58 protein-coding genes are annotated in these 55,096 nt (G+C 67.8%); 12 read left to right on the forward strand and 46 right to left on the reverse strand.

The annotated features are described in order from the left end of the window. Positions 1 to 204: 204 nt before the first annotated feature. The 8 genes from ABIB26_RS14735 to ABIB26_RS14770 form a co-directional block, all read right to left on the reverse strand. Positions 205 to 1,554, reverse strand: coding sequence for an MFS transporter (locus tag ABIB26_RS14735; protein WP_354244499.1), 1,350 nt, complete (start codon positions 1,552 to 1,554; stop codon positions 205 to 207). A 72-nt stretch (positions 1,555 to 1,626) separates the two neighbouring features. Then, complete coding sequence (locus tag ABIB26_RS14740; protein WP_354244502.1) at positions 1,627 to 2,568, reverse strand: SseB family protein; 942 nt, start codon at positions 2,566 to 2,568, stop codon at positions 1,627 to 1,629. A 13-nt stretch (positions 2,569 to 2,581) separates the two neighbouring features. Then, complete coding sequence (gene priA, locus ABIB26_RS14745; RefSeq protein ID WP_354244504.1) at positions 2,582 to 3,328, reverse strand: bifunctional 1-(5-phosphoribosyl)-5-((5-phosphoribosylamino)methylideneamino)imidazole-4-carboxamide isomerase/phosphoribosylanthranilate isomerase PriA; 747 nt, start codon at positions 3,326 to 3,328, stop codon at positions 2,582 to 2,584. 56 nt (positions 3,329 to 3,384) lie between these two features. Then, positions 3,385 to 3,543: a CG2302 family histidine operon protein gene (locus ABIB26_RS14750; protein ID WP_354244507.1), complete on the reverse strand. Its 159-nt coding sequence runs from the start codon at positions 3,541 to 3,543 to the stop codon at positions 3,385 to 3,387. Then, complete coding sequence (gene hisH, locus ABIB26_RS14755) at positions 3,544 to 4,314, reverse strand: imidazole glycerol phosphate synthase subunit HisH (RefSeq protein ID WP_354244510.1); 771 nt, start codon at positions 4,312 to 4,314, stop codon at positions 3,544 to 3,546. It abuts the gene before it with no gap. Further along, a complete protein-coding gene (gene hisB, locus ABIB26_RS14760; protein ID WP_354244512.1) occupies positions 4,311 to 4,931 on the reverse strand; it encodes an imidazoleglycerol-phosphate dehydratase HisB in 621 nt (206 codons plus the stop codon). Before hisB ends, hisH begins: the two co-directional genes overlap by 4 nt. A gap of 66 nt (positions 4,932 to 4,997) precedes the next feature. Continuing rightward, a complete protein-coding gene (locus ABIB26_RS14765; RefSeq protein WP_354244515.1) occupies positions 4,998 to 6,116 on the reverse strand; it encodes a histidinol-phosphate transaminase in 1,119 nt (372 codons plus the stop codon). A 125-nt stretch (positions 6,117 to 6,241) separates the two neighbouring features. Next, entirely contained in the window at positions 6,242 to 6,679 is a 438-nt protein-coding gene (locus ABIB26_RS14770; RefSeq protein WP_354244517.1) for a LysM peptidoglycan-binding domain-containing protein, read from the reverse strand. Positions 6,680 to 7,050: 371 nt separating this feature from the next. Between ABIB26_RS14770 and lexA the strand changes: the two genes are divergently transcribed. Continuing rightward, the gene (gene lexA / locus ABIB26_RS14775; protein ID WP_354244520.1) at positions 7,051 to 7,800 is read left to right on the forward strand and encodes a transcriptional repressor LexA; all 750 of its coding nucleotides are present in this window, start codon (positions 7,051 to 7,053) and stop codon (positions 7,798 to 7,800) included. A 220-nt stretch (positions 7,801 to 8,020) separates the two neighbouring features. On the opposite strand, the gene ABIB26_RS14780 is transcribed toward lexA, so the two are convergent. Both ABIB26_RS14780 and hflX read right to left on the reverse strand, forming a co-directional pair. Next, positions 8,021 to 10,240 carry an ATP-dependent DNA helicase gene (locus ABIB26_RS14780; protein ID WP_354244523.1) on the reverse strand — a complete coding sequence of 740 codons (2,220 nt, stop codon included), beginning with the start codon at positions 10,238 to 10,240 and terminating at the stop codon, positions 8,021 to 8,023. After that, the gene (hflX, locus tag ABIB26_RS14785) at positions 10,233 to 11,801 is read right to left on the reverse strand and encodes a GTPase HflX (protein WP_354244525.1); all 1,569 of its coding nucleotides are present in this window, start codon (positions 11,799 to 11,801) and stop codon (positions 10,233 to 10,235) included. The genes ABIB26_RS14780 and hflX overlap by 8 nt, the downstream gene beginning before the upstream one ends. A 450-nt stretch (positions 11,802 to 12,251) precedes the next feature. Between hflX and ABIB26_RS14790 the strand changes: the two genes are divergently transcribed. Continuing rightward, the gene (locus ABIB26_RS14790) at positions 12,252 to 12,866 is read left to right on the forward strand and encodes a class I SAM-dependent methyltransferase (RefSeq protein ID WP_354244528.1); all 615 of its coding nucleotides are present in this window, start codon (positions 12,252 to 12,254) and stop codon (positions 12,864 to 12,866) included. Here the strand turns inward: ABIB26_RS14790 and dapF are convergent. The 6 genes from dapF to ABIB26_RS14820 form a co-directional block, all read right to left on the reverse strand. After that, positions 12,847 to 13,803: a diaminopimelate epimerase gene (gene dapF, locus ABIB26_RS14795; protein ID WP_354244531.1), complete on the reverse strand. Its 957-nt coding sequence runs from the start codon at positions 13,801 to 13,803 to the stop codon at positions 12,847 to 12,849. The two genes, ABIB26_RS14790 and dapF, sit on opposite strands and share 20 nt — an antisense overlap. Continuing rightward, a complete protein-coding gene (miaA, locus tag ABIB26_RS14800; RefSeq protein ID WP_354244534.1) occupies positions 13,775 to 14,755 on the reverse strand; it encodes a tRNA (adenosine(37)-N6)-dimethylallyltransferase MiaA in 981 nt (326 codons plus the stop codon). The genes dapF and miaA overlap by 29 nt, the downstream gene beginning before the upstream one ends. Before the next feature lie 60 nt (positions 14,756 to 14,815). Next, complete coding sequence (gene miaB / locus ABIB26_RS14805) at positions 14,816 to 16,390, reverse strand: tRNA (N6-isopentenyl adenosine(37)-C2)-methylthiotransferase MiaB (RefSeq protein ID WP_354244537.1); 1,575 nt, start codon at positions 16,388 to 16,390, stop codon at positions 14,816 to 14,818. A 75-nt stretch (positions 16,391 to 16,465) separates the two neighbouring features. Further along, the gene (locus ABIB26_RS14810; RefSeq protein WP_354244540.1) at positions 16,466 to 16,942 is read right to left on the reverse strand and encodes a regulatory protein RecX; all 477 of its coding nucleotides are present in this window, start codon (positions 16,940 to 16,942) and stop codon (positions 16,466 to 16,468) included. Between the two features lie 193 nt (positions 16,943 to 17,135). Continuing rightward, positions 17,136 to 18,188 (reverse strand): recombinase RecA, encoded by a 1,053-nt coding sequence (gene recA, locus ABIB26_RS14815; RefSeq protein WP_354244543.1) that lies wholly within the window; start codon positions 18,186 to 18,188, stop codon positions 17,136 to 17,138. A gap of 252 nt (positions 18,189 to 18,440) precedes the next feature. Beyond that, a complete protein-coding gene (locus ABIB26_RS14820) occupies positions 18,441 to 18,659 on the reverse strand; it encodes a DUF3046 domain-containing protein (RefSeq protein WP_354244546.1) in 219 nt (72 codons plus the stop codon). 41 nt (positions 18,660 to 18,700) lie between these two features. On the opposite strand from ABIB26_RS14820, the gene ABIB26_RS14825 reads away from it, so the two are divergent. Next, positions 18,701 to 19,210 (forward strand): MarR family winged helix-turn-helix transcriptional regulator, encoded by a 510-nt coding sequence (locus ABIB26_RS14825; protein ID WP_354244549.1) that lies wholly within the window; start codon positions 18,701 to 18,703, stop codon positions 19,208 to 19,210. Between the two features lie 97 nt (positions 19,211 to 19,307). Here ABIB26_RS14825 and ABIB26_RS14830 read toward each other — a convergent pair whose 3' ends face one another. The 8 genes from ABIB26_RS14830 to ABIB26_RS14865 form a co-directional block, all read right to left on the reverse strand. Then, on the reverse strand, positions 19,308 to 19,760 hold the full coding sequence (locus ABIB26_RS14830) for a helix-turn-helix domain-containing protein (RefSeq protein ID WP_354244552.1): 453 nt from the start codon (positions 19,758 to 19,760) through the stop codon (positions 19,308 to 19,310). 137 nt (positions 19,761 to 19,897) lie between these two features. Further along, on the reverse strand, positions 19,898 to 20,404 hold the full coding sequence (locus ABIB26_RS14835; RefSeq protein WP_354244555.1) for a CinA family protein: 507 nt from the start codon (positions 20,402 to 20,404) through the stop codon (positions 19,898 to 19,900). Then, positions 20,401 to 21,042: a CDP-diacylglycerol--glycerol-3-phosphate 3-phosphatidyltransferase gene (pgsA, locus tag ABIB26_RS14840; RefSeq protein WP_354244558.1), complete on the reverse strand. Its 642-nt coding sequence runs from the start codon at positions 21,040 to 21,042 to the stop codon at positions 20,401 to 20,403. Before pgsA ends, ABIB26_RS14835 begins: the two co-directional genes overlap by 4 nt. 25 nt (positions 21,043 to 21,067) lie before the next feature. Then, positions 21,068 to 24,037 (reverse strand): FtsK/SpoIIIE family DNA translocase, encoded by a 2,970-nt coding sequence (locus ABIB26_RS14845; RefSeq protein WP_354244563.1) that lies wholly within the window; start codon positions 24,035 to 24,037, stop codon positions 21,068 to 21,070. Positions 24,038 to 24,246: 209 nt separating this feature from the next. Continuing rightward, positions 24,247 to 25,938: a ribonuclease J gene (locus tag ABIB26_RS14850; protein WP_354244566.1), complete on the reverse strand. Its 1,692-nt coding sequence runs from the start codon at positions 25,936 to 25,938 to the stop codon at positions 24,247 to 24,249. A 59-nt stretch (positions 25,939 to 25,997) separates the two neighbouring features. Then, positions 25,998 to 26,906, reverse strand: a complete 909-nt coding sequence (dapA, locus tag ABIB26_RS14855; RefSeq protein ID WP_354244569.1) for a 4-hydroxy-tetrahydrodipicolinate synthase — start codon at positions 26,904 to 26,906, stop codon at positions 25,998 to 26,000. A gap of 58 nt (positions 26,907 to 26,964) precedes the next feature. Beyond that, a complete protein-coding gene (locus tag ABIB26_RS14860; RefSeq protein WP_354244573.1) occupies positions 26,965 to 27,705 on the reverse strand; it encodes a carbon-nitrogen hydrolase family protein in 741 nt (246 codons plus the stop codon). A 58-nt stretch (positions 27,706 to 27,763) separates the two neighbouring features. After that, positions 27,764 to 28,180: a hypothetical protein gene (locus ABIB26_RS14865; RefSeq protein WP_354244576.1), complete on the reverse strand. Its 417-nt coding sequence runs from the start codon at positions 28,178 to 28,180 to the stop codon at positions 27,764 to 27,766. 115 nt (positions 28,181 to 28,295) lie between these two features. Here ABIB26_RS14865 and ABIB26_RS14870 point away from each other — a divergent pair, with 115 nt between their 5' ends. Next, complete coding sequence (locus tag ABIB26_RS14870; protein ID WP_354244578.1) at positions 28,296 to 29,531, forward strand: heparan-alpha-glucosaminide N-acetyltransferase domain-containing protein; 1,236 nt, start codon at positions 28,296 to 28,298, stop codon at positions 29,529 to 29,531. Between the two features lie 25 nt (positions 29,532 to 29,556). Here the strand turns inward: ABIB26_RS14870 and ABIB26_RS14875 are convergent, their stop codons facing one another. Beyond that, positions 29,557 to 30,024, reverse strand: coding sequence for a hypothetical protein (locus ABIB26_RS14875; RefSeq protein WP_354244580.1), 468 nt, complete (start codon positions 30,022 to 30,024; stop codon positions 29,557 to 29,559). 5 nt (positions 30,025 to 30,029) lie between these two features. Then, positions 30,030 to 30,785 carry a 4-hydroxy-tetrahydrodipicolinate reductase gene (gene dapB / locus ABIB26_RS14880; RefSeq protein WP_354244582.1) on the reverse strand — a complete coding sequence of 252 codons (756 nt, stop codon included), beginning with the start codon at positions 30,783 to 30,785 and terminating at the stop codon, positions 30,030 to 30,032. A 163-nt stretch (positions 30,786 to 30,948) separates the two neighbouring features. Between dapB and ABIB26_RS14885 the strand changes: the two genes are divergently transcribed. Both ABIB26_RS14885 and ABIB26_RS14890 read left to right on the forward strand, forming a co-directional pair. Beyond that, entirely contained in the window at positions 30,949 to 31,152 is a 204-nt protein-coding gene (locus ABIB26_RS14885; RefSeq protein WP_354244584.1) for a helix-turn-helix domain-containing protein, read from the forward strand. Then, positions 31,100 to 31,618 carry a Clp protease N-terminal domain-containing protein gene (locus ABIB26_RS14890; RefSeq protein ID WP_354244587.1) on the forward strand — a complete coding sequence of 173 codons (519 nt, stop codon included), beginning with the start codon at positions 31,100 to 31,102 and terminating at the stop codon, positions 31,616 to 31,618. The genes ABIB26_RS14885 and ABIB26_RS14890 overlap by 53 nt, the downstream gene beginning before the upstream one ends. Before the next feature lie 28 nt (positions 31,619 to 31,646). Here the strand turns inward: ABIB26_RS14890 and ABIB26_RS14895 are convergent, their stop codons facing one another. From ABIB26_RS14895 to ABIB26_RS14915, 5 genes are all read right to left on the reverse strand, one after another. After that, positions 31,647 to 32,162, reverse strand: coding sequence for a molybdenum cofactor biosynthesis protein MoaE (locus tag ABIB26_RS14895; RefSeq protein WP_354244590.1), 516 nt, complete (start codon positions 32,160 to 32,162; stop codon positions 31,647 to 31,649). Next, entirely contained in the window at positions 32,152 to 32,664 is a 513-nt protein-coding gene (locus tag ABIB26_RS14900; RefSeq protein WP_354244593.1) for a MogA/MoaB family molybdenum cofactor biosynthesis protein, read from the reverse strand. Before ABIB26_RS14900 ends, ABIB26_RS14895 begins: the two co-directional genes overlap by 11 nt. Next, positions 32,661 to 33,086 carry a cyclic pyranopterin monophosphate synthase MoaC gene (moaC, locus tag ABIB26_RS14905; RefSeq protein ID WP_354244849.1) on the reverse strand — a complete coding sequence of 142 codons (426 nt, stop codon included), beginning with the start codon at positions 33,084 to 33,086 and terminating at the stop codon, positions 32,661 to 32,663. Before moaC ends, ABIB26_RS14900 begins: the two co-directional genes overlap by 4 nt. Positions 33,087 to 33,214: 128 nt before the next feature. Continuing rightward, positions 33,215 to 34,438, reverse strand: a complete 1,224-nt coding sequence (locus ABIB26_RS14910) for a molybdopterin molybdotransferase MoeA (protein WP_354244596.1) — start codon at positions 34,436 to 34,438, stop codon at positions 33,215 to 33,217. Positions 34,439 to 34,530: 92 nt separating this feature from the next. Continuing rightward, entirely contained in the window at positions 34,531 to 36,078 is a 1,548-nt protein-coding gene (locus ABIB26_RS14915; protein WP_354244598.1) for a molybdopterin-dependent oxidoreductase, read from the reverse strand. Between the two features lie 447 nt (positions 36,079 to 36,525). Here ABIB26_RS14915 and moaA point away from each other — a divergent pair, with 447 nt between their 5' ends. Then, positions 36,526 to 37,662, forward strand: a complete 1,137-nt coding sequence (moaA, locus tag ABIB26_RS14920) for a GTP 3',8-cyclase MoaA (RefSeq protein WP_354244601.1) — start codon at positions 36,526 to 36,528, stop codon at positions 37,660 to 37,662. Between the two features lie 7 nt (positions 37,663 to 37,669). Beyond that, entirely contained in the window at positions 37,670 to 37,936 is a 267-nt protein-coding gene (locus ABIB26_RS14925; protein ID WP_354244604.1) for a MoaD/ThiS family protein, read from the forward strand. Between the two features lie 122 nt (positions 37,937 to 38,058). On the opposite strand, the gene ABIB26_RS14930 is transcribed toward ABIB26_RS14925, so the two are convergent. The 10 genes from ABIB26_RS14930 to ABIB26_RS14975 all read right to left on the reverse strand — a co-directional run bounded on the left by ABIB26_RS14930 (position 38,059) and on the right by ABIB26_RS14975 (position 47,858). After that, a complete protein-coding gene (locus ABIB26_RS14930) occupies positions 38,059 to 38,556 on the reverse strand; it encodes a DUF1579 domain-containing protein (protein ID WP_354244607.1) in 498 nt (165 codons plus the stop codon). A 128-nt stretch (positions 38,557 to 38,684) separates the two neighbouring features. Continuing rightward, positions 38,685 to 40,028 (reverse strand): M16 family metallopeptidase, encoded by a 1,344-nt coding sequence (locus ABIB26_RS14935; protein ID WP_354244608.1) that lies wholly within the window; start codon positions 40,026 to 40,028, stop codon positions 38,685 to 38,687. A 153-nt stretch (positions 40,029 to 40,181) separates the two neighbouring features. Continuing rightward, positions 40,182 to 42,440, reverse strand: a complete 2,259-nt coding sequence (locus ABIB26_RS14940) for a polyribonucleotide nucleotidyltransferase (RefSeq protein WP_354244610.1) — start codon at positions 42,438 to 42,440, stop codon at positions 40,182 to 40,184. 247 nt (positions 42,441 to 42,687) lie between these two features. Next, positions 42,688 to 42,957, reverse strand: coding sequence for a 30S ribosomal protein S15 (gene rpsO, locus ABIB26_RS14945; RefSeq protein WP_354244612.1), 270 nt, complete (start codon positions 42,955 to 42,957; stop codon positions 42,688 to 42,690). Between the two features lie 140 nt (positions 42,958 to 43,097). Next, positions 43,098 to 44,381 carry a kynureninase gene (locus ABIB26_RS14950; RefSeq protein ID WP_354244615.1) on the reverse strand — a complete coding sequence of 428 codons (1,284 nt, stop codon included), beginning with the start codon at positions 44,379 to 44,381 and terminating at the stop codon, positions 43,098 to 43,100. Further along, positions 44,378 to 45,232 (reverse strand): tryptophan 2,3-dioxygenase, encoded by an 855-nt coding sequence (gene kynA, locus ABIB26_RS14955; protein WP_354244618.1) that lies wholly within the window; start codon positions 45,230 to 45,232, stop codon positions 44,378 to 44,380. Before kynA ends, ABIB26_RS14950 begins: the two co-directional genes overlap by 4 nt. A 107-nt stretch (positions 45,233 to 45,339) precedes the next feature. Then, complete coding sequence (locus ABIB26_RS14960; RefSeq protein ID WP_354244620.1) at positions 45,340 to 46,359, reverse strand: bifunctional riboflavin kinase/FAD synthetase; 1,020 nt, start codon at positions 46,357 to 46,359, stop codon at positions 45,340 to 45,342. Positions 46,360 to 46,514: 155 nt separating this feature from the next. Continuing rightward, positions 46,515 to 46,997: a MarR family winged helix-turn-helix transcriptional regulator gene (locus ABIB26_RS14965; protein ID WP_354244622.1), complete on the reverse strand. Its 483-nt coding sequence runs from the start codon at positions 46,995 to 46,997 to the stop codon at positions 46,515 to 46,517. Between the two features lie 28 nt (positions 46,998 to 47,025). Further along, entirely contained in the window at positions 47,026 to 47,439 is a 414-nt protein-coding gene (locus ABIB26_RS14970; protein WP_354244625.1) for an EVE domain-containing protein, read from the reverse strand. Then, positions 47,436 to 47,858 (reverse strand): SRPBCC family protein, encoded by a 423-nt coding sequence (locus ABIB26_RS14975; protein ID WP_354244628.1) that lies wholly within the window; start codon positions 47,856 to 47,858, stop codon positions 47,436 to 47,438. Before ABIB26_RS14975 ends, ABIB26_RS14970 begins: the two co-directional genes overlap by 4 nt. Positions 47,859 to 48,046: 188 nt before the next feature. Between ABIB26_RS14975 and ABIB26_RS14980 the strand changes: the two genes are divergently transcribed. Then, positions 48,047 to 48,493 (forward strand): hypothetical protein, encoded by a 447-nt coding sequence (locus tag ABIB26_RS14980; RefSeq protein WP_354244631.1) that lies wholly within the window; start codon positions 48,047 to 48,049, stop codon positions 48,491 to 48,493. A 47-nt stretch (positions 48,494 to 48,540) separates the two neighbouring features. Here the strand turns inward: ABIB26_RS14980 and ABIB26_RS14985 are convergent, their stop codons facing one another. Next, positions 48,541 to 50,259 carry an HNH endonuclease signature motif containing protein gene (locus ABIB26_RS14985; protein WP_354244633.1) on the reverse strand — a complete coding sequence of 573 codons (1,719 nt, stop codon included), beginning with the start codon at positions 50,257 to 50,259 and terminating at the stop codon, positions 48,541 to 48,543. 130 nt (positions 50,260 to 50,389) lie between these two features. On the opposite strand from ABIB26_RS14985, the gene ABIB26_RS14990 reads away from it, so the two are divergent. Beyond that, on the forward strand, positions 50,390 to 50,977 hold the full coding sequence (locus ABIB26_RS14990) for an NUDIX domain-containing protein (protein ID WP_354244636.1): 588 nt from the start codon (positions 50,390 to 50,392) through the stop codon (positions 50,975 to 50,977). Between the two features lie 92 nt (positions 50,978 to 51,069). Here ABIB26_RS14990 and ABIB26_RS14995 read toward each other — a convergent pair whose 3' ends face one another. The 3 genes from ABIB26_RS14995 to truB are packed head-to-tail and all read right to left on the reverse strand — an operon-like array spanning position 51,070 to position 52,911. Continuing rightward, positions 51,070 to 51,558, reverse strand: coding sequence for a hypothetical protein (locus tag ABIB26_RS14995; protein ID WP_502913682.1), 489 nt, complete (start codon positions 51,556 to 51,558; stop codon positions 51,070 to 51,072). A gap of 1 nt (position 51,559) precedes the next feature. Beyond that, entirely contained in the window at positions 51,560 to 51,913 is a 354-nt protein-coding gene (locus ABIB26_RS15000) for a hypothetical protein (RefSeq protein WP_354244639.1), read from the reverse strand. After that, on the reverse strand, positions 51,913 to 52,911 hold the full coding sequence (gene truB / locus ABIB26_RS15005) for a tRNA pseudouridine(55) synthase TruB (protein WP_354244641.1): 999 nt from the start codon (positions 52,909 to 52,911) through the stop codon (positions 51,913 to 51,915). The genes ABIB26_RS15000 and truB overlap by 1 nt, the downstream gene beginning before the upstream one ends. A gap of 118 nt (positions 52,912 to 53,029) precedes the next feature. Here truB and ABIB26_RS15010 point away from each other — a divergent pair, with 118 nt between their 5' ends. Further along, complete coding sequence (locus tag ABIB26_RS15010) at positions 53,030 to 54,187, forward strand: pyridoxal phosphate-dependent aminotransferase (protein WP_354244643.1); 1,158 nt, start codon at positions 53,030 to 53,032, stop codon at positions 54,185 to 54,187. Positions 54,188 to 54,299: 112 nt separating this feature from the next. Then, the gene (locus tag ABIB26_RS15015) at positions 54,300 to 54,509 is read left to right on the forward strand and encodes a hypothetical protein (protein ID WP_354244645.1); all 210 of its coding nucleotides are present in this window, start codon (positions 54,300 to 54,302) and stop codon (positions 54,507 to 54,509) included. 99 nt (positions 54,510 to 54,608) lie between these two features. Here the strand turns inward: ABIB26_RS15015 and trxA are convergent, their stop codons facing one another. After that, complete coding sequence (gene trxA, locus ABIB26_RS15020; protein ID WP_354244647.1) at positions 54,609 to 55,031, reverse strand: thioredoxin; 423 nt, start codon at positions 55,029 to 55,031, stop codon at positions 54,609 to 54,611. Positions 55,032 to 55,096: the final 65 nt, after the last annotated feature.

Below are 55,096 nucleotides of genomic sequence, written 5' to 3' on the forward strand. Positions count from 1 at the left end.
CCGGGAGCCGCCGCCCCCGCGCCCCCCCGGCCCCCCCCCCCGGGGAAAAACCCCCCCCCCCCCCCCCCCCCCCCCCCGCCCCCCCCCCCCCCCCCGGGGGGGGGGGGCCCCCCCCCCCCCCCCCCCCCGCCGCCGTCGTCGTTAACGCGGTGCGTCCTGTTCCGTGCACGGCGTTCCGAGGCGTTGCCCAGCCCCGCGCCTGGGCTAGGCCGCCGAGGCCAGCCGTCGACGGCGGCGGCGCTGCAGCACGAGCCCCACGAGGCACAGCACAACGCCTGCGGACCCCACGGAGACGAACCCGGCCCCCGGGCCGACGCCGTCGATGAAGAGGCCGGCAAGCGGTGCCCCGAGGGCGACGCCGCCGGTCAAGGCCGATCCGTACCAGCCCATCGCCTCTCCGCGGCGGCTCTCGTCGACGAGCTCGGCGACCTTCTCCGAAGCCGCCGAGAGCACCGGGGCGCACAGCAGTCCCGGCAGCAGCGCGAGCAGGCTCAGGGTCCAGGTGTCTGTCCCGAACGCCATCGGGATGGTCAGGGCGGACATGCCGAGCAGCAGCAGGATCGGCGAGATCGGCCGGTGCATGGCGCCGTAGATCAGCCCGCCGACCACCGACGCCGCGCACCAGAAGAGGAAGACGAGCCCGATCTCGGCCTGGTGGCCGCCGGTCTCGAGGGCGGCCACAAAGCCGACGTCGGTGCCGCTGAGCACCATGCCCGCCCCGGCCGCGACGGCGAAGACGGCAGCCACGGCTGCCGTGAACCAGGTGAAATTATGGATGACCTTGTGGCGTAGCCCGGCGCCGCGCCGCCGCCTTTGCACCGCGGCGGCTGCCAGCGGGGCCAGTTCTGCGGCGGCTTCCTGCAGGTGTGCCGGGGCGGCAGCCACGACGGCGGCTTCCGCGCCATTCTGTTCATCCGCATCGAGTCCCGCCTCGAGCCCGGCGTCAAAACGGGACTCGATGTGGATGAACACGGCGCTGCGGGTCGGCGGGTTGAACCACATCAGGAACAGCCCGGACACCGAGGTGGCAATGCCGACGATGGTCAGGCCTACAACCGAGTAGCCGGCGGTGGCGACGAGGGCGCCGGCGGCGGGGCCAATCATGAAGACCAGCTCGGTGGAGATCGCATCGAGGGCGAACGCGGTGCGCCGCTGCTCCCCCGTGGCCAGGACGCCGAGGGACTGGCGCACGACGCTGAAGATCGGCAGCGTCAGCAGGCCGCCGACAAACACCAGCGGCAGCAGCAGCTCGTAGGAAACGTGCGGCACGATCGACCAGATGACGGTCTCGGAAATGACGGAGGGGATCAGTGCCTTGCGGAGGCCCACGGTGTCGACTCGCCGTCCGCGCCAGGGCGCCCCGACGGCGATGCCGATCGTCATGACTGCTGCCGCGGCACCGGCGGCCGCATAGCCCTGGCCCAGGCTCAGGACGATGTGCAGGGTCAGCAGCACGCCCGCGGCGGCGTGCGGTATGCGGGCAATCATCCCGACCAGCAGGAGCCGCCTGATCGGCCGGACGGCCAGCAGCTCCCGGTACAGCGTGAAGTTCACGGACTACATCCTTTTCATACTGCCCAGGCAGCCTGGTGCTGCTTCCGGCAGGAGTCCCCCGCTGGCCGTCAGCTACGGTGCTGCGCGCTGCAACTTGACTTCGATCGAGTCAACCCGTTCGGCAAACAATTCATTCCGGGCCCAGGCCGTGTTGAGGCCGGCCACGATGGACCGCACCTCCGCGGCGTCGAGCCCGTCCTCGAGGTAGAGGACCACCCGGAGTTCCGGGCCCGCACCTCCGCCGGGAAGCTGCCGTCCATCAGCCGCAGCCGAGGCAACTCCACCGCCTGGATGAATTTCAACACGCCGGACCTCCGGAAAGCCAGCCGCGGCCGCGCCGATGGACCGCGCCAGCTCAGGATCAGCGTACGACGGGGTCCACGGCTGCTGCTGCGCGAGGGCCCAGACGGCGGGCCGGCGCACCACATACGTCAGGTCCGAGCCGGGGTCCAGAACCAGCAGCTCGGCGCCCTCGGCGACGGCGGACAGTGCTGCCCGGGCCGCGTACACGGCCACCGGGCGGGCCTCGGGATGCCAGGTCCGAAGCGCCGCGGCCGAGGTGAACACGGGCATGGCCGTCCGGCCGTCGGGCGCTTTGAGGGTGACGAGGGCCATGTCGGACTGCTTGTCCCCATGCAGCCGGTCACCGTGCAATTTGTCCTCTGCCGGGCGCGTCGAGCCTTCGTCTTCTTCGGCGAGCCGGGCAAGGATCGGAACGAAGACACGCGCGGTGGCGAGTGAGGCGATGACTGCGGCTTCGTCGCCGTCGCCGGTGGCGAGGCGCGCGAGGGCCGCCAGGTAGCCGGCGTCCGCCGCGCCGTCGTCGTTGTCGAAATTGTGGATCCTGGCGTCGTCACCGGCGAGGCTCCGCCCGGCCCACGGCTGGCCGGCCGAGTCAGCCGCCCCGCCGGCGCCGGCCAATGCTGCCGCGATGTGCCCGGGAAGATGCCTTTGCGGGGCGGTGTTCCCGCCTGCGTCCGGCGTCGGGTTGGTGCCTGCCGGCTGGTGTTCCATCGCTGATGACCGGCTAGCGGCGGCCGGCGGCGTCGAGCGCCTCGGGCAGCGTGAAGTTGCCGTTGTAGAGGGCCTTGCCGACGATGGCGCCCTCGACGCCGAGCGGGACGAGGGAGCGCAGCACCTTGAGGTCCTCGAGGCTGGAGATGCCGCCGGACGCGACGACGGGCTTGCCCGTCTTCTCCACCATCTGGCGCAGCAGTTCGACGTTGGGACCCTGCAGGGTACCGTCCTTGGTCACGTCGGTGACGACGTAACGGGCGCAGCCAGCCTCTTCCAGCCTGGCCAGGACCTCCCAGAGGTCGCCCCCTTCCTTGGTCCAGCCGCGGCCGGCGAGGGTGGTGCCGCGGACGTCCAGTCCGACGGCGATTTTGTCGCCAAAGCGCTCGATCACGCGGGACGTCCACTCGGGGTTCTCCAGCGCCGCGGTGCCGAGATTGACCCGGGCGACGCCGAGGTCCAGGGCCTTCTCCAGCGATTCGTCGTCGCGCAGGCCGCCGGAGAGTTCCACCTTGATGTCCAGGCGACCCACCACCTCGCGCAGCAGTTCGGCGTTGGATCCCCGGCCGAACGCGGCGTCGAGGTCCACCAGGTGGACCCACTCGGCCCCCTGCTGCTGCCAGTTGAGTGCGGCCTCCAGCGGGGTGCCGTAGCTCGTTTCGCTGCCGGCTTCGCCCTGGACAAGGCGGACTGCCTGGCCGTTGACGACGTCGACGGCGGGCAGCAGCTGGAGCACGGGCAGCGGGGTTTCGGTGGTCATCGGGGGATCCTCAGCTTCTCAGGTGGCGGCGGATGGTCGGGAATGCTGCGGGACCGCTAGGCGGCGGGCAGCGTCAGGAAATAGGCGGCCAGAAGCGACATCCCGGCCAGCACGTAGAACACGATCTGGACCCAGCGCGGACTCTTCTGCTGCCGGAAGGACAGCGCCCCGCCAACTAGCAGGCCGGCAAGCCCCATCAGGACGATGGACCACATCTAGGCGGTCTGTTCCGGGCCGGCGCCGGTTGCGCTGCCCGGGGCGGCCGCGTCCGGGGATACCTTGCGCAGGCCCTCGACCCAGTTGCGCAGCAGGCGTGCGCCGGCGTCGCCGGACTTCTCCGGGTGGAACTGGGTGGCGCACAACGGGCCATTTTCAACCGCCGCGATGAACGGGGCGCCGTGATCGGACCAGGTGACCAGCGGCGCCGTCATCCGGGGCTGGATAACGTCGAAGTCCCAGTGCTGCACGCCGTAGGAGTGCACAAAGTAGAAGCGCTCGTCCTCGACACCGGCGAACAGCTTCGAACCTTCCGGCACCGAAACTGTGTTCCAGCCCATGTGCGGCACCACCTCGGCAGGCAGCAGTTCCACCTTGCCGGGCCACTCCCCCATGCCCGATGCCTCGGTGCCGTGTTCCACACCGGCCTCGAACAGGACCTGCAGGCCCACGCAGATAGCCAGCACGGGACGGCCGCCGGCCACGCGGCGTCCGATCATACGGATCCCGTCGACGGCCTTGAGCTCGCGCATGACTGTTTCAAAGGCTCCGACGCCCGGGACGACGAGGCCGTCGGCGTTCAGGACCTCCTCCGGCTTGGCGCTGAGGATGACCTCGGCGCCGGCCCGTTCCAGGGCACGGACTGCCGAGCGGACGTTGCCGGATCCGTAATCCAGCACCGTGACGGTGGGTTTGCCCTCGGGCGAGACGGGCTTCCGGCCGGCGTCGGGGTTGAGGATGGCGCCGTCCTGCAGCACCTTGCCGGTCACAGTGCGCCCTTGGTGGACGGGATGCCTTCGACGCGGGGATCCGGCTCCACGGCGGCGCGCAGGGCGCGGGCGAAAGCCTTGAATTGGGCCTCGACGATGTGGTGCGGGTCCCGGCCGGCGGTGACATTCATGTGCAGGCAGATGCCCGCGTGCAAGGTGATCGCCTCGAAGACGTGCCGGGTCAGGGAGCCCGTGAAGTGTCCGCCGATCAGGTGGTATTCCTGGCCGGCCGGCTCGCCGCCGTGGACCAGGTACGGCCGCCCGGAAACATCGACGACGGCCTGCGCAAGGGCTTCGTCCAGCGGCACCGTCGCCTCGCCGAAGCGGCGGATGCCGGCCTTGTTCCCCAGCGCGGTGCGCAGGACCTCGCCAAAGGTGATGGCGACATCTTCCACCGTGTGGTGGACGTCGATGTGCGTGTCGCCAGTGGCCTTGACCGTCATGTCGATCAGGGAGTGCTTGCTCAGCGCCGTCAGCATGTGGTCGTAGAACGGGACCGAGGTGCTGATGTCCGAGACGCCGGTGCCGTCCAGGTTGATCTCGACCAGCACGGATGACTCGCTGGTGGTCCGTTCCATGCGTGCGGTCCGGGCAGCGGTTGATCCGGTGTTGCTCATGTGGGTGTCCTTTGGATGACGACGGTGCCCGGCGTTCAGGCGGTGTGGATGTCCTGTGTGTTAAGTCTAGGCGGGCTGCACTGCGCGGCCGGCCAGGATCCGTTCGAGGGCTTCGAGGAAGGCTGTGGTTTCCGTCTCAGTCCCCGCGGTGACGCGAAGGTGCCCGGGAATGCCGACGTCCCGGACCAGCACCCCGGCATCGAGCAGCTGCTGCCACACCTCGTGCGGGTTGTCGAGACCGCCGAAGAAGACATAGTTCGAATCCGAGGCGGCTGGCTTGAGGCCCATCCGCTGCAGTTCGGACACGATCCTGTCCCGCTGCCGCTTGATGTCCTCGACGTCGGCCATGAGCGCCACGCGGTGGTGCAGGGCGGCTAGGGCGGTTGCCTGGGTGATGGCGGAGAGGTGGTACGGAAGCCGGACGAGGCGAAGGGCGTCGGCCACCTCGGGCGCTGCCGCCATGTAGCCCACACGCGCGCCGGCGAGGGCGAAGGCCTTGCTCATGGTGCGCGAGATGATCAGCCGTTCCCGGCCCGGCAGCAGCTCGAGCGCACTCGGCGTACCGTCGTGGGCGAACTCGTGGTAGGCCTCATCGACGATCACGATCGTCTGGCTGGCTTGACCGGCTTCGTACACAGCCTGCACGACATCGAGGCCCAGGCCCGTGCCGGTGGGGTTGTTCGGGGAGCACAGGAACACGATGTTGGGCTCAAGTTCGCGGACCTGGCGCGCCGCCGACTCCGCACTCAGCCCGTAGTCCTCGGCCCGGTCCCCCACGATGTATTCCGTGTCCGTCCCGGCGGCGAGCAGGGGGTACATGGAGTACGTGGGAGGGAAGCCCAGTGCCGTGCGTCCGGGTCCGCCGAAGGCCTGCAGGATCTGCTGGAGCACCTCGTTGGAGCCGTTCGCTGCCCAGATGTGCTCCGCGCCCAGCCCGTGCCCGAGGTATTCCGCCAGGGCTTCGCGCAGTTCCGTGAACTCGCGGTCCGGATACCGGTTCAGGCCGGCCGCTGCCTCTGTTACCGCCGCGGCGATGGCCGCTCGGACGTCCGCCGGCACACCGTGGGTGTTCTCGTTGACGTTGAGCAGGATGGGGACGTCCAGCTGGGGTGCCCCGTAGGGGCTCATTCCCCGCAGATTGGTCCGGAGGGGAAGTCGGTTCAGGCGCTCTAACTGGTCAGTCACTTCACTAGTTTAAGTGAGACGGCGGCGGGCCCTGAAACTGTGACGCCTGAGGCCAGCCCGTCGACGCCTCGGCGGCGGCCTGGTACGCGACGCTCCCGGGGCCGGCAGACTACTGGGCCCGAAGACTACTGGGCCGGGACGAAGAGGGTCTGGCCGGGCAGGACGCGGGCGGCATCGAGGTTGTTGAGCTGGACGATGTCGGCGACGACGTCGCGGGGGTCGCGCCCCGGTGCCACCGTCCCGGCGATGGCCCACAGTGATTCCCCGGGCTGCACCGTGACGGAGACGGTGGGGGTCAGTGACAGCTCCTCAACAGACTCGGAGGCCTTGGCAGGTGCATTCAGGAAGCCGCTGAATGAAAGGATCAGGGCGGCAAGCAGGATCAAAGGCACGCCGAAGAAGACGAACCGGCCCCGCCTGGTCAGCCGCAGTGGAGCCTGCCTGGCGCGGGACGCACCGCCGGCCGGAGCGGCCGGACGGAAGGAAACCCGCGGTACGGACCGGCCATACCCGCCGGATGCGTCATGGCCGAAAGTGTCGTGAAACGCGCTTGATGCTGACATGAACTGAGCCCTCCTGGACCATACTGGGCCGCCGGCGTACTCCACGTACTTGCCGCCAACCGGCCTAACCTTCGAACATAGAACCGAACAAACGCTCTCATCGAACTGCCATGCTCACATCCGACTCTCGGAAGTTCGAACACATATTCGAACGTCACCTGTCCAGTTTTAGCACCTATTAACGAACATTGTCGAGACTCGCTAGAACAAATGTTTGAAAAAGCTGTGTGGCTGGCCTACGTTTGAGTCACAGGACAACCACTTCTGCAGTCGATCACCAGTAGTTGATCAGCGGGGTCTGACATTCAGGCCGGAAGGTCCCGGTAGCTGCAGCCCGGCAGCCCGGGCGGAATGGAAAGGCATTGGCGAATATGGCAGCACCAGCCACCGGTGGCAGGGCATCCCAACGGAGCCCGCAGTCAGCCAGGCCTCCCAAGAGCCTGACCGTCCGGCAGAAGAAGATCCTCGAAACCATCCAGCGTTCGGTGGCGGACCACGGCTACCCTCCCTCGATGCGCGAGATTGGCGACACTGTGGGTCTGGCGAGTCTCTCCAGCGTGACGCACCAGCTCTCCCAGCTCGAGAAGCTCGGCTACCTGCGGCGGGATCCCAAGCGGCCGCGCGCCATGGAAGTGCTCATGCCGCTGACCCTCGACGAGGGCAGCCCGAAGGTCTCGGGAGTGGAGAAGTCCAGCGGCCTGCGCGCCGTGGGCGGGCTGTCCGTCTCGGAACTGGCCAGCGCTACGGATACCGCAATGGTCCCCCTCGTCGGCCGTATCGCGGCTGGCGGCCCGATCCTCGCGGACCAGGTTGTGGAAGACGTCATGCCGTTGCCGCGCCAGCTGGTGGGCCACGGAGAGCTCTTCATGTTGAAGGTGGCGGGCGACTCGATGATCGATGCCGCCATCTGTGACGGCGACTGGGTGGTGGTGCGCCGGCAGGGCGACGCCGTGAACGGCGACATTGTTGCCGCGCTGCTGGACGACGAGGCCACGGTCAAGACGTTCCGCCAGCGCGACGGCCACACCTGGCTGCTGCCCCAGAACACGCAGTACGAGCCAATCCTCGGCGACCACGCCGTCATTATGGGCAAGGTCGTCTCGGTCCTGCGCTCCCTTTAGTGGGCATTTAGGGTCAGCGCGTTAGGACCTGCGAGCAGGGCCCCCTCCGGGACATAGGAGGGGCCCTCAGCGTTCCTCCCCAGTTGCCTGCACCGGAACAGCATTCCGACGCCGGAAAACCCCGCAACTCAGGGGATGCCGAGGGCCGCGGGCCGAGGCAACCGGGCGGGAACGTCACAGCCCGGCCAGAGCGGCCTCCTCGGGCTCCCTGTCCGTCTGCCTACTTGGCGGTCTGCGCCGGCTCCTTGGAGAGCCGTTCCAAAGCCGCCATGGCAATTGCCGGATCAGTGGTCGGCCAGAACGGCGGCAGCGCTGCCCGGAGGAATCCCCCATAGCGTTCCGTGGACAACCGCGAATCCAGCACCGCCACCACTCCCTTGTCCGTCGTCGTGCGGATCAGCCGTCCGGCGCCCTGGGCCAGCCGGATCGCGGCGTGGGTTGCGGACACACTCATGAATCCGTTGCCGCCGGCCTGGGCCACCGCGCGGGAGCGCGCTGTCATGAGCGGGTCATCCGGCCGCGGGAACGGAATCCTGTCGATGACGACGAGCCGGCAGGAGCCCCCCGGGACGTCGACGCCCTGCCACAGGGACATGGTGCCGAAGAGGCAGGTGTCCGGTTCATCGGCGAACTGGCGCACGAGCGCCGTCATGGTCGAATCCCCCTGGCACAAAATGCTCATGTCCAGCCGGGGGCGCATCGCCTCGGCGGCGTCCTCGGCAGCCCGCCGGGACGAGAAGAGGCACAGTGCGCCGCCGCCGGAAGCCCGGATCAGTTTTTCCAGCTCGTCCAGCGCTTCCGGGGACGTGCCGCGGCCGGGCTTGGGCAGGTGCTTGGCAACATAGAGGATGCCCTGCTTGGGGTAGTCGAAGGGCGAGCCGACGTCGACTCCGGTCCAGCTGGGCGCTCCGGGGCCTACCAGGCCCAGACCTCCGGCCGCCGGTTCGAAGGCGGAGCCGATGGCGAGTGTGGCCGAGGTCAGGATGACCGTGTGGTCCGCGAACAGGCCCTCGCGGAGCCGTCCGGCGACGCTCAGCGGGGCCACGTTGATCAGGGCCGGTGCGCTCTCGTCCGGCTGGGAGTATCCCTGCGCAGGGTCGAAGGTGCTGTTCCGGGAAAACCAGACCACCTCGCGGTTTTCGCGGGCAGCGAGCAGCCGTTCGCAGAGTTCCAGGATGACCATGAGGCGGGAGCGCGCGAGCTGGCGCCCGCCGTCGGCAGCGTTGGCGCTGTCCCCCTTGGAATCGGAGAGCGCGGCGCGGCAGGCGTCACGCAGCTGGTCCACGCAGTCGAGCTGCTCGCTGTTGAGCCCGTTGGGCATCAGCCCGCTGGGGACGCCTTCAATGGCAAGCTCGAGGTTGGACGCGGCATTGCTGAGCGCGTCCACCGTGATGGCAGTGTGCTTCCGGGCCCCGGAGGCGGCGACATGCACCATTGCCACGGAGAGCTGGCCGGACACGGCCCCGGTGACGCGGTCCTGCAGCTCGTGCGCCTCGTCCACCACCACGACGTCGTACTCCGGCAGCACGGCGAGGCCTTCGAAGGCGCTGACCGCCAGCATGGCGTGGTTGGTGACGACGACGTCGGCGTCGGCAGCGTTCTGCCGGGCCAGTTCGCTGAAGCATTCGGCCGCCAGGGGGCACTTCTGCGCGCCGAGGCATTCCATCGAGGTGACCGAGACCTGGCGCCAGGCGCGGTCCGTCACACCGGGCATGAGCTCGTCCCGGTCCCCGGTGGCGGTCTCCTCCGCCCAGTCGCGCAGCCGGACGACTTCCTTGCCGAGCTGGGAGGAAGGGCCGCCCATTGCCGCAGCGAAGTGCGGCACGGACGTGTCCTCGCCGAGGGAAAAGAGCTGGCCCTCGGACGGTTCCTCGGAAGGGAAGCCGCCTTCGAGCTTGTGTTTGCACACATAGTTGGAGCGGCCCTTGACGAGGGCCACCTTGACCGGGCGGTCCAGGGCAGGGGTGATGGTCTTGAGCAGCCGGGGCAGGTCGCGGCCCACGATCTGGGTCTGCAGGGCCAGCGTGGCCGTGGAGACGAGGGTGGGTTTGTCGCTGACGAGGGAATGCGCGATCAGCGGGATCAGGTAGGCCAGAGACTTGCCCGTGCCGGTGCCGGCCTGGACCAGCAGGTGGTCGCCGGTGTCGATCGCCTGCGCCACCTGCCGGGCCATTTCGTGCTGGCCGCTGCGGCTCTGACCGCCCATGCCTGACACCGCCCGGTCGAGCAGATCGATCACGAACTCTTCGCCGGCCGGTCCGCCGGTTCCTGCTGAACCGGTTCCTGCTGAACCCTGTCCCCCTGAACCCTGTCCTGCCTTAGTCTGTCCGGCTGAACCCTGTCCTGCTGAAGCCATTCCGCCGGACGCGTCCCCTTCCGGGTCCTCCCCCGCCGGGCGGTTCGCGTCCGGGTCGCCCCCGGCCACCGCTGCCTCAGTCATTGCTGATGAACGAATCCAGTTCGGCGGCCAGGCCCTCGCGCACCATCACGACGGCGCGGGTGCCGGTCTCCTCGTGGTCGAGGCTGAGGATCTCGGCGTCGGTCTCGTGCAGTTTGTTGAGCAGGTCTCCACGGTTGTACGGGATCATCAGCTCCAGCTTCACGCTGGGCCGCGGGATGCCCTCGCTGATGGCCTTGAGGAGTTCCGGGATGCCTTCGCCGGTGCGTGCCGACACCACAATGTGGCGCGGTTCGCGCTGCTTGAGCCGTTCGATCACGAACGGGTCGGCGGCGTCGGCCTTGTTCAGGACGATGATTTCCGGAACCTTGCGGGCGTCGACCTCGCTGAAGACCTTGCGGACGGCGGCAATCTGGCCCTCCGGATCCGGGTGCGAGACGTCGACGACGTGCAGGATCAGGTCCGAGTCGGCAATCTCTTCCAGGGTGGAGCGGAAAGCCTCCACGAGCTGGGTGGGCAGCGAGCGGACGAACCCCACGGTGTCGGCGAGCGTGTAACCCAGTCCGTCCGAGGTTTCGGCCTTGCGGACCGTCGGGTCCAGGGTGGCGAACAGGGCATTCTCCACCAGGACGCCGGCGTCGGTGAGCCGGTTCAGCAGCGACGATTTGCCGGCGTTGGTGTAGCCGGCGATGGCCACCGAGGGCACGGCATTACGACGGCGGTTGGCGCGCTTCGTTTCCCGGGCCGGCTTCATCGCGGCGATCTCGCGCCGCAGCTTGGCCATCCGGGTGCGGATCCGTCGGCGGTCCAGTTCGATCTTGGTTTCACCGGGACCACGCGAGCCCATGCCGGCACCGGCACCGCCCACCTGGCCACCGGCCTGGCGGGACATCGAGTCACCCCAGCCGCGCAGGCGCGGGAGCAGGTATTCGAGCTGGGCCAGTTCCACCTGGGCCTTGCCTTCGCGGCTCTTGGCGTGCTGGGCGAAGATGTCCAGGATCAGGGCCGTGCGGTCGATGACCTTGACCTTGACGATGTCTTCCAGGCTGCGGCGCTGGGACGGAGCCAGTTCGGCGTCGACCACGACAGTGTCCGCGCCGGTGGACATCACGATGTCCTTGAGTTCCTGGGCCTTGCCGGAGCCGAGGAAGGTGCCCGGATCGGGCTTCTGGCGGCGCTGGACAATCCCGTCGAGGACCTCCGAGCCGGCGGTCTCGGCCAGGGCGGCGAGTTCGCGCAGCGAGTTCTCGGCATCGGCGAGGGTTCCTTCGGTCCAGAGACCGGCGAGGACCACGCGTTCGAGGCGCAGTTGCCGGTATTCGACCTCGGTGACGTCTTCCAGTTCGGTGGACAGGCTGCCGGTACGGCGCAGGGCGTGCCGTTCCTCGAGGTCCTGCTGGTCGCCGTCGTAGTTGCTGTGTTCCTCGTCCGGCCGTGAGATCGCCTGGGCCTTGCCGAGCACCGACTTGGGCTCGCCGGTGGCCGGGGACGCCTTCCGGGCAGGGGCTTCCTTGGAGAGGATCCGGTCGATGACAGCCTGGATTTCCGCGGGACTCATGTCCTGGGCTGCTGAATCGGGTCCGGTGTTGGGCTGACTGGTCATGGTCTCCTTTGAAGGTTCGGCAATTTCAGAATAGTGCCGATCGGTGCCGTGTGGGGCGGAATTCGCGCTGGGCTGACGACTATTGGTCAAACGGGCCTCCTGGATGCCCGCGGCGGCGGTGCCGGGGCAGGGTGGGCTCCGGGTGGGAGCGGGGAGATGTGGGCGGAAGCTAACGGACCGATCCTGGCGAATCAGGGCGCTTTCGCGGGATGTTCATACGCTGAGCATTGCTGGACTCCAAGTGATGCGGGCGCCGGGCAGGGAAGGAATCACTGGATTTGGGCGCGCTGCACGAAAGAAAACTGGCGGAAGGTGGGTACCTGCGTCGCTGCGGGGACGGGACTTAACCCGTGCCGGCTACTTGAAGTTCAAGAACATGCCTCAAAGACTAGCAGACTCTCAATCTGCCGGTTTCCCATACAGGCCGACGGCCAACTAATCTGGCCAGTTATGGAGTCTGCACACTATTTCAGCGCCCAGCCGGCCGGGCCGTTCACCCGCAAGCCACTGACCGTGGAGCTTGCCGGTGAGACACGCCACCTGCAGACCTCCTCGGGCATCTTCAGCCCGGACGGCATCGACAAGGGAACGGCCGTGTTGCTGGCCGATGTGCCCTCCCCTGCGCCGCAGGGAAACCTTTTGGACATCGGTTGCGGCTGGGGCCCGATCGCGCTGACCATGGCACTGCGGGCACCTCATTCACGCGTCTGCGCGGTGGACGTGAACGAGCGCTGCGTGACGCTGACGAACGAGAACGCGGCGCTCCTGGGGCTGGGAAATGTCACGGCCAGCACACCCGACGCCGTCGATCCGGAGCTGCGCTTCGACACCATCTGGTCCAACCCGCCGATCCGGATCGGCAAAGACGAGCTTCATGCCCTGCTGCTCCTGTGGCTGCCGCGGCTGGCCGAGGGCGGCTCGGCGTGGCTCGTGGTGCAGAAGAACCTGGGGTCCGATTCGCTTCAGCGCTGGCTCGCCGCCGAGCTGGGCAGCAGCTTCACAGTGACGCGCGAGAGCACCTCGAAGTCGTTCCGCATTCTGCGGGTCAGGAAAGCGTCCCGCTAGCCACGATCACGGCCGGGCCGCTGAGCTCGACATGCTCGTGGCCTTCGGTGCCGAGGAAGAATTTCACGCCGACGACACCGCCCGGCACGTGGACGTTCCAGACGTCCGGGGCACCCTGGCCGGCCCAGTGGCGGATCGCGACGGCGGCCGCGCAGGCGCCGGTGCCACAGGACTGGGTTTCGCCCACGCCCCGCTCGTGGACGCGCATGGTGATGGTTCCGACGCCGTCGTGCACCAGCGGCTCGGATGGCACAACAAACTCGACGTTGGTGCCGTGAGGTGGCGTCGGATCCACATGGGGTGCGGTGAACAGCTGCGTGGCCTCGAGCTCTGCCAGTTCGGCCAGTGCAACGACGGTATGCGGGTTGCCCATGCTCACGGACAGAGCGGGCCGCGCGACCTCAAGTCCTGTGGCGCTGACCAGTGAATCCATGGCCCGCGCGGTGGCTTCGCCCGGGAAGATGAACTCCCAGGGGCCCATGTCGACGGCGTAGCCTGCCGCGGTGCGCACAATGGTCTTGGCCCCGCCGCGGGTGCCGATGGTCAGTGACTCCCCGGCGGGCAGCTCGACGAGGCCTTCGGCGATCAGGAAGTGCACAAAGACGCGGACCCCATTGCCGCACATTTCCGAGAGCGAGCCGTCGCCGTTGCGGTAGTCCATGAACCATTCGGCGTCCGGGTGCTCCGTGAGCAGCTCCTGGCCTTCGGGGAGCAGCCGGGAGGGGACGGCGCGGATCAGGCCGTCTCCGCCGATGCCGCGGTGGCGGTCGCACAGTGCCGCGACCTGCTCCGGGGTGACGGAGAGGGTGCCCTTCGGGTCTGCGAGGAGCACAAAGTCATTGCCCGTGCCGTGTCCCTTGGAGAATTTGAGTCCGCTCAGGGCTACAGTGTTGGCTTCAGTGCCTCGGTCAGCGGCCACGGCCAGGGTTTCGTCCATGCTCCAAGGTTACCGTTCCGGCAGAACCGGGACTGCAGAACGCGGCAGCTTTGGCTATGAGCTCGGGATCCTGCCAGTCCAGCCAGTGGATGCGGGGGTCCGCGCGGAACCAGGTCAGCTGGCGGCGGGCGAACTGCCGGGTCGCCACGATGGTCTCCTCGGCCGCCTGTTCCACGCCGGCCTCGCCGTCGAGGACCCGGAGGAACTGGGCGTAGCCGAGGGCCCGCGGGGCGGTCCTGCCGAGCCGGAGCCCGGCCCTATCAAGCTGCCGGACCTCTTCGAGCAACCCTTGGTCCACCATGGCGTGGACGCGGCGGGCGAGCCGCTCCCTGAGCAGTTCGCGGTCCACCTCGAGGCCGATCTGGACAGCAGGCTGGAAATACTCGCGGGTGGGCATGAAGGAACTGAAGGGCCGCCCGGTCAGTTCGTGGACCTCGAGGGCACGGATGATCCGGCGGGCATCGCCGAGCCGGCCGGCGGACACCGGATCCACGGTCTCCAGCCGGGCCCGCAGCGGGGCGGGGCCGTCCGCTTCCAGTTCCGCCTCCAGCTTGCGGCGGATGGCAGGATCGGTGCCCGGGAAATCCAGCACGTCAAGGGCGGCGCGGACGTAGAGCCCGGAGCCGCCGGCGAGGATGGCGCGCTTGCCGCGGGTATGGATGTCCGTGATGAGCGCGCGGACCTGCTGCTGGAAGTCCGAGACGCTGGCTTCCTCGGTCACGTCCAGGATGTCCAGGAGGTGGTGCGGCACCCCCCTGCGTTCGGCGTCGGTGATCTTGGCGGTGCCGATGTCCATGCCGCGGTAGAACTGCATGGAATCGGCGTTGATGACTTCGCCGTCGAGCTCCAGCGCGAGCGAGACGGCAAGCTCGGACTTGCCGGAACCGGTCGGCCCGACGACGGCTATCACCGGCGGACCGCCGGGTGCCGGCCGAGGCAGTGCGTCCCGCACTGCGCCGGCCTGAGTGTCCGGTGCCTTGCCGGCCGGCATGCCCTCCGGACCTGCCACCGGCTAGCGGCCGCGGACCGGAAGGGTGGGCATGCCCAAAGACACACCCGTCTTGCCGGCGGCTGCCCCCGGCGCCGGCGCGCCGCAGGAGTCGGCCTGGGACCGGTCCCAGGCATCTCCTGCGCGGGAGCGGCGCAGGCTGTAGTCGTCCGCCGTCACCGGGTCGGCGACGAGGTGGAAGGACGCCGCCCCGGTGATGGTGACGGTCACGAGATCGCCGGGGCGAGGCACTTCGGCGCCGGCGGGGACAGAGAAGTGGACCAGCCGCTGGTCCTGGGCGCGGCCGGAGAGCCGGTGGGTTTCCTCGGCTTTACGGCCGGACTGGGCCGTGACCATGACCTCGACGCGGTGGCCGAGCTGGCGGGCGTTTTCCTCGGCAGCGATCCGGTCCTGCAGCGCGGTGAGGCGTTCGAAGCGTTCCTGGACCACGGCCTTGGGCAGCTGGTCCCGGAGGTCCGCGGCGGGGGTGCCGGGCCGCTTGGAGTACTGGAAGGTGAAGGCGGTGGCGAAGCGCGACTTCTCCACGACGTCGAGGGTGGCCTGGAAGTCCTCTTCAGTCTCTCCGGGGAACCCGACGATGATGTCGGTGGAGATGGCCGCGTGCGGGATCTTTTCCCGGACCTTGTCCAGGATGCCGAGGAACTTCGTGGAGCGGTAGGACCGCTTCATGTCCTTGAGGACCTTGTCCGAGCCGGACTGCAGCGGCATGTGCAGCTGCGGCATGACGTTGGGGGTCTCGGCCATGGCGTCGATGACGTCATCGGTGAAGGCGGCCGGGTGCGGGCTCGTGAACCGGACGCGTTCCAGGCCGGGGATGTCCCCGCAGGCGCGCAGGAGCTTGGAGAAGGCCTGCCGGTCGCCGAATTCGACGCCATAGGAGTTCACGTTCTGGCCCAGCAGGGTGACTTCGATGGCGCCGTCGTCAACGAGGGCCTGGATCTCGGCCAGGATGTCACCGGGCCGGCGGTCCTTTTCCTTGCCCCGCAGGGCCGGGACGATGCAGAAGGTGCAGGTGTTGTTGCAGCCCACGGAAATCGACACCCAGCCCGCGTAGACCGAGTCCCGCTTGGTCGGCAGCGTGGAGGGGAAGACGTCGAGAGATTCGAGGATTTCCAGCTGCGCCTCGTTATTGTGCCGCGCCCGGTCCAGCAGGGCGGGAAGGGCACCGACGTTGTGGGTGCCGAAGACTGCGTCCACCCAGGGTGCCTTCTTCAGGATGGTTTCGCGGTCCTTCTGCGCCAGGCAGCCGCCGACGGCGATCTGCATGCCGGGGTTGGCGGCCTTGACCGGAGCCAGCATGCCGAGATTGCCGTAGAGCTTGTTGTCGGCGTTCTCCCGGACCGCGCAGGTGTTGAAGACCACGACGTCGGCCAGCTCACCTGCGGCGGGGACGTACCCGGCGGCTTCGAGCATCCCGGACATCCGCTCGGAATCGTGCACGTTCATCTGGCAGCCGAAAGTGCGCACCTGGTAGGTACGCGGCTGCACGGCAGCATGCGCGGGCATGGCGTCAGCTGCAGACGGGGAGTCCAGGGAGGGGGTGGTGCCGGCCGCTGGGGAGGGAATGGTCAAACTCACCTGTTAAGGGTAACGGGTCCGCGCCGCCGCCGCGCCGGAGGGTGCACCGGAGCCCGGGTTCAAGGGACGCCGGGTTCAATAGTCCGGGTCTGCTTCTGCCGCCGCTGCCACGGCTTCGAGCACCTCGCCCACGATCCTGAAGGCCTGCGAGGGCTGGTACCCCTTGCGTGCGAGCATCGAGGCCAGCCGTCTCGTGGTCTTGTCCCGCACCTCGCGGTCTTCGAATCCGGTGACGCCGCGAAGTTTGCGCTGGACGAGTTCCCGGGCCGCAGCCTCCTCGTCTTCGTCGCTGAGCTGTTCCAGGGCGATGGCGGCGGTGTCCGCGTCGATGCCCTTGTCCGCGAGTTCCCGCCGCAGGGCGCCCTTCGCGAGCTTTCGGCTTTGGGACCGGCTCCGGACCCACAGGTCCGCGAACTCCGCGTCGTCGACGAGCCGGACCTCTTCGAAGCGGTCCAGTACGGCTTCGGCGACATCGCCCGGGATGTTTCGCTCGGCCAGCTTCCGGGCAAGCTGAAGTCTGCTCTTGGGCGACGACGTCAACTGCCGCAGCACGATGGCCCGCGCTGCCGCCGCCGGATCTGCGTCCCGGCCGTGCTCGGGCGAAGGACGGGAACGACGGCGCCCGTCCCCCGGACTGTCCTCAGGCCCGGCGCGGCCGGCAAGGCCCGGGGCAGGACTCCCGGAGGAGAATCCTGCCCCTTTCCGCGCTCCGCGTCGTGAAGGCGTGCCTTCAGACACCAGGCCGTCAGAAGCCGTCAACGGCCTTCAGCTGCGGCGATGCTTCGGTCTCGGCCGGGGCCTTCACCCCGACGCCGAGCTTCTCCTTGATGAGACGCTCCAGTTCGGAGGCGAGCTCAGGGTTGTCGCGCAGGAAGCGGCGCGAGTTCTCCATGCCCTGGCCGAGCTGGTCGCCGTCGTACGTGAACCAGGATCCCGACTTCTTGATCAGGCCGTGCTCGACGCCCATGTCGATGATGCCGCCCTCACGGGAAATGCCCTGGCCGTAGATGATGTCGAACTCGGCGATCTTGAAAGGCGGGGCCATCTTGTTCTTGACGATCTTGGCCTTGGTGCGGTTGCCGACGGAGTCAGCGCCCTCCTTGAGGGTCTGGATCCGGCGGACGTCAATACGGATCGAGGCGTAGAACTTCAGGGCCTTGCCGCCGGTGGTGGTTTCCGGGGAGCCGAAGAACACGCCGATTTTTTCACGCAGCTGGTTGATGAAGATGGCGGTGGTCTTGGTCTGGCTCAGCCGGCCGGTGATCTTACGCAGCGCCTGGCTCATCAGGCGGGCCTGGAGGCCGACGTGGCTGTCGCCCATGTCCCCTTCGATTTCCGCGCGGGGAACCAGCGCGGCGACGGAGTCGATGACGATGACGTCCAGGGATCCGGAGCCGATGAGCATGTCCATGATTTCCAGGGCCTGCTCGCCGGTGTCCGGCTGGGAAACGAGCAGGGCGTCGGTGTCCACGCCCAGCCTGGCCGCGTATTCGGGATCGAGGGCATGTTCGGCGTCGATGAAGGCTGCGATGCCGCCCAGGCGCTGGGCGCTTGCCACCGCGTGCAGTGCCACCGTGGTCTTACCGGAGGATTCCGGACCGTAGATTTCAACGACGCGGCCGCGGGGCAGCCCGCCAATTCCCAGGGCTATGTCCAGTGCAATGGAGCCGGTCGGAATGACCTCAATGGGTGCACGGACTTCGTCGCCCAGGCGCATGACCGAGCCCTTGCCGAACTGCTTGTCAATCTGGGCAAGCGCTGCGTCGAGCGCCTTCTGGCGATCCGGGGCTGCGGCCATGGTTCACACCTCTAATGCTTTCTCGCTGTGGAGTGGCCGTATCGGCCCTTCGTCTGTCATCGCTGACCTGTCTTCACTGACGCTAGTGGCACCCACCGACAGAGTCGCCGGCCTGCACCGCGTATGTGGAAAGCGCGCTAGAAAAAGCATAGTCCCACCCGAACAGATATTCGAACAATCCGGCGGCGTGTCAGTGTTTGAGAGTGTCAGTGGTCGGCGTATCAGTGGTCGGCGTGTTCGGCCGGCCGCGGGTCAGCGCGCTTTGACGTCGCGGCCCAGCCGGCGCTCCGGCGGTACATCCTGGACGTCGCAGAGGGCCAGCCAGACCTGCCGCGGCGGCACGCCGGCGCTGAGGGCCTGGTCCGCCGTGCGGCCGCCCACTCCGGACAGGACCAGCGAGCTGCTGAGAACCCGGGAATAGCCTGCCCCGAACTCGTCGTCCATGAGCCGCCAAAAGTCACTGATTCGCACCAATAAAGTCTCTCACGGTGCGGGACTCTAGAATGGTTGCCATGAGCAACCCAAGCGAGGGCCCCGAGAATTCAATGAATTTTCCCGGGAACGCCGAGGATCCCCTGACCGCTGTAGAGCACCAGTTGAGCCTGCTGTGGCGCCGCGCCCGGTCCGTGTCCCAGCAGCTCTCGCGGCAGGTCCATCCCGACATGGAGCCGGCAGCCTACGGCCTTCTCAGCGTGATCCGCCGGAAGGGCCCGATCCGGTTGACCGAGCTGGCCTCCTGCATCGGCGTCGGAAAGCCTTCGGTGAGCCGGCAGATCGCATTCCTGGAAAACCTCGGCCTGGTTTCCAAGGAGGCCGATCCGCTCGATGGCCGGGCCCAGTCAATCAGCCTGACGGCCAGGGGCGAGGAGAAAATGCACCAGGTCCAGGACGCCCGGCGTGAGGTCTTCCGGGAGCGGCTGTCAGAGTGGCCGGCCGAGGAACTGCAGGCCTTCGCGGCCTACATGGCCAAGCTCAACGACACGTACGAGCGCGACGGCTTCCCCGGGGACGAGTCCGCGTAAGTACGCCTGAGCCCGTACTCCGGCGCACCGTCCCGGACGCGGAAAAGGTCCCCGGCACACCGCCGGGGACCTTCCTTAGATCGAATGGGGGCCGGGGCTAACGCGCCCCGGAGAGAAGGCCCTTGGCCAACTCGTCGTTCAGGTCCGAGTTGAGCTCATGGTCCAGGTCACGGCCGTAGCGCTGTGCGAACTCCTGCGGGACGGTGTCCGGAACTGCCACACCCTCGACGACGGCGACGCGGTCGCTGACTTCGCGGAGCATGCTGGAGAGCGGAACATCGAGGGCCGAGCAGATCGAGGAAAGGAGCTCCGAGGAGGCTTCCTTTTGGCCGCGTTCCACTTCGCTCAGGTAGCCCAGTGAAACGCGGGCACTGTGCGAGACTTCGCGGAGGGTACGGCCTTGGCGTTGGCGGACATCGCGCAGAACGTCGCCGATTTCGTGACGAAGTACAACCATCTTGCGCTCCTTCTGTTCGCTCTTAGCCTGATCGGCGAGGCCCACATCCTTCCAGCGGACAACGCCGTTTACGGATACGGGCTGCTTTACCATCTGTATCGCCTTGCTCCCTCGTATGTCGAGTCCGCCGCTACAGGCGAACTGTTGATGCCTTCATCCTAGGCGCCTCCCATATTCGGAGGCGACACAATCTAACAACTATTGGGAATCAACTTTTGTTCCCAGCAACTTTACGCAGGGTCGCCTGCCGGCGCCAGTACTTCCAGCAGGCGGTCCAGAGCCGCAGCGCAGGCCAGGGAGCGGATTTCCGCCCGGCTTCCCTCGAAGCTGTACGCGTACGAGGCCGACCCGTCCGCGGTGGCGATGCCGATATAGACCGACCCGATGTCCTGGCCTCCGTGCGGCTCGGGGCCGGCGACGCCGGTGGTGGACACGCCGATGTCGGCACCGCAGATCCGCCGGGCGCCGTCGGCCATGGCGGCGGCGACCTGCCCGTCCACGGCGCCGACGGCGTCCAGGAGGTCCCGCGGCACTCCGAGCACATCGGCCTTGACCGAGTCCTGGTAGGACACCACACCACCCTGCAGCATCCCGGAGGCACCGGGCGTATCGGCCAGGACCGCCGCGACCATGCCGGCGGTGAGGGATTCGGCGGTGGCGACGGTCAGCCCGCGGTCGATGGCTCCAGTCACGGCCTGTTCGGCGATGCGGTGAAGGTTGGGATGCAGGGTTGTCATGGCTTGCCCTCCTGGGTCTGCTGGTGCTGTGCCCGGATGCCGCTGGCGCGCAGCTTGAGGGCCTCGATGACGTATTCTCCGCCCGTCCAGACCGTGATGGCCAGGGCCACCATCATGACGGCGAAGGCCACAACCCCCAGCCACGGCACCAGGGCGCCCAGCGGAACGACGTACAGGAAGATGGCCGCCGTCTGGACGACGGTCTTGAGCTTTCCGCCCCGCGAGGCCGGGATCACGCCATAGCGGATGACGAAGAAGCGCAGCGCGGTGATCCCCCACTCGCGGACCAGGATCAGGACGGTGACCCACCACGGGAGTTCCTGGAGCAGGGAGAGCATCACCAGGGCGGAGCCGATCAGGAGCTTGTCCGCAATCGGGTCGGCGATTTTGCCGAAGTCGGTGACCAGTCCGCGGCTGCGGGCGATGTCGCCGTCGAGCTTGTCCGTGTAAATAGCGACGGCGAACGTCGCGGCGGCGACCCAGCGCCAGACGCCGTTTTGGCTGTCCAGCCCGGGCGCGTCACGCAAGAGGAACCAGACGAAGAACGGCACCAGCACAATCCGCAGCATCGTCAGGATGTTGGGCAGGTTCCAGATCCGCGAGGCGGAACCGGCACTCTTTGCGTCGGAGCTAGTCACCTTCCTAGGCTACCGTCTTCACACGCTACCGTCCGGTGAGCGACCAGGCGTCCTCGGAACCGTCTTCTTCATCAGAGGCGCCCCCGGACCCGCCGTCCGGGCCGTCTGCGCCGTCAAAGTACTGAGCTTTCTGCGTCCGGTTGTCCAGGTCCGCCGCCACGAGGTCTTCCGCGTAACCGCCCTGGGCGATGTTGGCGTTGGCGTTATCACTCAGCGCCGCGGTCTGGGAATCAGCGACGGCGGGCATGTCCATGCCCTTCATGGCTGCGAGGACGGCGGCGAGGTCATCCGGCTTGACCAGGACGTCGCGTGCCTTGGAGCCCTCGGAGGGACCCACCACGCCCCTGGACTCGAGCAGGTCCATGAGGCGGCCGGCCTTCGCGAAGCCGACGCGCAGCTTGCGCTGCAGCATGGAGGTGGAACCGAACTGGGTGGTGACCACCAGCTCGGTGGCCTGCAGCAGCACCTCGAGGTCGTCTCCGATGTCGTCGTCGATCTGCTTCTTCGGCGCCTCCGGGGCGACGTCGTCGCGGTAGACGGCCTTGAGCTGGCCCTTGACGTGTTCGACCACCTTGTGGATCTCGGACTCGGTCACCCAGGCACCCTGGACACGCATGGCCTTGGAGGCGCCCATCGGCAGGAAGAGCGCGTCGCCCTGGCCGATCAGCTTCTCGGCGCCCGGCTGGTCCAGCACCACGCGGGAGTCGGTGACGGAGGAGGTCGCAAACGCCATACGCGAGGGCACGTTGGCCTTGATCAAGCCGGTGACCACGTCCACGGACGGGCGCTGGGTGGCCAGGACGAGGTGGATGCCGGCGGCACGGGCCAGCTGGGTGATGCGGACGATGGAATCTTCGACGTCGCGCGGGGCCACCATCATGAGGTCGGCGAGTTCGTCCACGATCACCAGCAGGTACGGGTACGGGCGGATGACCCGCTTGGAACCCTCCGGCGCGTGGACCTTGCCGGCCCGGACCGCCTTGTTGAAGTCGTCGATGTGCTTGAAGCCGTAGTTGGCCAGGTCGTCATAGCGGGCGTCCATCTCGCGGACCACCCACTGCAGTGCCTCCGCGGCTTTCTTGGGGTTGGTGATGATCGGCGTGATGAGGTGCGGGACGCCTTCGTAGGCGGTCAGTTCCACGCGCTTGGGGTCCACCATGACCATGCGGACCTCGTCGGGCGTGGCGCGCATCAGGATTGAGGTAATCATGGCATTCACGAACGCCGACTTACCGGCACCGGTGGCACCGGCCACCAGGAGGTGCGGCATCTTGGCGAGGTTCGCCACGACGTAGCCGCCCTCGACGTCCTTGCCGACACCGATGACCATGGGGTGGTCCGTCCGCCGGGCGTTCTGGCTCCGGAGCACATCCCCCAGGGACACGGTTTCACGGTCCGTGTTGGGGATCTCGATGCCGATCGCGGACCGTCCGGGGATGGGGCTCAGGATGCGTACATCCGAGCTGGCGACGGCGTAGGAGATGTTCTTGGACAGGGCGGTGACGCGTTCCACCTTGGTGCCCGGGGAGAGCTCGATCTCGTAGCGGGTCACGGTTGGACCCCGGCTGAAGCCGGTGACCTGGGCTTCCACGTTGAACTGGTTGAGGGTCTCGGTCAGCGAGGCGACGATCGCGTCGTTGGCCTCGGTGCGCTCCTTCGGAATGGAGCCGGGCGTCAGGACGTCCGGCGCCGGCAGGGTGTAGGTGACGTCGCCGGCGAGGGAGAGCTGTTCGGTGCGCTGCGGAATCAGCGTAGGCAACGGCGGCGGCGTGACCGGCCGGGAAGGCACCTGCGCGGCTGCGGCGACGGCGGTGGCGGACGGAACGTTGAGGGAGCCGGCGGCCACCATGCCGGGGGTAACGAGCGGGATCGCTTCGGTGGCGTTCTCCCCCGCGGCCCCGGCAAACGTGGCCGCGGCGGCGCCGGCAGCGGCCGTACCGAGGCCCTGGGCCGCCTTGATCTTTTCGACGGCGATCTCAGCCTGGGTGGGCCGGCGCACGCCAGGCGCGACGGACCTGGAGCCCTTGGCCGCCGCGGCTGCTTCCTCATCTTCGATCAGGGCACGTTCGAAGGCCTCGTCGCCGACGTAACCGTCGAGGCCGGCGTCGGCGTCGCGGTCCTTGCCGAAGAGGCGGCGGCGCTTTTTCCTGGCCGGTGCGGGAGTGTCGTCTTCGTAGAGGTAGCTGCGGTCATGGCCGTCGCCGCCGTGGTTGTCGCCGCCGGCACGGTCCTGCAGATCGATGCCCATGAGGTGTTCATAGGCGTCCCGCAGCCGGCCGGGGATGGAGCCGAACGGCGTTGCCGTGACGATCAGCAGCGAGGTGAATGCGAGCACGCTATAGACCGCAACCGGGACGGCGGGGTGGATCGCCGCCAGCGGTGCGGCGGCGAGGTAGCCGAGCATGCCGCCGGCCTGGCGGAGGCCGTCGAAACCGTCGGCCACCGTCGGCTGTCCGCCAATGATGTGGGCCAGCCCGGAGCCGGCGAAGGTCATGGCCAGGAAACCGATCCCGACCCTGTTGTTGCCGCGGCCGTCGACGGGCTGGCGGAACAGCCGGAAGGCGCAGACGAAGAGCATGAGCGGCAGCAGCAGGGACATCCAGCCGAACGTGCCGTTGACGATCCCGTAGACCATGTCCGGGAACCAGCCCCGGAGGCCCCACCAGGCGAAGGTGGCGACGAAGACACCGAGGGCGAGGTTGAACACGGCGGCGCCGTCACGGCGGTCCTCGGGAGCGAGATCGCTGACGTCCGAGCCGATCCGGCGGACGCCCGCACCGACCACATGGGCAATGCCCAGCCAGGCGCCGGCCACGACCCGGACCAGCCAGGGCGCTCTGGGTTCGACGGCGGCCAGCTTCCGGGTGCGTGCGGTACCTGCCGGTCCCGAAGTCCTGGTGGATTTGGATGCAGCGGGGCCGGAGCTCCGGCCCGCCGGGCTGCCTGATTTACCGCTTGAGTTTCCTCTAGGCGCGGAGGAAGTACGTGTCGCCATACCAGCCACGGTACCCGACACCGGGCCGAAAACCGCGGATTTCCGGGCCTCGGCGGGAACCATGTTGCGGACCCACGGCCTTCCCCGGCCGCCGGTGACGCGTTTGCCGGCAACGCAAAACGGCCTTCCTCGCCGGCCCCGGCCAAAGGGCTGGGGCGGGTCAGGAAGGCCGTCTCGGTTCATCCGCGGAGGGCTCCCCGGGCGCGGGCTTAGGCCTCCAGGACCACCGGGATGATCAGGGGCTTGCGGCGGAGCTTGCGGTTGACCCAGGTGCCGACGACGCGGCGGACAACCTGCTGCAGCTGGTGCGTGGTGTGGTCCGTGCGGTTGAGCACGGCTTCCTCCAGTGCGGCGTTGATCTTGGGGATGATCTCGTCGAAGACCGAATCGTCCTCGGCCACGCCGCGGGCGTGGATTTCCGGTCCCGAGACCACCTTGCCGGTGGCGCGGTGGATGACCGTGATGATGGAGATGAAGCCTTCATCGCCGAGCGTCTGGCGGTCCTTCAGGTCTGCTTCCGTGACTTCGCCGACGCTGGAGCCGTCGACGTAGACGAAGCCGACCTCGACCTGGCCGACGATGTCGGCCTGGTGGTCCCGGAGGTCGATGACGGTGCCGTTGTCCGCGAGGAGGATGCTTTCCTCCGGAACGCCGGAGTCCAGGGCGATCTTGCCGTTGGCGATCAGGTGGCGGGTCTCGCCGTGCACCGGCATCGCGTTGAGCGGCTCAAGGATGTTGTAGCAGTACAGCAGCTCCCCGGCGGCGGCGTGGCCGGAGACGTGCACCTTGGCGTTGCCCTTGTGGATGACGTCGGCGCCGAGCTTGAGCAGGCCGTTGATGATGCGGAAGACCGCGTTCTCGTTGCCCGGGATCAGGCTGGAGGCGAGGATCACGGTGTCGCCCTGGCCGACGACGACCCGGTGGTCGCCGTTGGCCATGCGGGACAGGGCCGCCATCGGCTCGCCCTGGGAACCGGTGGACATCAGGACCACGCGGTTGTCCGGCAGGTTGTCGATGTTCTTGATATCGACCAGGATGCCCGCCGGCACCTCGAGGTAGCCGAGCTTCTCGGCGATGGCCATGTTGCGGACCATCGAGCGGCCCACGAAGGCTACCTTGCGGTTGTGGTTGGCGGCGGCGTCGAGGACCTGCTGGACCCGGTGCACGTGCGAGGAGAACGAGGCCACAATCAGGCGCTTGCTGGCCTGGCCGAAGAGCCGGTCCAGGGTGGGCCCGATGTCCTTCTCGGCGGTGGTGAAGCCCGGGACGTCGGCGTTGGTGGAGTCCGACATGAACAGGTCCACGCCTTCTTCGCCGAGCTTGGCGAAGTGGCGGAGGTCGGTGATCCGGCCGTCCAGGGGCAGCTGGTCCATCTTGAAGTCACCGGTGTGCAGCACGGTGCCGCCGGCCGTGCGGATGAACACGGCGAGGGCATCGGGGATCGAGTGGTTGACCGCGACGAATTCGCATTCGAACGGGCCGAACTTTTGAACCTGTCCCTCGGTGACCGTCTGCATGACGGGCTTGATCCGGTGCTCCTGCAGCTTTGCCTCGATGAGGGCCAGCGTCAGCCGGGAGCCCACCAGGGGAATGTCGGCGCGCAGGCGCAGCAGATACGGGACGGCACCGATGTGGTCCTCGTGGCCGTGCGTCAGGACGACGGCGACGATGTCATCGAGGCGGTTCTCGATGTAGGAGAAATCGGGCAGGATCAGGTCGACGCCGGGCTGGGTTTCCTCGGGGAAGAGGACACCACAGTCGACGATGAGCAGCTTGCCGTCAACTTCGAAGACGGTCATGTTGCGGCCGATCTCGCCCAGGCCGCCGAGCGGCACGATCCGCAGGGTGTCCTTGAGCAGTTTCGGCGGCGTGACAAGGCCGGGAAGGGCGGTTTGGGTCATAGTGCACTACTTTCCAGGCGGTTGCCGGAGAGGTCGTTGCCGATCAGAATAACCCCCGATCAGGAAAAGACCAGTCCCGCTTCCGCCAAGTCCTCGCGGATGGTTTCGATCTCGGCTTCGCCCGGCTCCACGAGGGGCAAACGGACAACCGAGTTGGGCAGGACTCCCTGCCACTTAAGAACTTGCTTTGCAGCAACAGCACCCTGAATGTGGGTCATCACTGCACGGACCACAGGGTCCAGTTCGAAATGTATGGTGCGGGCGGTAGCAAAATCGCCTGCAAGTGCGGCATCGATCATGGCGCGGAACTGCTTGGTGGCCACGTGCGCCGAAACGCTGACGAGGCCGACGGCGCCCGCTGCCATCCATGGCAGGGTCAGTCCGTCGTCGCCCGAGTAGACATCCAGATCAGTATTCGCCAGGACGCGGGTCACCGCAGCGAAGTCGGCCTTGGCATCCTTGAGCGCAACGATGCGCGGGTGGTCGGCGAGCCGGATCATGGTTTCGGGCAGGATCGGGACGCCGGCGCGGCCGGGAATGTCATAGACCATGACGGGGAGGTCGGCGGCGTCGGCGACGGCTTCGATGTGGGCCTGGATGCCGGCCTGGCTCGGCTTGTTGTAGTACGGCGTGACGATCAGCTGGCCGTGCGCTCCGGCTTTCGCGGCGCGCCTGGCCATCTCGATCGAGTGCGAGGTGTGGTTGGTGCCGGTCCCGGCGATCACCTTGGCGCGGTCCCCCACAGCCTCAACGATGACGCGGAACAGCTTTTCCTTTTCGTCGTCCTCCAGCGTGGAGGTTTCGCCCGTGGTGCCGGAGATGACGAGGGCATCATTACCGTCGTCGACGAGCTTATTGGCCAGCTCTGCGGACTTCTGGTAGTCGACCTCACCGTCGGTGGTGAAAGGCGTGACCATGGCGGTCACGAGGGTTCCGAACGTGTAAGAGCGAATGTCAGAGTCAGCCATGGTAAAAACGTTACCCTGTCTCCGGCGTGTTAGGACAATGCCGGCGGCGTGATGAAGATCAAATCCGGCCGGCAGGACGTTGCAGGGTCGCGGTCAGCACCTCGGTACCCGTGCCGCCGGCTTGGCGGATGACCCTTCCGTCCGGCCCCCAAAAACCGCTCAACCCGCAGGACGGGCCCAGCGGGGTGCTGCCGGCCAGGTTGGCGAGTACGGCGAAGATCCGGTTGTCCTTGGCCCGGGCGGCAAGATGGCGGTCCAGCTGGCTGTCCTCCCCCGCGGTGTAGAGGGCCGAGACGGCGTAGACGTCCGCCCCTGCCTGCGCGGCATCCAGGGCATGTCCGGAGTGGGCGGCGTCGAAACAGATGGCAAGCGCGATCTTCCAGCCGTCGAGTTCGAGGAGGACGGCCCCGTCCCCGGGCGTGAACAACCGGTTTTCCGGGCCGTGGAGCCTCGACTTGAACGCGTAGTCCACGGCACCGGAGGGATGGAGGGCGAGCGAGGCGAGCCGCGGTGTGCCGTCGGCTTCCTGGAACGGGGCACCGACGACTGCCGTGATGCCGGTCCGGCGGCAGATTTCCCGGATTCCGTCCAGCCGGCCGTCCCCGGCCGTCACCCACTGATCCGGGTCCGCCAGCAGTTCCAGCTCGTAGCCCGTGAGGGAAAGCTCCGGGAAAAGGACGAGCCTCGCGCCATGGGCGTCCGCATCCTCGATGAGGCGGATATGCTCCGGAACATTGGCGGCGATTCCGCCGTCGAGGGCCCGGTATTGGATGGCGGAGAGCGTCAGCGCTGTGGTCACCCTGCCATCCTAGGCAGCCCAGCGGCCACGGCGGACAACCCCGCGGCCACCCGGCGAGTCACTGCGGCGGAGAGGCATCGGCTGAGGGCGTTGCGCAGTAGCGGCTGACTGCGTGTTCGCGCAGGGACTCCGCCCAGGCGGAAAGGCGCTGCGAGGCGCGCACGTAGTGGAACAGTTCGGTGGGCGTCAGCGCTTCGAGGTCGGTCTCGGCGAGGCGGCGGGCAAGCTCGGCACCGGGTGTCTGCGCCGACAACGCCGTGCCCTCCCGATGCCACTGGAGGTCTTCCGCCGATTCGCCGGTAACGAGCTGCCGAAACAGGAAATCCACGACGCCCGGACTCATGGCCTTGAGCACACCGGGCGCCCCATCCGGAATTGCGCGACCCTGCAATGCTTGACCCTGCAATGTTTGACCTTGCCATGTTTGACCCTGCAAAGTTTGACCTTGAAAACCGGGCTCTGATGCGTTGTTCATGGCCTCATGGTATTCGAACATATATTCGAACACAAGGCCTGTGGAACTCCTGTGAACATGTCAGGGCCACTGCCTGCGGGGGCGTGGCGCCGGACGGACATGAGACGATCGGAAGATGACCCAGCGCGTAACGGCCTCAAATTCCCGGGCCGCCCGGGGCAAGCGGGCCGGCGCCCGGCTGGCCGGCATCGATGCCGCCCGCGGGCTGGCGCTCCTGGGCATGATGGCCACCCACGTGCTGCCCACCTTCGAGTCCAATGCCCAGCTCACCCCGACGTGGGTGGGGCTGGTGTTTTCCGGACGCGCCTCCGCCTTGTTCGCCGTGCTGGCCGGGCTCGGGCTGGCCCTGTCCACGGGAAAGCAGCTACCGCTCCAGGGCCCGGAACTGTGGGGTGCCCGGCGCGGCATCACCCTGCGCGCCCTCGTGGTCGGCGCCGTCGGGCTCTCGCTGGGCGGACTCGACGTCAATATCGCAATCATCCTGGTCCACTACGCAGTCCTGTTCCTCTGCGTGCTTCCGTTCCTCGGGCTGGGGGTCAAACGGCTGTTGGCCCTCGCCGCCGCCTTTGTGCTGGTCACTCCCGTGCTGGCTTTCCTGCTGCGGCCATGGCTCCTGGCGGCCACCCCGCCGCTGCACCTCGGACACAACCCCGGCTGGGAGGACCTCGGCACCCCGGCGGCCCTGCTCGGCGATCTCTTCCTGACCGGCTATTACCCCGTGTTCCAGTGGATCGCCTACCTGCTGATCGGCCTCGCCATCGGCCGGATGGCCCTCACGACGGCGGCCGTTCCGGCGCTGTTGCTGGCCGGCGGAGCCGTGGTGGCCATCCTGGCCAAATGGGCCAGCGCCGTGATGATGGAGGACTGGGGCGGCCGGGCTGCTTTGCAGGCGTCTCTGCGCGACCCGAGCTATCCGCTTGAGAGCGTCCTGCAGGTCAACCTGGCCGGCGTGGAACAAGCCGGATCGTGGTGGTGGCTGGCCACGAGTGCCCCGCACTCGGGCAACACGCTGGATCTGCTGCACACTTCGGGGGTCGCGGCCGCCGTCGTGGGCTTCTGCCTGCTGCTGGGCCGGCTTGCCGAGTGGGTCGAGCTGGACATGCTGCTCCCCTTGCGCGGCGCCGGCGCCCTGACGTTGAGCCTCTACACGGCCCATTTGTGCGTCATAGCGTCGCTGTACCAGAAGCCCCTCTGGCCCGGCTGGACGGTGGAGGGCATCTACTGGGCACAAGCCGTCGCCGTCCTGCTGATCGGGTCGGTCTTCGCGGCCCTGGCATGGCGCGGGCCGCTGGAATGGGTGGCCCATGCGGCCAACCAGCTGGGCCGGAACCAGCCGGCCCGCATCCGCTGAGCTAGGCTGCGGGCGTCCCGGCCGGTCAGGCCCGGAACAAGCGGACTGCGTCGCGCATCGAGGCGCGGGCGCGCTTGCGGTCACCCGCGGCGTCGTAGGCGCAGCTGAGCCGGAACCAGGAGCGCCAGTCCTCCGGCGCCGCTTCCGTCTCGGCGCGGTATTTCTCGAATTCGAGGTCCGCGGCCTCGCGGATGATCCGCCCGGCCGGGGTGCGTGGGAGCGTGTCCTCCGGCAGCCCGCCTTCGGCTTCGAGGATTTTCGCCAGCTGTTCGGTGCGGGCGCCGAACAGCAGCTCCCGGACCAGGGCCCAGGCCCCGACCAGCGGGAGGAGCAGGTAGGCGACGCCGATGGCCTTCGCCACGAGGTTGGGATCGGACATCAGCAGCACGGAGCGCTGGAAGGACACCACCAGATAGAACACCAGCAGCAGGGTGACGGCGCCGACCCAGATCTTGGTGCGGTTGGCTTTCAGGGCGGTCAGCACATTGGCCACGGCGCTCAGAGTCCCAGGTCCAGATAGCCGTCGAGGCCCACGGTGAGGCCCGGGTTCGCGGCAACGTCGCGGATGCCCAGCAGCACGCCGGGCATGAAGGAGGCCCGGTCGAAGGAATCGTGCCGGAAGGTCAGCTGCTCCCCCGGCCCGCCCAGCAACACTTCCTGGTGCGCCACGAGTCCGCGCAGCCGCACGCTGTGCACACGCACGCCGTCGACGTCGCAGCCCCGCGCACCGGGGCGTTCGCTGGTGGTGGCATCCGGGCTGGCGGGGACGCCGGCGGCGGCTCGCTCGGCCGCGATCAGCGCGGCGGTGCGCACGGCCGTTCCTGAGGGGGCGTCCACCTTGTCCGGGTGGTGCAGTTCGATGATTTCGACCGATTCGAAGTACCGGGAGGCCTTGGCGGCGAAGGCTGAGGCGAGGACCGAGCCCAGGGCAAAGTTGGGGGCAATCAGGACGCCGACTTCCTGGCCGGCGAGCAGTTCCTCGAGTCGTGCCAGCCGGTCCGCGTCCCAGCCGGTGGTGCCGACGACGGCGTGCATGCCGTGTTCGACGGCGAAGCGGACGTTGGCTTCGGTGCTTTCCGGAACCGTCAGGTCCACCACGATCCGGGCGCCGGCGTCCACGAGCGTGTCGAGGGAATCGTGCCGGCCAAGGGCCGCCACCAGCTTGAGGTCCGCGGCGGCTTCGACAGCCCTTACCGCTTCGGCGCCCATGCGCCCGTTCGCGCCCAGCACGGCGACTGCGAGTTGTTCGGTCATGCCATCAACCCTACCGCCGGGGCCGCTGCCTTCCTGAACCGGCGGACTTGGGTTACAGGCCTGTTCCGCGGTGCCGTAGACCTGGCGACCCGATGGTTTATACCAACCCCGCGACTGTCAGGCTGGATTGACGGCACCGACTTGTCAGTCTAAACTGACAGGCATGGAACCTGACGAACTGTCCGCGCATATTCATTCACTTGACCCCGCGGTCGGTCTACGGGCGGTCGGTGCCCTTCATCGCCTGGCAGAACAGGTCGAGGCGGCGCAGGTAAGAGCTGCTCGACAACAGGGATGGACCTGGGAGCAAATCGGTGACGCCCTTGGCGTCTCGCGGCAGTCCGTCCACGCAAAATACCGAGAGTGAGATCACGATGTTTGAACGATTTGCCGACGACACCCGTAAGATCGTTGGCTTTGCAATGGAAGAGGCCCGCGACAGCGGCGACAAGCGCCTGGGCACGGATCATCTGTTGCTGGGGGCGCTCCACGATCCCGGTCCGGCCGGCATTCTTGGTGTCACGCTCGATGAGGCAAGGGCAGCGGCAGCGACGCTTGACCGCGCGGCCCTCGCGTCAATCGGAATAGACGCCCAGGGCTTTGAACGCGCCACTATGCCCAGCCGAGGAAAAAAGCCGCCCTTCAGCTCAGGTGCCCGGTCGGTCATGGAAGGCATGCTTCGGTACGCCATAAACCAGAAGTCACGACAGATCACCACCGCGAATCTTCTGCTGTCGCTGCTGGACCGCGAAGAACATGATCCGGCGGCCTCGCTCCTCAATGAACTGGCGGTCGACCGCGCCGAGGTCCGGCACAGGGTCCTTTCCGCCTGATCGCGGGCTACCCGCCCTCAGACCGGCCTTACTCGCCCGCGCCGACCCACTCGACCGTGCCGTCGGTGAAGAACTGTTCCTTCCAGATGGGGACCTGCGCCTTGATCCGGTCCACCAGCTCCGAGCAGACCGCGAAGGCCTGGCCGCGGTGTGCGGCCGAGACGGCGCAGACCAGGGCCGGGTCGCCGATCTCTAGCATGCCGATCCGGTGCGCCGCCCAGATCCGCACCGGTTGGCCCTGCCCCGGCTGGCCGTGCACGTGCTGGCCGTGCCCGGAGGCGGTTTCACCGCCGGGGCCCCCGGCAGCGGCCTGCTCGGCGACGAGGGCCCCAACGACGTCGGCCATCACCTGGTGCGCCGTCGGGTGCGCGCTGTAGCTGAGCCGCTGCACCGGCTTGCCGCCGTCGTGGTTGCGGACCACACCGCTGAAGCTGACCACTGCTCCGGCGGTGTCCGATTCGACCGCGGCGATGGCCTGGTCCACGGAGATCGGTTCGGCGCTGAGCACCGCGTGTACCACTTCAAAGGTTGATTCAGTGCCCATGGCTGCCTTCCAGCTGGTCGCAGAGGTGTCCGAGGATGGGATCCAGCACGCTCAGGCCGTCCATGACGCCCTTCGGGGATCCGGGGAGGTTGACGATGAAGGTCTGGCCGGCCGCGCCAGCGTGGCCCCGGCTGAGCATGGCCATCGGTGTCTTGGCCGCTCCCGCGCTCCGGATGCCTTCCATGATGCCCGGGATCTCGCGGTCCAGCAGCGGAAGGGTCTGTTCCGGGGTGGCGTCTGTGGGGCTGAGGCCGGTGCCGCCGCTGGTGATGATGACGGCGGGCTGCTGGGTCAGGAGGGCGCGGAGGGCGGCGCCCACCGGCGCCCCGTCCGGGACCACGAGCGCAGGGAACGCCTCGAAGCCGTGTTCGGTAAGCCAGTCGATGATGACGGGGCCGGTGAGGTCGTCATAGACGCCGGCCGCGGCCCGCGTGGAGGCGATCACGACGCCGGCCTTCCGCCCGGTCGCTTCGCCGTGGCGGTGGGGTTCGGGCATGCTCATATGGTCCAGTCCCCGCTCTTGCCGCCGCTTTTGGCCAGCACTTTGATGTCGTTCAGGACCGCGTTCTTGTCCACGGCCTTGATCATGTCGTACACGCTGAGCGCGGCCACCGAGGCAGCGGTCAGCGCTTCCATCTCGACGCCGGTGACGCCGCGGGTCTTGACCGTGGCGAACACGGTGACCGAAGCGGTGTCGAGCTCGAAGTCGACCGTGACCTTGGCGATCGGCAGCGGGTGGCACAGCGGGATGAGTTCAGCGGTTTTTTTGGCGGCCATGATGCCGGCGATCCGGGCGACGGCCAGGGCGTCGCCCTTTGGCAGGTCGCCGGAGCCCAGGAGGGCCAGGACCTCGGCCGTACTGTTGACCGTGGCGGTGGCCGTGGCCTCCCGCGTTGACTCGGCCTTGTTGGACACGTCCACCATCTGGGCGGTGCCGTCCTGGCGCAGGTGGGTCAGGACGGGTTTTCCGGCTTCAGCGGTAACGGCGTCCGCGTTAACACTTGGCGGGTATCCCGCTGTGGTAGTTCCGATCGTGGGGATTTCTGCATCGTTCACAACATCCATACTTCCACCTCTGCGCCTTCGGCGAGCGCGGCAATTCCTTCGGGGACGTGGATGAGGGCGTTCGAGTGTGCCAGGGCGCTGACCAGGTGCGAGCCTGCGCCGCCTTCGAGGCGGACCGTGCCGTCCGGCTGGAGTGTGCCGCGCCGGATCTGGTGCTTGCCCTGCGGGGACGTCAGTGCTTCGGCCAGCCGGACCCGGACCGCCGGACGCGGCGCGGGCGAGCCGAACAGGGCGCCGAGTACCGGGCGCAGGAACATTTCGAAAGACACAAGGCAGCTCACGGGGTTCCCCGGGAACCCGAGGACGGGGACGCCGTCGAACGTTCCGATCCCCTGCGGGCCGCCCGGCTGCATGGCGACACCGAGGAACTCGACGTCGTGGCCTTCCATCGCCTGCCGGACCACCTCGTAGGCGCCCTGGCTGACGCCGCCGGTGGTGACGATCAGGTCCACGTCCGGGGCGGGCCGGCGCAGCAGCTTGGCGAGTTCCTCGGGCCGGTCCGTGGAGATCCCGGTCCTGGTCACCGCCAGGCCCGCCTGGCGCATCGAGGCTTCGAGCAGGGTTCCGTTGGAATCGTAGATCTTGCCGGCCTGCAGCGGGCTGCCGGGCTCCACCACTTCGTCGCCGGTGGTGACGAGCAGGATCCGCAGGGTGGGGTAGACAGCCACCTCGGTGAGCCCGAGCGCGGCCAGCAGTCCCAGCTGTCCCGGTCCCAGGAACGTCCCGGCGGCCAAGGCAGTTTCTCCGGCGTGGATGTCGCTGCCGGCGTCGCGGACGAAGTTCCCGGCCGGGGCGGCGGGCAGGGTGACCGTGGCCGGTTCCCCGGGCGCGGGAAAGGAGTCCGGCACGGCCTGTTCAATGGGCACGACGGCGTCCGCTCCCGGCGGCATCATGGCCCCGGTCATGATGGGGGCGGCCGTGCCGGGGGCGAGTTCCTGCGGGGCGGCTCCGGCGGGGATGGGCGCCACAACGCGCAGTTCCCTGCCACCGTCGGGCACGTCCGCGCTGCTGATGGCGAAGCCGTCCATCTGGGAGTTCGCGAAGGGCGGAAGGTCCACCGGCGCCACGATGTCCGCCGCGAGTCCCCGTCCGAGTGCCGCGAGCAGCGGGAGCATTTCAATCCGGTCCGGAGTGCGGAGCCGGGCCAGCAGCCGGCGGACCGCCTCGCGGTGTGCTTCCACGCTGACGCGCCGTGTCTGGGTGCGGTGCATGCGTTCGTGTCCCCTCGTCGTGGGCCTTTGTCTTGGCTCGCCGGCCCGGCTCCCTGGCCCAGCGTGTTGGCCCGGTGTGTTGGCCCGGCCGGCTAGGACTTCACGTCAACTCTAACCGTGTGATAGCCGGTGGCCCCGTCGGGCACCACCGGGGCGCGGCCCTCCACCTGCGGGACCCCATTGAGGTCCGTGGCCCGGACCTGCACCTCGTGCTGCCCCGGGGTCAGCGGCAGGGCCAGCTTCCACTGGTACCAGGTGTCCTTGGAGATCCCGGGGGCCAGCTCGGCCTGCTGCCAGTCACCGCGGTTGACCCGGAGCTCCACCCGGCCGATCCCGGTGTGCTGGGCCCAGGCGACCCCGCCGAAGGCCACCGAACCGGCGCTCACGGAGCGGCCGTCCCGGGGCACATCGATGCGGGAAGAGGTCTTGATGGGTCCCCGCTCGCTCCAGCCCCGGGGCGTCCAGTATCCGACGTCGTCCGCGAAGCGCGTCACCTTGAGCTCGGCGACCCACTTGGTCGCCGACACGTAGCCGTACAGGCCGGGGACGATGAGCCGGACCGGGAAGCCGTGCTCCAGGGGAAGCGGTTCACCGTTCATGCCGACGGCCAGCAGCGCGTCCCGGCTGTCCGTCAGCACCTCCAACGGTGTGCCGGCGGTCCAGCCGTCCGTGCTGCGGGACAGCACCATGTCCGCGCCGTCCTTCGGGCCGGCCAAGGCCAGCAGTTCCCGGACCGGCCAGCCGAGCCAGCGGGCGTTGCCAATCAAGTCCCCGCCCACCTCATTGGAGACGCAGGCAATGGTGACGTGTCGTTCGACCAGGGGTTTGGCGAGCAGGGTGGCGAAGTCCAGTGAGATCTCGCGCTCCACGAGTCCGGTGACCTTCAGGGTCCAGTGGCCCGGGTCCACCACCGGGACGCGCAGTGCGGTGTCAATCCGGTAGAAGTCCTTGTTGGGGGTCACCAGCGGGCCCACACCCTCCAGCCGGACCTCGGCGCCGGCCGGGATCGGCGGAGCCGGGGACACTGCCGCGGGGAGCGCCAGCTTGCTGCGCAGTTCACTCACGACGGCGGCGGCCCCCCGAAACGTCGCGGCGAGCACACCGGCGACCGCCGCGACGGCGGCCGTTCCGCCGAGCGCTTGGAAGAAACGGCGGCGGGAAGGAGTCTGCGCCTTCGGGGCAATACCCACCTGGACATGACTTTCTGGTGCGGTGCTGTCGGAAGCACCGCCAGCCGGGCCTCCCGACGTCGGGCTCTCCAGGAGCTGACTTTCCACAAGCCCGGCTTCGGTTTGCCACTCCCCCAGCCACCGGACCAGCCACCGCAGCAGGATCATGCCTACGGCGGCGGCGAGCAGCGGGGCCGGGATCGCGTTCGCGGTCAGTTCTGCCCGGCCCAGAACGGCCACCAGCCCCACCACGCCGAAGACGGCAATGACGGCCACCCCGGCGGAGCGGCGCCGCAACTCCACGATTCCGGACAGGGCAGCCAGCGCGGCGATGGCGAGCCCCATGCCGCCCAGCAGCGCGGCCTTGTCCGCCGTGCCGAAGAGCGAAATGGCCCAATCCTTGACGCCCGGCGGGACCGCATCGATCACGGCGCCGCCAACAGCGGTCACCGGGGAGAGCGCGGGGCTCATGAGTCCTGCCGCGAGCTCCCCCAGGGCAAGCCCCGTGCCGACGGCCGCGACTCCGGCCGCCGCGGCCCAGCCGGTCGCTTGCCGGTCCGGACGGCGCCGGAGGGGACTGTGCTGCCCAGAGTTACGCTGCTCAGGGTTACGCTGCTCAGAATCAGGCAGCCGGGCGCTCCGCCGGCTTGGCCACGGGGTGGCAGCAGGCGTGCTGGGCTGCCCATGCGGGGAGGTGTTCACTCCTCCAGCATAGGTTCGCAAGGAGTCCGCGGCACCGCCCGCCGGACGGCATCTTGGCTCAGCCTGGCTCCGCCGCCCTGGCGTCACGGCGTCGGGACCCGGCGGGATGCCGTGGGATGCCAAAGGGATGCCAAAGGGATGCCGTGGGATGCCAGCGGCGGAATCCTGTGGCTCAAGAGGCGTGATGCCGGCGCCGAGGTGGCGTAGCCTGATTTTATGAGTGTTCAGCTTGGTATTCCCCAGCCCCGCACGGATGACGGCCCCGGCGCGGGCACTTCCGGCCCGCAGTTGCCCGGGCGCCCGGCCGAGATGCCTGCTGGCCTCGTCGACCGCTACGGCCGCCGTGCCACGGACATGCGGCTTTCCCTGACGGACAAATGCAATCTGCGCTGCACCTACTGCATGCCGGCCGAAGGCCTGGAGTGGCTGTCCAAGCAGGCGGTGATGTCCGCGGCGGAAATTGTCCGGATCGTGCGGATCGGCGTCGATATGCTGGGCGTGCGTGAACTGCGGCTCACCGGCGGCGAACCGCTGGTCCGGGCCGACCTGCTGGACATCATTTCGGCGCTCCGCCAGGCCCACCCTGACCTTCCGATCTCCATGACCACAAATGCCGTGGGCCTGGACAAGAAAGCGGCCGGACTCAAGGCCGCCGGACTCTCCCGCATCAACGTCTCGCTGGACTCGCTCCATGAGGAAACTTTCACGCAGCTGACCCGCCGCCCCTTCCTGAACAAAGTCCTGGCCGGCGTGGACGCCGCCTGGGCCGCCGGGCTGGGCCCCGTGAAACTCAACGCAGTGCTGATGCGGGGCATCAACGACGTCGAGTCCCCGGCCCTGCTGGCCTGGGCGCTGGACCGCGGCTACGAGCTGCGCTTCATCGAGCAAATGCCGCTCGACGCCGACCACGGCTGGACCCGCCGGAACATGATCACCGCCGCGGAAATCCGTGAGCTGCTTTCCGTCGATTACGTGCTCAGCACTGATCCGAGGGACCGCGATGGCGCCCCGGCGGAACGCTTCGAGGTCCGGGCGCGCGTGCCCGGCACGGCCGAGGCGATCGGCCCCGTGCTGGGAACGGTGGGGATCATCGCCTCCGTGACCGAGCCCTTCTGCTCCGATTGCCGCCGCACCCGCATCACGGCCGAGGGCAAGATCATGAGCTGCCTGTTCTCCCGCGAGGAAGTGGACCTGCTGGGGCTGCTCCGCGAAGGCGCCAGTGACGAACAACTTGCCGGGCGCTGGCAGGACGCCATGTGGATCAAGCCCAAGGCCCACGGTATGGACCACGTGGGACTGGACGCTCCGGACTTCGTCCAGCCGGACCGCAGCATGAGCGCCATCGGAGGCTGAACCACCTGTGAACGTACGTTACTTCGCTGCCGCGCGCGCTGCCGCCGGCGTCGACGAGGAGCGCTTTGACCTCCCCGCGGACGCCACCGTCGCGTCGCTCCTGGAAGCAATCCTCGCCGTCGAGCGCCCGGAACCCCCGGCCGGGACGCCGCCGCTGGCGCGCCTGCTGTCCCGGAGCAGCTTCCTGCTCAACGAGGTGGCAGTGCGGAACCGTGCCACGGCACTCAAACCGGCCGACGTCGTCGACGTGCTGCCGCCGTTCGCCGGCGGCTAAGCGACGCTCCCTCAAATCCTGCGACCTTCACGGCGACCCTGCCTCACATCCCGTGAGGGAGCGTCCCTGGAATTGGCGCAGAACGTGAGGGAGCGTCCGGGTGAGGGAGGCTAAGGGGAGCCTCAGGCGGGAACGCTGGCGCCCTTGGATGCTCCCCCGGCCACGCGTCGGCAGACCGAGGTCATGAACGGGGTGAACTCGATTGCTTTGCCCAGCCGGAGTCCGGCGCTGTGCGTCAGCACGCCGTCGTCCACCCGGAAGGTATGCCGCGCGGTGCCGCGGTCGCTGCGCCGCTCCATGGTGAGGACACCCTCCTGCCAGCTGGCGCGCGCGGGCGGCTCCGGGGGCAGTCCGCCGCTGTTCACGTGGTACCAGAGGGTGTCCGGGCGGTCGGGGTCCACGGTGAAGACGCCGTGGCCCTCGGAGCTGCTGCCGTCGGCCTCCGTGTGCCGGTAACTCTGGGTGATGGCCAGGCCGGCTGCCGCCCGGGCGAAGGTCAATTCAATGGCCGCGGCCCGGGCCGGCCCCCAAGGCGTGGCCTCCCACTGCGTGGTGCCGGTCCACTGCCCCAGGAATGCCTCAAGCGCCTCGTGTGCACTGCCTGGCAGCGGCCGGTCCATGGTTTCCTTTCCAGGTGGGGTCCTCCCGAGTGACCCCGCCCCCATCATCACGCGGTGCCGCCTGTGCTGTCTAGGCCCTGTGCTGTCTAAGTCCCGGGCGGGCCGGGGCCTTCAAGGACTCGCAAGCCTCAGAGGCCGAAGGTCTCCGTTTCCTCGAAGGGTCCCACCACGGTGACGGTCCGCGGGGCGGCCGCGAGCTCGCGGGCCAGCTCCTGGACCTCGGCCGCGGTCACGGCCTTGATCTGGCGCAGCGTCTCGTCGATGTCCTGGTACTCGCCGGACACCAGCTCGGCGCGGCCCAGCCGGGACATCCGGGATCCGGTGTCCTCCAGGGCCAGCACGATTCCGCCGCAGAGCTGACCGACGGCCTTGCGGAGCTCCTCGTCGGAGATGCCGCCCTCGGCCAGCTTGTCCAGTTCGGCGCCGAGGAGCTCCAGCACCTGCCGGACTTTCGACGGCGTGCAGCCGGCGTACATGCCGAAGTAGCCGGCGTCGGCGTAGGAGGAAGCGAAGGAGTAGGTCGAGTAGACCAGCCCGCGCTTCTCCCGCACTTCCTGGAAGAGCCTGGAGGACATGCCGCCGCCGAGCACCGCGTTGAGCACGCTCATGACGAAGCGCCGGTCATCGGTGGCAACGATCGTGGGGCAGCCCATGATGATGTTGGCCTGCTCCACGGGGCGCTTGACCACATGCAGCCCGGCGGTACCGGCAATGTCGGCGCGCTGGGTGGGGCGGCGCTGGACCGGCGACGCATCCGGCTCAAGGCTCCAGCCGGCGGAATGCAGGGCATCCACCACCAGGCCGCAGACGACGTCGTGGTCCAGTCCCCCGGCCGCGGTGATGACGAGCTCGTCGGGGCGGTAGTAGCGGCGGTAGTGGTCCCAGACCGAGTCGCGGGCGACGGCCCGGATGGCGTCCGGGGTGCCGCCGATCGGGCGGCCGAGCGGGTGGGTTCCCAGCACGGCGGCGACGAAGTTCTCGTGCGCGACGTCGGTGGGGTCGTCGCTGTCCATCGCGATTTCCTCAAGGATGACGTCCCGTTCCTGCTCCATCTCCTGCGCGTCCAGGACCGCACCGGTGATCATGTCCGCGATGACGTCGATCGCCATGGGAAGGTCGGTGTCCAGCACCCGGGCAAAGTAGCAGGTGCTTTCCTTCGCGGTGGCGGCGTTTGATTCCCCGCCGACCTCGTCGAAGGCCGAGGCGATCTCCAGTGCGGTGCGGCGCTTGGTGCCCTTGAAGAGGAGGTGCTCCAGGAAGTGCGTGGAGCCGTGCTGGCCGGGAGCCTCGTCGCGGGAGCCGACCCCGACCCAGAAACCGATGGTGGCCGAGCGCTGGCCGGGCATCGCTTCAGTGAGCACGCGGACGCCGCCGGGCAGGACCGAGCGGCGCACTTCTGAACCGCCGTCGGCTCCGTGGATCAGGGTGTCAGCGTGCTGGTTCTGCTCTAGCGGCAGGGGTACGACAGTCATCAAGGCCTTTCAGTAAACATGTGCCAAATCTGCCTGCAATCGTACCAGCGGGACGCTACCCCAACGGTCCGGCAGCGGCACTTACGGCGACGGCTTAAACGGCGGCGGGGCCGGTGGATGATCCACCGGCCCCGCCGCTTGGAACAGGTCAGACTATTCTGCGGACTCCAGGGAGACCTCAGCGTTGTCGGCGTGTTCTGCGTTTTCTGAGCCTGCCTCGCCAGCCACAACGGGCGAGAGGGACAGCTTTCCGCGGTCGTCGATCTTGGTGATTTCCACCTGGATCTTCTGGCCCACGGCGACGACGTCCTCGACGTTGTCAACGCGCTTGCCGCCGGCGATCTTGCGCAGCTCGGAGATGTGCAGGAGGCCGTCCTTGCCCGGGGTCAGGGAAACGAAGGCGCCGAAGGTGGTGGTCTTGACCACCGTGCCCAGGTAGCGTTCGCCGATTTCCGGGATCTGCGGGTTGGCGATGGCGTTGATCGCGGACCGTGCTGCGTCGGCAGACGGGCCATTGGTGGCGCCGATGTAGACAGTTCCGTCGTCCTCGATCGAGATGTCGGCTCCGGTGTCTTCCTGGATCTGGTTGATCATCTTGCCCTTCGGCCCGATGACCTCGCCGATCTTGTCTACCGGGATCTTGACCGCGATGACGCGCGGCGCGAACTCGGAGAGCTCGTCCGGGGTGTCGATCGCGGAGTTCAGGACGTCCAGGATGTGCAGGCGCGCTTCGCGGGCCTGCTTCAGGGCGGCGGCCAGGACCGAGGCCGGGATGCCGTCGAGCTTCGTGTCCAGCTGGATGGCCGTGACGAACTCGGCGGTGCCGGCAACCTTGAAGTCCATGTCGCCGAAGGCGTCTTCGGCGCCGAGGATATCGGTCAGGGCGGCGTAGCGGGTCTGGCCGTCGACCTGGTCAGAGACCAGGCCCATGGCGATACCGGCAACGGCAGCCTTCAGCGGCACGCCTGCGTTGAGCAGGGACAACGTGGAGGCGCAAACGGAACCCATCGACGTCGAACCGTTGGAGCTGAGAGCCTCAGACACCTGGCGGATGGCGTAGGGGAATTCCTCGCGGGAGGGCAGCACCGGCATGATGGCGCGCTCTGCGAGGGCACCGTGGCCGATTTCGCGGCGCTTCGGGGAACCGACGCGGCCGGTCTCGCCGGTGGAGTACGGCGGGAAGTTGTAGTTGTGCATGTAGCGCTTGCGCGTCACGGGAGACAGCGAGTCGATCTGCTGTTCCATCTTGAGCATGTTCAGCGTGGTGACACCCATGATCTGGGTCTCGCCGCGTTCGAAGATGGCCGAGCCGTGGACGCGGGGCAGAACCTCAACCTCGGCGGTGAGCTGGCGGATGTCCGTCAGGCCGCGGCCGTCGATGCGGATCTGGTCCGTGAGGATGCGCTGGCGCACAACCTGCTTGGTGACGGAGCGGAAGGCTGCGGACAGCTCCTTCTCGCGGCCTTCGAACTGGCCGGCCAGGGAAGAGGTGACCTCGTCCTTGAGCTCGTCCGATGCGGTGTCGCGTTCCTGCTTGTCGGCAATCTGGAAGACAGCGGCCAGCTTCTCGGCGGCAGCGGACTCCACAGCGGAGTAGACGTCGTCCTGGTAGTCCAGGAAGACCGGGAACTCGACGGTCGGCTTGGCGGCGCGGGCTGCCAGGTCGGACTGTGCTTCGCAAAGGGCCTTGATGAACGGCTTGGCAGCCTCGAGGCCTTCCGAGACAACCTCTTCGGTCGGGGCGGTAGCGCCCTGTTCCTTGATGAGGTTCCAGGAGTTGTCGGTGGCTTCGGCTTCAACCATCATGATGGCGACGTCGTCACCGGCGATGCGGCCGGCGACAACCATGTTGAAGACAGCGTTCTCAAGCTGGGAGTGCTTCGGGAACGCAACCCACTGCGAGCCGTTCTCGTCGGCGACGAGGGCAACGCGGACGCCGCCGATCGGGCCGGAGAAGGGCAGGCCGGAAAGCTGGGTGGACATCGAGGACGCGTTGATCGCGACCACGTCGTAGAGCTCGTCCGGGTTGATGGAGAGCACGGTGACGACGATCTGGACCTCGTTGCGCAGGCCCTTGACGAAGGCGGGGCGCAGCGGGCGGTCCATCAGGCGGCAGGCCAGGATGGCTTCCGTGGAGGGGCGGCCTTCGCGGCGGAAGAACGAGCCCGGGATGCGGCCGGCGGCGTACATGCGCTCTTCGACGTCGACGGTCAGCGGGAAGAAGTCGAAGCCTTCACGCGGGTGCTTGCCGGCGGTGGTGGCGGACAGCAGCGCGGTCTCCTCGTCGAGGTAGACCATCGCTGCGCCGGCTGCCTGCTTGGCAAGGCGGCCGGTTTCAAAGCGGATTACACGCTTGCCGAAGCGGCCATTGTCAATGACTGCTTCTGAGAACTGGATTTCGGGACCCTCCATAGAGAGTCACCTCCGTTTCATGGTTCACGGAGCCCAGCCGCATCAACCCAGTCCAGCATCTGTCTACTGGCCTGCACTGCACCCGGTCATCGATCGAGACCCACGGGCCGGGCCTCATTTCCTTGAAGCCGTTCCCGGAGATCACTACCGAGGACCGCGAATGCGTGATGCGGTTGATCCTCCTGTTGAGTTTTGTTTGAAGAAGGCGGCCCTTTCCGTTCCGGAAGGGGCCGCCCCCTAAAGCTGACTAGCGGCGCAGGCCGAGACGCTCGATGAGCGCACGGTAGCGGGTGATGTCAGTGTTCTTGAGGTAGGTCAGCATGCGCTTGCGACGACCGACCATGGCCAGCAGACCGCGCTGGGTGTGGTAATCGTGCTTGTGCACCTTCATGTGCTCAGTGAGATCCTTGATCCGCTGAGTCAGGACTGCAACCTGGACCTCCGGCGAACCGGTATCGGCCTCGGACGTTGCGAAATCCTTGATGATGGACTGCTTTACAGCGGCTTCAAGTGCCACGATGACTCCTAGAGATGTGCCGTGAGGCCCGAGTCAGTAACTCACTGCCGGGGGTGCCGCGCCGGATCGCCGTTCTGAAACAGAGGGTTTTCCGTACACACCAAGAACCAGCCGCCACGGACTGCAGCCGGATCCAACGTTTAGTTTACCGGCACGCTTGTGATCTTGTCGAAACCGGCGCCCTGCAGCCGTTCCCGGATGGCGGCGACGCCGCGGTGGAGCTCAGCGAAAGAGGTACTCAGGGGCGAGAGTCCGATCCGGATGCCGTGCGGCGCACGGAAATCCGGAATGACGTCCTGCTCCCACAGGGTCGCCGTCATTTCCCGGAAGACAGGGTGATCCACCGTGATGTGGCTGCCCCGCAATTCCGGCTCCCTCGGGGTTGCGAGCGTCACGCCGGCCGGCGCGAGCCAGGCGTCGTGGAGTTCGACGGCGAACGCGGTCAGCTTCCGCGATTTCTCCCGCACGGCTGCCATCCCGGCCTCCTCGAGCAGGTCAAGCGTCCCGCGCATGGCGAGCATCCCGAAGATGGCCGGGGTGCCGCTGAGGAAGCCCCGGATGCCGGCTGCGGCCTCATAGCCGGGGCCCATTTCAAAGGCGTCCTTGCGTCCCATCCAGCCCCAGATCGGCTGCTGCAGGCCGGGCAGGTGCCGGGCGTTGACGTAAGCGAACGCAGGCGAGCCCGGTCCCCCGTTCAGGTACTTGTACGTGCACCCGGCGGCAAAATCGACGCCTGCCGTGTCCAGGCCGATCTCCACCGAGCCGGCGGAGTGGCACAGGTCCCACACGACCAGCGCGCCGGCGTCGTGCACGGCAGCGGTGATCCCCGGCAGATCCGCGAGGAACCCGGAGCGGTAGGCGATCTGGCTCAGGACCACGACGGCGGTGGCCGGCCCGGTGGCGGCCCGCACCTGCTCCACGGTCACGCCGGAGGCGGGATCGGCGTCGATCCAGCGCAGCGTCAGTCCCTCCTCGCGGGCGATGCCCTCGACCAGGTAGCGGTCGGTGGGGAAATTGTCCGTGTCCAGCACGATTTCGGTCCGCGCCGGATCCGTCACGGCTGCCAGCGCGGCGCGGATCAGTTTGTACAACACCACGGTGGTGGAATCGGCGATGATGGTCTGGCCCGGTGCGGCGCCCAGGACTGCGCGGCCGAGCTGGTCCCCGATGGCCTGCGGGAGCTCGAGCCATTCCTCGTCCCAGCCGCGGATCAGCCGGCCGCCCCAGCTGTCCTGGATGAAGCTGCCGATGTCCGTGACCGTGCGCTTGAGCGGGCGGCCAAGGGAGTTGCCGTCGAGGTAGGACAGTTCCGTGTCGGTGCCGATGAAGTGGTCGCGGTACGCGGCGAGCGGGTCGGCGGCGTCGAGGTCCCGGGCGCGCTGCCGCAGGGTGTCCGTTGCTTCGGTGCTGGCGGACATGCTCATTGGCCGATCTCCGTCCGGACGGCGAAGAGCTCGGGGAAGAAGGTCAGCTCAAGGGCCTTCTGCAGGAACGCGGCGCCGCTGGAGCCGCCGGTGCCTGACTTCATGCCAATGGTGCGCTGGACAGTGCGCAGGTGGCGGAAGCGCCAGAGCTGGAAATTGTCCTCCAGGTCCACGAGTTCCTCGCAGGCTTCGTAGGCGCCCCAGTTGCCGGCCGCGTTCTCGTAGATGTACTTGAACACCGGGACCAGTTCGGGGCAGAACTCGTGGGCCTTCGTGACGTCGCGCTCCAGCAGGGATGCCGGGACGTCGAAGCCCTGGCGTTTGAGGTAGCCGAGGAAGTCGTCGTAGATGCTGGGGGCTTCGAGGAGCTCCAGCAGCATCGCGTGGGCCTCCGGATCGGATTCGAACACCGGCAGCATCTTGCGGTTCTTGTTGCCGAGCAGGAACTCGACCGCCCGGTACTGGCTCGACTGGAACCCGGAGGAGTTGCCCAGGAAGCCGCGGAATTGCGAGTACTCGGTGGGCGTGAGGGTGGCCAGCACGGACCATTGCTCGGTCAGCGTCTTCTGGATGTGCTTGACCCGGGCGATCGCTTTCAGGGCCGAGCCGAGGTCGTCGGCGCGGAGCCAGCCGGCGGCGCTGCGGAGCTCATGCAGGACCAGTTTCAGCCACAGTTCCGTGGTCTGGTGCTGGATGATGAACAGCATCTCGTCGTGGTGCTCCGGGGCGCTGACCGGCTGCTGGGCGCTCAGCAGCGTGGGCAGCTGCAGATAGGACGCATAGCTCATCCGGGAGCTGAAATCGCGGACAATATCTTTGTCCAGCTCCCTCGTATTCTTATCAAGGGTCACGTCTCTTGCCTTCCTTGCCTACGGGCTGTGAATCGTTCCGCGAAATGACACGGGGACCCGGGGGCCCAGAAACCCAGGATTGGACCACCGGTACGCCAGCTGATGAATCAGTTGTACGGTTGGTGCGCCGACTGGGTGGGCGGCCGGTGCGCAAACAGGATGTCGTGGGCCTGGACCACGTCCAAACGCATCTGGTCCACCAACGCTTCAGGGCCACGGTACGCCACCATGCCGCGCAGTCTGGCGACAAATTCCACCACTACTGTCTGGCCGTACAGATCGAAGTCCTCCACAGCCTCGTCCGGACGGCCGATCACGTGCGCTTCCACCTGCCGGCTGACGCCGTCGAAGGTGGGGTTGGAGCCGACCGAGATGGCGGCCGGCCAGCGGGTGCCTGCCTGGTCCACCAGCCAACCGGCGTAAATGCCGTCCGCTGGGATGTAGCCGCTCGAACTGGAGGCGAGGTTGGCGGTGGGGAATCCGAGGTTGCGGCCGCGGGAGGCGCCGTGCACCACTTCGCCGCGCATCCGGTGCGGACGGCCGAGGACGGCGGCGGCGGTGGCGACGTCGCCCTCCCGCAAGGCCTCGCGGACCCAGGTGGAGGAGCAGCGGCGGTCCTTGCCGGCGTCGTCGTGAATGGGGAAACCCTCGGAACCGAACTCGCTGATGACCAGCACCTCGAAGCCGAGCTTTTTCCCGAGTTCCTGCATCGTGCGCAGGTCCCCGGAGTTGCCGCGGCCGAAGCGGGCATCATGGCCGATTACCACGTGGCTGGCCCGGAGGCTGCCCACCAGGACGGAGGAGACGAATTCCTCGGGAGTGAGGCTGGCCAGTTCGAGCGAGTACTTCATCACCAGCACTGCGTCGAGGCCCAACTCGCCGAGGGCCGCCAACTTGTCCTCCAGCCCCATGATCAGTTCCGGCGCGGACTCCGGCCGATGGACCTGCGCGGGGTGGGGATCGAAGGTGATGGCGACGGCGCGGGCGTGGTTCAGCCGGGCAATGCGGATGAGCTGGGACAGCACCTGTTGGTGGCCGCGGTGCACGCCGTCGAAGTTTCCGAACGTGACGACGGAAGGACCGAAGTCCGCCGGGACTTCGGACGGATCGTTCCAGATGTGGACCATCAACCTCGCCTTTTTGCTGCCTGCCATGAGCTCTTCCGGAGCAAGGGTGCCGGCTCCGGAACTCTCTAAGATTACCCGCTATCGCTGCAGGCCCCGGACGGCCCGGCCGGCCCTCCCGAACGCTGTTTCGCGCGAAGCCGGGGGCTTCCGGGCGGCTAGTTACCGGCTGCGGATTCTCCGGCCGACGCAGGCTGCCGGGATGCCAGCCGGCTGAGCATGCCGGTGAAGTCGCGCTGCCCCGCCCCGAGCGGGGCAAAGAATCTGCGGTCCGTTTCCTCGACGGCCGCAACGGCGGCGTTGGCGAGCCCGGCTCCGCTCTTGGTCACCATCAGCGCCCTCGCGCGCGCATCGGTGGGGTGGGGACGGCGGCTGATGAGGCCTTTGGCTGCCAGGGCCCGGAGAACCTGGGACGTCATCATGGGATCGGTGCCGGCATGGTCCGCGACGGCGCGCTGGGTGACCGGCTGGTCGGTTTGGAGCCAGGTCAGCGAAGCGAGCAGCACGAATTGCACGTGCGTGAGGCCGAATGGCTGGAGCGCCGCCCGTTGCGCGGACTGCCAGGAGTTCGTCACGCGCCACAGCATCAGGCCGGGGCTGTCGTCGGCGTCGGAGTATTCGCTGCGCAGCTGCGCCTTCATGCGCCCGGCATTCCGTACCTCGTGCTCGTCACGCATCGCGGCACATCGCGGACCGGATGATCGCGGCATCGGCTGGCGTCAGTTCGACGAGTCCACGGCGGAGCTGGTAGCCCCAGTTTGGTGTGCTTGTCAGCTGCAACCGGGTTTTGAGGGCCTCGAGGGGCACCGGCTGGCTCGCTTCATAGCGGACCCTGCGCCGGAAAGGGGTGAAGGAGCCCTCGTCGGCCTGCCAGATCTCGTTATCGGGAATCGTTCCGACGGCGGTGAACTGCCGCAACGGAGCGGTATCCCCCAGCCGGCGGCTCGGTGAGTAGTCGATCAGGGTGTCGCCTTCCTGCATGCGCGCCAGGCCGGAACGCTTCCCGTGGCCGAGTTGAGCAATGCCCAGCTCGACGGCCCGCTGGACATGTTCCGCGGAGACTACGCCTAGCCAGGATGTCACGCTGCACGCTCGGCGAGCCCCACGAGGCGGTCCAGATCGGCCTGGGCTGAGTCCCGGAAGCCCGCCCCGAGGGTCTTCGCCCAGATGAACGCCAAGGGGCCCGAAACGGTCACGAGGACATCGAGTACCGTGCCGTTGCTGCGCGCCTCGGCGGTGTGCCGGAACACCAGTTGGGCGCCGGGTAGCAGTGTGGTGTCGGTGTATTCCTCGCCTGGTCTGCAGACGCTGATGACGAATCTGGTCCTCGGTCCCCCTTTTGGCTTCATGGTTCCCCGGGTGCCCGTCCGCACGGGTCCGTCGAGCTTCACCCATTCGGTATCGGGAGACCACGACGCCCACGTCGCATGGTCCGTCCAGAGCGCGAAGTAGGAATCCGGGCTTGCGGTGGAGACGGCGTGGCCTCGTCCGAGTTCGATCATAAAAATAGTATGCGCGCTTACTATCAGGCTGACAAGGGCTCCGCAATCTTCTTTGCGGCGTCAGATTCCTGGCCGCCGCTAGTTGATCCCGGAGACGGCGGAACAAGATCACGGACGGCATCTCGGGATCCGTTTGAAACCCTGTTGTACCTGTAGACCGCCTGCGCTCAGCCAGCTAGGTTCGGAGTATGCGGACGCCGATGCTGACGGTTCTGGGACTACTGGCCTCCACCCTGACGGCTGGCTGCAGCCTCTTGCCCGGCGCAGCCACGGACACATGCGTCGATTGGATTCGCTTCGAGTCGCCGCAGCAGCAGTTCGAGGACGCGGCCCTGGTGGTCATCGGGAAACCCATCCGCACGGACGGGGAAACCAAAATCTACGGCTACCGGGCACGGATCCATCTGGTGGAAGTAGAGGTTGTTCTCAAAGGCGAGCCCACGGCGGGACCACTGCGCATCGCCTCAACACCCGTCACCTGCGGCCAGACCTATCCGGACGGCGATCCGCTTGACGGGAATCAACGGATGCTGATCCATGCCCGCAATCAGGACGGTGAATGGTTCACGCAGACCCCTGCCCAAGGTGCTGTGCCGTTCGAAAGCGGCACACCGCTTCCCTTCAGGACAGGCTGAGCCCTTCAGGGGCCGGTGCCCTTCGGGACAAGCTGGGCAGACTTGCGTCATTCCAGCCGGAAGTAGCGGTTTCGACGTGGCACCTGGCGTGGATCCACGTGCGGAGGCGGGACGAACCAGGGAATGCCACTTCGCATCTGGATGGTCCACTGTTCCTTGTGAATCAGGTGGTGATGATGTGAACACAGGAGGGCACCATTTCCCGTACCCGTGCTCCCGCCCCGGGACCAGTAGCTGATGTGGTGGGCCTCGCACCACGACGCCGGAATGGTGCATTGCGGAAAGGCGCATCCCCGGTCCCGCGCGGCCAAGGCTTTCCGGACATGGGGCGGGAAAACGCGTGAGGCGCGGCCGATGTCCAGGATCCGGCCTTCTCCGCCGAGCAGGACCGGGATGACGTCTGCATCGCAGGCGATCCTGCGCACGGTCGAGGCAGTGACCGGGCCAGTAAACATCAGCGTTCCGGCGTTCGAAAGCGCTCCTGCGGTCGAAAGCATCCCTGTGGTCGAGCCGGGAATACCGTAGGGCGGGACTGCGCCCTCGAGCCGTCCCAGAAGATCCCGGTAGTCGATGGTGACCATGACCTGCGGACGGAGCCCTCCCGCCGAGGGCAGCCCCCCGCTGGCCAGCGCGGCCTTGCAGGCACCCACGAGACCGTCCAAGAGTCGCTGCGGCCTGGAACGTTGATCCAGGTGTTCCGCACCGTCTTCCTCCGGCGCATCGGCATCCGCACCGGCGGGGCAAGCAGGGTGAGCTGAGGAAGCGGCGGCGTCGACATTCTCAGCAGCTGTGGTGACGTTGCCGATGCGTGGGTTCGTGGCGACGTTCATGACGGTGAGCAGGTGCTCGAACTGGTCTGTCGTGGCAAAGATTTCCAGACGGTGCAGCCCCCGGCTGGTCCGCCGGATGAACGCGCCCTGACGCTGGCGCAGTTCCTCTTCGCTGGGTTCGTCGCCGTCCTGGTCCAAGGCGTCCATCCAGCCTTTGGCGATCCGGGTCAGGAAATCGTGGTCGCTCTCCATAGCTGTCACGGTCAGGGCGTGTTCCATCCGGGCGGCAGTCTCTGGCGGGGCGGCATACCGGACACGGTCCAGCGCAAGCGCAATGATGGTCGCGGCGCGTGAAGCGATACTTCCTGAGGCCACCGCCGCAGCAAGCTCTTCCTGCGCCGGAGGAAGGGGCTTTCCCGCGATCCCGGTACGCGGCAGAAGGGTCTTGGCCAGAGCAAGCCGGCGTCGGGCTTCCGAGGCGCTGATCCGTAGCCGCGCCCGCAAGAACGCGGTTGTATCCCGGTACCCGTCGTCCACGGATTCCGGCGCAGCCGCCTTCGCCAACGCGGCGACTGTCCCTTGCGGAACGTCCTGGGGGGCGCCCGCCTCGGCGGTCCCCGCAGTATTCCAGCCGGTCAACCAGCCGGCAGGGGCTCCGGTACTCGAGCCGCTCCCTGCTGCTGCGGCTGCAGATGCCGTTAGCGCGTCGTGGCGGGTGCGGTCGACTGCGGCGGCGGCAACGATCTGCAAGTACTCTGCCATGCGGGAGAGCTCCTCGACACGGCCGGCGAAGTCCGAAGCGCCACTCACGCCAAAGAGCGCCGCATCTGCCGCCGCCGTCGTGGTTGCATCTCGCAGCAGCGCAAGCGCCCCCGTGAGGGAACAATCCGTGGCGTCCGAGCCGCAGGCAGCGGCAGCCGGCTGGGGGAAGCCCGTGGGAATCGCGGACCCGGGCCGGGCGGCCTGCTCCGAGATGAATTCTCCAATGGCTTCCATAGCTAAACACTACAAAAGGCGTACGACAATTTAGCGCCCCAGCCACCGCCTGTGGAACCGCCACCGAAATCCGGCCACCGGACATGGCCCACGACGCCCGGCACTGACCAGACCGTGGCAAGCTGTAGGGATGGATAGCACCTTCGTCCCGCAGCCCGGGGAACCGTTCGCAGGGCCACTGTCCGGCGAACCCCGCCGGCCGCTCGGTCCCCGCGATCCGGGCGACGCATGGGTCGACGGCGGCCGCGGCAGGTTCTGGGGGCGCTTCGGCTCGGCCGGGCTCCTTGTTCACGACGCCGCCAAGGGAGTCCTGCTCCAGCACCGCGCCCTGTGGAGCGACCAGGGCGGAACCTGGGGACTCCCCGGCGGCGCCCTGCATGAGGGGGAAGAAGCCATTCAGGGGGCGTTGCGAGAGGCCCAGGAAGAAGCCGCCGTCCCGCCCGGCCACGTCCGGGTCCTCTTCACCTCGGTATTCGACGTCGGGTACTGGAGCTACACCACCGTCGCGGTGCAGGTTATTGAACTGTTCGAGCCAGCCATCAGCGACCCCGAAAGTCTGGAGCTCCAGTGGGTCCCGGTAGACCAGGTCCGCGACAAGGAACTGCACCCGGGTTTTGCCGCGTCCTGGCCGGCACTGCGCCGCCGGCTACTCGGCATGGAGACCGGCATGGAAACCGGAATTGAGACCGAGTCGGCTACAGGCACCGAAGCGCACTGACAATTCACCGGCGGCGGAACCGAGCGGCCCAGACCCAAGCGGCCCAGACCCAGCGGTAACCCCGGCTTAGCAACTAAAGCAACTGAAACGCGTCAGGCCTGCTTCGGGGCCGGACGACGGCGGTACAGCCAGATAAGGCCCAGGACGGGCAGCACCAGCGGAATGAAGGCGTAGCCGCGGCCGAACAGGGACCAGACGGTCTCGTGCGGGAAGTTCACGGAGTCGAACACGCTGAGCGCCCCGACCACCAGCACTCCGATCAGCTCCACCAGCACAGCCGAGACGGACACCTTGAACCAGGTGCGGCCGGCCTTCGCGAGGGATACCGTAGCCACGACGTAGACGACGGCGGCGAAGGCAGACAACAGGTAGGCCAGCGGCGCCTCGGAGAACTTCGTGAGGATCTGGTAGCCGGCCCGGGCAGTCGCCGAAAGGGCAAACACCGCGTAAACGGCGATCAACAGCCGGCCGGGACCGGTATTCCGGGTGTCCAACGCCGGCGTCGCGGATTCTGTCGCAGTGGTGTGCGCCCCGGTGTCCTTGTTCGAAGGTTTTGCCGTCACGTTTCTTGCCTCTTCCAAGTCAGTACCAGATCTGGTTCATCCGTGCCGCCATCACGAGTGCGGTGACGCCGACGGCGGCCAGGACAAAGTTGCTCCAGCGCGTGCGCTCCAGGATGGACCAGTACACCGCGCCGACGGGCAGCATCAGGGCGGTCAGCAAGTAGCCCCAAAACTCCCACGTCTCCCCCGCGATGTGCTCCCCGGCCGCGACCCTGACGATTGAACCGACCAGGTACACCAGCAGGGACAGTTCGACGGCGGCGACGGACAGGATCGTCGTGTCGTTCGGGGCCTTCTTGAGGATGCCGGCGGTGAGGCAGATGACGCTGGAGATCAGCCCGACCGCCAGGATAATGTAGAAATACGCGTCCACTACTGCCCGGCCTGCCGGGATGGGGCCTGCTGGGATGGGGCCTGCTGCCCCGGGCCCCGCTGTTCCGGAGCCGCTTGCGTGGCGGCGCGCTTCTCGTTGTCCGGGGCGAAGACGAGCACGGGTTTGGCGTAGCTTCCCGCGTCGGCCAGCAGTGCCACGAGGGTGCCGTCCGGGGCGAACCCCGCCGCCGGCTTGTCCGCCGTCGCGGCTTCGGGGGTACCGGCCGACGCTCCCGCTGGGATCCTGCGGCCAAAGGAAATCTCGGTGGTTTCCTCGTCGCTGAGTTCACGGTTCGGCATCAGTGCCCGCGCGGCCCGGGACATTTCCAGCACGTCCAGTTCTTCAGCCAGCTGCTCCAGTGTGTGCGCCTGGTCAAGCGTGTACGGACCCACCTGGGTCCTGCGCAGCGCCGTGAGGTGGCCGCCGACGCCGAGCGCGTTGCCCAGGTCGCGGGCGAGGGCCCGGATGTAGGTGCCGGAGGAACACTCAACCGTGACGTCCACGTCCAGCGCCTCGCCGTCGCGCGCGGGGCGGACCTCGTGGACCTCGAAGCGGTGGATGGTGACCGGACGGGCGGCCAGTTTGACCTCCTCGCCGGAACGGACCCGGGCGTAGGCGCGTTCGCCGTTGACCTTGATGGCGCTGACGCTGCTGGGAACCTGCTCGATCTCGCCGGTCAAGGCGGCGACGCCGGCCAGGACGGCCTCTTCGGTGACCGAGGCGGCACTGTGCGTGGCAGTGACCTCGCCCTCGGCGTCGTCCGTCACGGTTGATTCACCCAGCCGGATGGTCGCCGTATAGGTCTTGGAGGTGCCCACGATGTAGGTCAGCAGCCGCGTGGCCTTGTTGATGCCGATCACCAGGACGCCGGTGGCCATCGGATCCAGGGTGCCGGCGTGGCCCACCTTTCGGGTACCGGCGAGCCGCCGCATCCGTCCAACCACATCGTGGCTGGTCCAGCCTTGCGGCTTGTCCACTATCACCAGTCCAGAAAGCACGCTTCCCAGTATATCTGCGCGGGGCCCGCCCCAGACGACCAGCCCCGGCCGGGCCTCCCGCCCACAGCCGCTCCGGGAACCCGCGGGCGGTTAGGCGCAGGCGGTTAGGATGGCAGACATGCCCGAGCTTGCCGCCCACATCCGCGACGTCCCCGCCAACCAGATCCGCGAGATCACCGAAGCTGCCTGGGGTACCCCCGGCGCCATCGTCCTGAGCATCGGCGAGCCGGGCTTCGCCCTCCCCCGCCACATCCTCGAGGCCGGCATGGCCTGCCTGGACCGTGACGAAACCAACTACACGCCCAACGCCGGCATCCCGGCGCTGCGCGAGGCCTTTGCGGCCAGGTTCCGGGAACACAACGCGACGCCGGTCGGTGCGGACCGGGTCTACGTCGTCGACGGCGCCCAGCAGGGCCTGCACTTCGCCATGAGCCTGCTGCTTTCACCCGGCGACGAAATCCTGATTCCCAACCCGGGCTACCCCACCTTCGCGATGACCAGCAGCCTGCTGCATGCAGTCCCCGTGCGCTACCCGCTGTATCCGGAGCACGACTTCCAGCCACGGATCGAGGACATCGAGGAGCTCATCACGCCGCGGACGAGGGTCCTGATCCTGAATTCGCCGTCCAACCCGTTGGGGGCTGTCCTGGGCGAGGAGCTCACGCGCAGCCTGGTAGAACTGGCCCGGCGCCACGATCTGTGGATCATCTCCGACGAATGCTACGAGGCGTTCACCTACGACGTCCCGCACGTGAGCGCTGCCCGCTTCGACAGCGACGTCCCGGGCGAAGCCCGCGTGTTCACCTCGCTGACACTGTCCAAGACCTACGGTCTGACAGGGCTGCGGATCGGGGCGCTGATCTGCCCGCCCGGCCTGGAGCAGAAGATGAACAACGTGATGGAGTCGATTGTCTCCTGTGTCGCCTCGCCATCGCAGTACGCGGCGCTCGCCGCGCTCACGGGCCCGCAGGACTACGTCAGCCATGCCCACGCCCACTACCGGGCCAACCGGGACGCCGCCTCGGCCGTCTTGGAGTCCAAGGGGATCCCGTTCCTCAAGGCTCAGGGGGCCTTCTACCTTTGGGGGGACGTGTCGCACGTCAGCGGCGGCGACGTCCGGTCCTGGGTCCGGTGTTTCCTGGCCGGCTCCGGGGTGGCCTTCGCCCCCGGCACTGCCTTCGGCCCGATCGGCGAGGGCTGGATCCGGATTGCGCTCTGCAGCAGCCAGGACGAACTCGTGGAAGGCCTCAGCCGGCTCCCGGCCCGGCAGGGCTGAATGGCGGCCCGGCCGAAGGGCCCATAGTCCCTAGTGCCCCGGCGCCGTTGCCCTTAGCCTGAACCCAGGACGCATGGCAGCCGGGTTACATGGTTCCGTCGGGAGGTAAGGCATGTGGTGGCAGGACTTGCTTTGGGGCATCTGGAACGGGATTACGGCGTGGATTGTGTTGATCGTCCATGTTTTTGGGCAGTGGGGCGAGTTCCCCTTCTACAACACCGCCCGCGCCGGAAACTGGTACGACCTCGGGTTCCTGCTGGGTATGGGTTCGCCCCTGCTGGGCGGCCTGGGTGCCCGCGGGGCTCGGGGCAGGCGCCGCTGAGGAATCGCCGCTAAAGGAATCGCCGTCACGTTTCGGGAGGCGTGTTTTCGGGAGGCGTGAAGAGCGGACGCGCAGGTGGGTTTCCAGGACTGCGCCCCGTCAAAGTGCCCCGTCAAGCCAGCTGCGGAGGGCAGCCGCCGTCGGAGCCCCCGTCTGCCGGGCCACGACTTTTCCGTCCCGGATCACGAGCATGGTGGGAATGGCCTGGACATCGAAGCGGCGCGATAGCAGGGGCGACTTGTCGACGTCGACCTTGACGAGCTTGACCCGCCCGGCCCGTTCACAGGCCAGTTTGTCCAGGACGGGGCTGACCATCCTGCACGGCCCGCACCACGCAGCCCAGAAGTCGATCAGGGCCGGCGTCGAGGACTGTTCGGCAATCACTCCGAAGTCCGGGTCGCTGGCCTCTACGATCCACGGAAGGTCCGTTCGGCAGTGGCCGCAACGCGGGTGTCCGGACGCCGCAGTCGGAATCCGGTTGGTTTTCCCGCAACGGGGACACTGGATCAGGCCCGAGACCACGGCTCGCCGCTGTTTTCCCGTGTACTCGCCGTCATGGTTCCATGGGACGCCACTGTTCAGCGCCC

This window comes from Arthrobacter sp. UYEF20, from assembly GCF_040546335.1.
Taxonomy (GTDB): Bacteria; Actinomycetota; Actinomycetes; order Actinomycetales; family Micrococcaceae; genus Arthrobacter.

Coding starts and splice junctions, on each gene's coding strand:
- ABIB26_RS14740 (WP_354244502.1), bottom strand. CDS start 2,568: ATGGAACACCAGCCGGCAGGCACCAACCCGACGCCGGACGCAGGCGGG.
- priA (WP_354244504.1), bottom strand. CDS start 3,328: ATGACCACCGAAACCCCGCTGCCCGTGCTCCAGCTGCTGCCCGCCGTC.
- ABIB26_RS14750 (WP_354244507.1), bottom strand. CDS start 3,543: ATGTGGTCCATCGTCCTGATGGGGCTTGCCGGCCTGCTAGTTGGCGGG.
- hisB (WP_354244512.1), bottom strand. CDS start 4,931: ATGAGCAACACCGGATCAACCGCTGCCCGGACCGCACGCATGGAACGG.
- ABIB26_RS14770 (WP_354244517.1), bottom strand. CDS start 6,679: ATGTCAGCATCAAGCGCGTTTCACGACACTTTCGGCCATGACGCATCC.
- lexA (WP_354244520.1), top strand. CDS start 7,051: ATGGCAGCACCAGCCACCGGTGGCAGGGCATCCCAACGGAGCCCGCAG.
- ABIB26_RS14780 (WP_354244523.1), bottom strand. CDS start 10,240: ATGACTGAGGCAGCGGTGGCCGGGGGCGACCCGGACGCGAACCGCCCG.
- hflX (WP_354244525.1), bottom strand. CDS start 11,801: ATGACCAGTCAGCCCAACACCGGACCCGATTCAGCAGCCCAGGACATG.
- ABIB26_RS14790 (WP_354244528.1), top strand. CDS start 12,252: ATGGAGTCTGCACACTATTTCAGCGCCCAGCCGGCCGGGCCGTTCACC.
- dapF (WP_354244531.1), bottom strand. CDS start 13,803: ATGGACGAAACCCTGGCCGTGGCCGCTGACCGAGGCACTGAAGCCAAC.
- recA (WP_354244543.1), bottom strand. CDS start 18,188: ATGGCCGCAGCCCCGGATCGCCAGAAGGCGCTCGACGCAGCGCTTGCC.
- ABIB26_RS14825 (WP_354244549.1), top strand. CDS start 18,701: ATGAGCAACCCAAGCGAGGGCCCCGAGAATTCAATGAATTTTCCCGGG.
- ABIB26_RS14830 (WP_354244552.1), bottom strand. CDS start 19,760: ATGGTAAAGCAGCCCGTATCCGTAAACGGCGTTGTCCGCTGGAAGGAT.
- ABIB26_RS14835 (WP_354244555.1), bottom strand. CDS start 20,404: ATGACAACCCTGCATCCCAACCTTCACCGCATCGCCGAACAGGCCGTG.
- ABIB26_RS14845 (WP_354244563.1), bottom strand. CDS start 24,037: ATGGCGACACGTACTTCCTCCGCGCCTAGAGGAAACTCAAGCGGTAAA.
- ABIB26_RS14850 (WP_354244566.1), bottom strand. CDS start 25,938: ATGACCCAAACCGCCCTTCCCGGCCTTGTCACGCCGCCGAAACTGCTC.
- dapA (WP_354244569.1), bottom strand. CDS start 26,906: ATGGCTGACTCTGACATTCGCTCTTACACGTTCGGAACCCTCGTGACC.
- ABIB26_RS14865 (WP_354244576.1), bottom strand. CDS start 28,180: ATGAACAACGCATCAGAGCCCGGTTTTCAAGGTCAAACTTTGCAGGGT.
- ABIB26_RS14870 (WP_354244578.1), top strand. CDS start 28,296: ATGACCCAGCGCGTAACGGCCTCAAATTCCCGGGCCGCCCGGGGCAAG.
- dapB (WP_354244582.1), bottom strand. CDS start 30,785: ATGACCGAACAACTCGCAGTCGCCGTGCTGGGCGCGAACGGGCGCATG.
- ABIB26_RS14885 (WP_354244584.1), top strand. CDS start 30,949: ATGGAACCTGACGAACTGTCCGCGCATATTCATTCACTTGACCCCGCG.
- ABIB26_RS14895 (WP_354244590.1), bottom strand. CDS start 32,162: ATGGGCACTGAATCAACCTTTGAAGTGGTACACGCGGTGCTCAGCGCC.
- ABIB26_RS14900 (WP_354244593.1), bottom strand. CDS start 32,664: ATGAGCATGCCCGAACCCCACCGCCACGGCGAAGCGACCGGGCGGAAG.
- moaC (WP_354244849.1), bottom strand. CDS start 33,086: ATGGTGGACGTGTCCAACAAGGCCGAGTCAACGCGGGAGGCCACGGCC.
- ABIB26_RS14910 (WP_354244596.1), bottom strand. CDS start 34,438: ATGCACCGCACCCAGACACGGCGCGTCAGCGTGGAAGCACACCGCGAG.
- ABIB26_RS14915 (WP_354244598.1), bottom strand. CDS start 36,078: ATGAGCCCCGCGCTCTCCCCGGTGACCGCTGTTGGCGGCGCCGTGATC.
- moaA (WP_354244601.1), top strand. CDS start 36,526: ATGAGTGTTCAGCTTGGTATTCCCCAGCCCCGCACGGATGACGGCCCC.
- ABIB26_RS14930 (WP_354244607.1), bottom strand. CDS start 38,556: ATGGACCGGCCGCTGCCAGGCAGTGCACACGAGGCGCTTGAGGCATTC.
- ABIB26_RS14935 (WP_354244608.1), bottom strand. CDS start 40,028: ATGACTGTCGTACCCCTGCCGCTAGAGCAGAACCAGCACGCTGACACC.
- ABIB26_RS14940 (WP_354244610.1), bottom strand. CDS start 42,440: ATGGAGGGTCCCGAAATCCAGTTCTCAGAAGCAGTCATTGACAATGGC.
- ABIB26_RS14950 (WP_354244615.1), bottom strand. CDS start 44,381: ATGAGCATGTCCGCCAGCACCGAAGCAACGGACACCCTGCGGCAGCGC.
- ABIB26_RS14960 (WP_354244620.1), bottom strand. CDS start 46,359: ATGGTCCACATCTGGAACGATCCGTCCGAAGTCCCGGCGGACTTCGGT.
- ABIB26_RS14965 (WP_354244622.1), bottom strand. CDS start 46,997: ATGAAGGCGCAGCTGCGCAGCGAATACTCCGACGCCGACGACAGCCCC.
- ABIB26_RS14975 (WP_354244628.1), bottom strand. CDS start 47,858: ATGATCGAACTCGGACGAGGCCACGCCGTCTCCACCGCAAGCCCGGAT.
- ABIB26_RS14980 (WP_354244631.1), top strand. CDS start 48,047: ATGCGGACGCCGATGCTGACGGTTCTGGGACTACTGGCCTCCACCCTG.
- ABIB26_RS14985 (WP_354244633.1), bottom strand. CDS start 50,259: ATGGAAGCCATTGGAGAATTCATCTCGGAGCAGGCCGCCCGGCCCGGG.
- ABIB26_RS14990 (WP_354244636.1), top strand. CDS start 50,390: ATGGATAGCACCTTCGTCCCGCAGCCCGGGGAACCGTTCGCAGGGCCA.
- ABIB26_RS15010 (WP_354244643.1), top strand. CDS start 53,030: ATGCCCGAGCTTGCCGCCCACATCCGCGACGTCCCCGCCAACCAGATC.
- ABIB26_RS15015 (WP_354244645.1), top strand. CDS start 54,300: ATGTGGTGGCAGGACTTGCTTTGGGGCATCTGGAACGGGATTACGGCG.